The sequence below is a fragment of the Dyella sp. KRB-257 genome (assembly GCF_049445995.1).
Taxonomy (GTDB): domain Bacteria; phylum Pseudomonadota; class Gammaproteobacteria; order Xanthomonadales; family Rhodanobacteraceae; genus Dyella_A.
The window spans coordinates 171,137-225,434 of record NZ_JBMSDZ010000003.1 but is presented as its reverse complement, the minus strand read 5'-3'; the positions used below and the strand labels follow the sequence as shown (position 1 = coordinate 225,434).

General features: G+C 69.0%; 57 protein-coding genes, 1 pseudogene and 1 riboswitch (2 of these 59 cut by a window edge). Of the genes and pseudogenes, 26 read left to right on the top strand and 32 right to left on the bottom strand.

All coding sequences use genetic code 11. The features are described from left to right. Positions 1–368: the end of a dioxygenase gene (locus ACO2Q2_RS03845; RefSeq protein ID WP_423254448.1), read on the top strand. It extends 424 nt beyond the left edge of the window; only the last 368 of its 792 coding nucleotides appear in the window; its start codon lies beyond the left edge, outside the window; its stop codon occupies positions 366–368. Here the strand turns inward: ACO2Q2_RS03845 and ACO2Q2_RS03840 are convergent, their stop codons facing one another. Next, positions 369–956: a hypothetical protein gene (locus ACO2Q2_RS03840; RefSeq protein WP_423254447.1), complete on the bottom strand. Its 588-nt coding sequence runs from the start codon at positions 954–956 to the stop codon at positions 369–371. 144 nt (positions 957–1,100) lie between these two features. Next, positions 1,101–1,487 carry a YkgJ family cysteine cluster protein gene (locus tag ACO2Q2_RS03835; RefSeq protein WP_423254446.1) on the bottom strand — a complete coding sequence of 129 codons (387 nt, stop codon included), beginning with the start codon at positions 1,485–1,487 and terminating at the stop codon, positions 1,101–1,103. Between the two features lie 257 nt (positions 1,488–1,744). On the opposite strand from ACO2Q2_RS03835, the gene ACO2Q2_RS03830 reads away from it, so the two are divergent. Then, positions 1,745–2,140 (top strand): MAPEG family protein, encoded by a 396-nt coding sequence (locus ACO2Q2_RS03830; protein ID WP_423254445.1) that lies wholly within the window; start codon positions 1,745–1,747, stop codon positions 2,138–2,140. Positions 2,141–2,166: 26 nt separating this feature from the next. On the opposite strand, the gene ACO2Q2_RS03825 is transcribed toward ACO2Q2_RS03830, so the two are convergent. Then, positions 2,167–3,726 carry a hemolysin family protein gene (locus tag ACO2Q2_RS03825; protein ID WP_423254444.1) on the bottom strand — a complete coding sequence of 520 codons (1,560 nt, stop codon included), beginning with the start codon at positions 3,724–3,726 and terminating at the stop codon, positions 2,167–2,169. Between the two features lie 153 nt (positions 3,727–3,879). Here ACO2Q2_RS03825 and ACO2Q2_RS03820 point away from each other — a divergent pair, with 153 nt between their 5' ends. Continuing rightward, positions 3,880–4,767 carry a lysostaphin resistance A-like protein gene (locus ACO2Q2_RS03820; RefSeq protein WP_423254443.1) on the top strand — a complete coding sequence of 296 codons (888 nt, stop codon included), beginning with the start codon at positions 3,880–3,882 and terminating at the stop codon, positions 4,765–4,767. Positions 4,768–4,782: 15 nt separating this feature from the next. Here ACO2Q2_RS03820 and ACO2Q2_RS03815 read toward each other — a convergent pair whose 3' ends face one another. The 6 genes from ACO2Q2_RS03815 to ACO2Q2_RS03790 form a co-directional block, all read right to left on the bottom strand. Next, positions 4,783–5,352 carry a Maf family protein gene (locus ACO2Q2_RS03815; protein ID WP_423254442.1) on the bottom strand — a complete coding sequence of 190 codons (570 nt, stop codon included), beginning with the start codon at positions 5,350–5,352 and terminating at the stop codon, positions 4,783–4,785. Between the two features lie 177 nt (positions 5,353–5,529). Beyond that, complete coding sequence (gene rlmH / locus ACO2Q2_RS03810; RefSeq protein WP_423254441.1) at positions 5,530–6,000, bottom strand: 23S rRNA (pseudouridine(1915)-N(3))-methyltransferase RlmH; 471 nt, start codon at positions 5,998–6,000, stop codon at positions 5,530–5,532. Between the two features lie 210 nt (positions 6,001–6,210). After that, on the bottom strand, positions 6,211–6,600 hold the full coding sequence (gene rsfS / locus ACO2Q2_RS03805; protein WP_423254440.1) for a ribosome silencing factor: 390 nt from the start codon (positions 6,598–6,600) through the stop codon (positions 6,211–6,213). Positions 6,601–6,763: 163 nt separating this feature from the next. Next, a complete protein-coding gene (locus tag ACO2Q2_RS03800; protein ID WP_423254439.1) occupies positions 6,764–7,078 on the bottom strand; it encodes a pentapeptide MXKDX repeat protein in 315 nt (104 codons plus the stop codon). A gap of 84 nt (positions 7,079–7,162) precedes the next feature. After that, complete coding sequence (locus ACO2Q2_RS03795) at positions 7,163–7,816, bottom strand: NrsF family protein (protein WP_423254438.1); 654 nt, start codon at positions 7,814–7,816, stop codon at positions 7,163–7,165. 1 nt (position 7,817) lies between these two features. Further along, entirely contained in the window at positions 7,818–8,477 is a 660-nt protein-coding gene (locus ACO2Q2_RS03790; RefSeq protein ID WP_423254437.1) for an RNA polymerase sigma factor, read from the bottom strand. 142 nt (positions 8,478–8,619) lie between these two features. Here ACO2Q2_RS03790 and msrB point away from each other — a divergent pair, with 142 nt between their 5' ends. Next, a complete protein-coding gene (gene msrB, locus ACO2Q2_RS03785; protein ID WP_423254436.1) occupies positions 8,620–9,237 on the top strand; it encodes a peptide-methionine (R)-S-oxide reductase MsrB in 618 nt (205 codons plus the stop codon). 81 nt (positions 9,238–9,318) lie between these two features. Here the strand turns inward: msrB and nadD are convergent, their stop codons facing one another. The 8 genes from nadD to ACO2Q2_RS03745 form a co-directional block, all read right to left on the bottom strand. Then, positions 9,319–9,963 (bottom strand): nicotinate-nucleotide adenylyltransferase, encoded by a 645-nt coding sequence (nadD, locus tag ACO2Q2_RS03780; protein WP_423254435.1) that lies wholly within the window; start codon positions 9,961–9,963, stop codon positions 9,319–9,321. Continuing rightward, on the bottom strand, positions 9,960–10,973 hold the full coding sequence (gene holA, locus ACO2Q2_RS03775; protein WP_423254434.1) for a DNA polymerase III subunit delta: 1,014 nt from the start codon (positions 10,971–10,973) through the stop codon (positions 9,960–9,962). Before holA ends, nadD begins: the two co-directional genes overlap by 4 nt. Before the next feature lie 3 nt (positions 10,974–10,976). Beyond that, entirely contained in the window at positions 10,977–11,501 is a 525-nt protein-coding gene (lptE, locus tag ACO2Q2_RS03770; RefSeq protein ID WP_423254433.1) for an LPS assembly lipoprotein LptE, read from the bottom strand. 5 nt (positions 11,502–11,506) lie between these two features. Then, positions 11,507–14,290, bottom strand: a complete 2,784-nt coding sequence (gene leuS / locus ACO2Q2_RS03765; RefSeq protein WP_423254432.1) for a leucine--tRNA ligase — start codon at positions 14,288–14,290, stop codon at positions 11,507–11,509. Between the two features lie 142 nt (positions 14,291–14,432). Next, positions 14,433–15,056 carry a PqiC family protein gene (locus ACO2Q2_RS03760; protein WP_423254431.1) on the bottom strand — a complete coding sequence of 208 codons (624 nt, stop codon included), beginning with the start codon at positions 15,054–15,056 and terminating at the stop codon, positions 14,433–14,435. Continuing rightward, positions 15,053–16,729, bottom strand: a complete 1,677-nt coding sequence (locus ACO2Q2_RS03755; RefSeq protein ID WP_423254430.1) for an intermembrane transport protein PqiB — start codon at positions 16,727–16,729, stop codon at positions 15,053–15,055. Before ACO2Q2_RS03755 ends, ACO2Q2_RS03760 begins: the two co-directional genes overlap by 4 nt. Continuing rightward, positions 16,726–17,346 (bottom strand): paraquat-inducible protein A, encoded by a 621-nt coding sequence (locus ACO2Q2_RS03750; protein ID WP_423254429.1) that lies wholly within the window; start codon positions 17,344–17,346, stop codon positions 16,726–16,728. Before ACO2Q2_RS03750 ends, ACO2Q2_RS03755 begins: the two co-directional genes overlap by 4 nt. Continuing rightward, complete coding sequence (locus ACO2Q2_RS03745) at positions 17,343–17,969, bottom strand: paraquat-inducible protein A (protein ID WP_423254470.1); 627 nt, start codon at positions 17,967–17,969, stop codon at positions 17,343–17,345. Before ACO2Q2_RS03745 ends, ACO2Q2_RS03750 begins: the two co-directional genes overlap by 4 nt. A 158-nt stretch (positions 17,970–18,127) precedes the next feature. Between ACO2Q2_RS03745 and trxA the strand changes: the two genes are divergently transcribed. The 4 genes from trxA (at position 18,128) to ACO2Q2_RS03725 (ending at position 23,245) form a co-directional block, all read left to right on the top strand. After that, positions 18,128–18,994, top strand: a complete 867-nt coding sequence (trxA, locus tag ACO2Q2_RS03740) for a thioredoxin (RefSeq protein WP_423254428.1) — start codon at positions 18,128–18,130, stop codon at positions 18,992–18,994. A 312-nt stretch (positions 18,995–19,306) separates the two neighbouring features. Further along, on the top strand, positions 19,307–19,780 hold the full coding sequence (locus ACO2Q2_RS03735; RefSeq protein ID WP_423254427.1) for a DUF4442 domain-containing protein: 474 nt from the start codon (positions 19,307–19,309) through the stop codon (positions 19,778–19,780). Positions 19,781–19,895: 115 nt separating this feature from the next. Beyond that, a complete protein-coding gene (locus ACO2Q2_RS03730; RefSeq protein ID WP_423254426.1) occupies positions 19,896–21,593 on the top strand; it encodes a phospholipid carrier-dependent glycosyltransferase in 1,698 nt (565 codons plus the stop codon). A 5-nt stretch (positions 21,594–21,598) separates the two neighbouring features. Next, entirely contained in the window at positions 21,599–23,245 is a 1,647-nt protein-coding gene (locus tag ACO2Q2_RS03725; RefSeq protein WP_423254425.1) for an ArnT family glycosyltransferase, read from the top strand. Between the two features lie 133 nt (positions 23,246–23,378). Here ACO2Q2_RS03725 and ACO2Q2_RS03720 read toward each other — a convergent pair whose 3' ends face one another. Next, positions 23,379–24,146 (bottom strand): hypothetical protein, encoded by a 768-nt coding sequence (locus tag ACO2Q2_RS03720; RefSeq protein ID WP_423254424.1) that lies wholly within the window; start codon positions 24,144–24,146, stop codon positions 23,379–23,381. 135 nt (positions 24,147–24,281) lie between these two features. Here ACO2Q2_RS03720 and ACO2Q2_RS03715 point away from each other — a divergent pair, with 135 nt between their 5' ends. From ACO2Q2_RS03715 to ACO2Q2_RS03690, 6 genes are all read left to right on the top strand, one after another. Then, positions 24,282–24,932, top strand: a complete 651-nt coding sequence (locus ACO2Q2_RS03715) for a DUF502 domain-containing protein (RefSeq protein WP_423254423.1) — start codon at positions 24,282–24,284, stop codon at positions 24,930–24,932. A 133-nt stretch (positions 24,933–25,065) separates the two neighbouring features. Next, positions 25,066–25,290 carry a hypothetical protein gene (locus ACO2Q2_RS03710; protein WP_423254422.1) on the top strand — a complete coding sequence of 75 codons (225 nt, stop codon included), beginning with the start codon at positions 25,066–25,068 and terminating at the stop codon, positions 25,288–25,290. A 125-nt stretch (positions 25,291–25,415) separates the two neighbouring features. Beyond that, on the top strand, positions 25,416–27,536 hold the full coding sequence (locus tag ACO2Q2_RS03705; RefSeq protein WP_423254421.1) for a M13 family metallopeptidase: 2,121 nt from the start codon (positions 25,416–25,418) through the stop codon (positions 27,534–27,536). A gap of 193 nt (positions 27,537–27,729) precedes the next feature. After that, positions 27,730–30,606, top strand: a complete 2,877-nt coding sequence (locus ACO2Q2_RS03700; RefSeq protein WP_423254420.1) for a TonB-dependent receptor domain-containing protein — start codon at positions 27,730–27,732, stop codon at positions 30,604–30,606. Positions 30,607–30,817: 211 nt separating this feature from the next. Beyond that, entirely contained in the window at positions 30,818–30,964 is a 147-nt protein-coding gene (locus tag ACO2Q2_RS03695; protein WP_423254419.1) for a hypothetical protein, read from the top strand. A gap of 34 nt (positions 30,965–30,998) precedes the next feature. Further along, positions 30,999–31,709, top strand: coding sequence for an arginyltransferase (locus tag ACO2Q2_RS03690; RefSeq protein ID WP_423254418.1), 711 nt, complete (start codon positions 30,999–31,001; stop codon positions 31,707–31,709). Between the two features lie 87 nt (positions 31,710–31,796). Here ACO2Q2_RS03690 and ACO2Q2_RS03685 read toward each other — a convergent pair. Both ACO2Q2_RS03685 and purT read right to left on the bottom strand, forming a co-directional pair. Continuing rightward, positions 31,797–33,307, bottom strand: a pseudogene (locus ACO2Q2_RS03685) (FMN-binding glutamate synthase family protein). A gap of 50 nt (positions 33,308–33,357) precedes the next feature. Then, a complete protein-coding gene (gene purT, locus ACO2Q2_RS03680) occupies positions 33,358–34,548 on the bottom strand; it encodes a formate-dependent phosphoribosylglycinamide formyltransferase (protein WP_423254417.1) in 1,191 nt (396 codons plus the stop codon). A 156-nt stretch (positions 34,549–34,704) separates the two neighbouring features. Here purT and ACO2Q2_RS03675 point away from each other — a divergent pair, with 156 nt between their 5' ends. From ACO2Q2_RS03675 to ACO2Q2_RS03665, 3 genes are all read left to right on the top strand, one after another. After that, positions 34,705–35,574 carry an SPFH domain-containing protein gene (locus tag ACO2Q2_RS03675; protein WP_423254416.1) on the top strand — a complete coding sequence of 290 codons (870 nt, stop codon included), beginning with the start codon at positions 34,705–34,707 and terminating at the stop codon, positions 35,572–35,574. A gap of 87 nt (positions 35,575–35,661) precedes the next feature. Further along, complete coding sequence (locus tag ACO2Q2_RS03670; protein WP_423254415.1) at positions 35,662–35,847, top strand: Arc family DNA-binding protein; 186 nt, start codon at positions 35,662–35,664, stop codon at positions 35,845–35,847. 12 nt (positions 35,848–35,859) lie between these two features. Continuing rightward, a complete protein-coding gene (locus tag ACO2Q2_RS03665; protein WP_423254414.1) occupies positions 35,860–37,218 on the top strand; it encodes an alpha/beta fold hydrolase in 1,359 nt (452 codons plus the stop codon). A gap of 12 nt (positions 37,219–37,230) precedes the next feature. Here the strand turns inward: ACO2Q2_RS03665 and ACO2Q2_RS03660 are convergent, their stop codons facing one another. Together ACO2Q2_RS03660 and ACO2Q2_RS03655 are read right to left on the bottom strand one after the other, a co-directional pair. After that, positions 37,231–37,632 (bottom strand): hypothetical protein, encoded by a 402-nt coding sequence (locus ACO2Q2_RS03660; protein WP_423254413.1) that lies wholly within the window; start codon positions 37,630–37,632, stop codon positions 37,231–37,233. A gap of 65 nt (positions 37,633–37,697) precedes the next feature. Further along, complete coding sequence (locus tag ACO2Q2_RS03655) at positions 37,698–38,081, bottom strand: DUF423 domain-containing protein (RefSeq protein WP_423254469.1); 384 nt, start codon at positions 38,079–38,081, stop codon at positions 37,698–37,700. A gap of 99 nt (positions 38,082–38,180) precedes the next feature. On the opposite strand from ACO2Q2_RS03655, the gene ACO2Q2_RS03650 reads away from it, so the two are divergent. Then, positions 38,181–38,780, top strand: coding sequence for an SCO family protein (locus ACO2Q2_RS03650; RefSeq protein ID WP_423254412.1), 600 nt, complete (start codon positions 38,181–38,183; stop codon positions 38,778–38,780). Beyond that, on the top strand, positions 38,780–39,304 hold the full coding sequence (locus ACO2Q2_RS03645; protein WP_423254411.1) for a copper chaperone PCu(A)C: 525 nt from the start codon (positions 38,780–38,782) through the stop codon (positions 39,302–39,304). Before ACO2Q2_RS03650 ends, ACO2Q2_RS03645 begins: the two co-directional genes overlap by 1 nt. A 27-nt stretch (positions 39,305–39,331) precedes the next feature. On the opposite strand, the gene ACO2Q2_RS03640 is transcribed toward ACO2Q2_RS03645, so the two are convergent. The 7 genes from ACO2Q2_RS03640 to ACO2Q2_RS03610 form a co-directional block, all read right to left on the bottom strand. Continuing rightward, on the bottom strand, positions 39,332–40,207 hold the full coding sequence (locus tag ACO2Q2_RS03640) for a cytochrome c oxidase assembly protein (RefSeq protein ID WP_423254410.1): 876 nt from the start codon (positions 40,205–40,207) through the stop codon (positions 39,332–39,334). Positions 40,208–40,292: 85 nt separating this feature from the next. After that, positions 40,293–42,167, bottom strand: coding sequence for a Gldg family protein (locus ACO2Q2_RS03635; protein ID WP_423254409.1), 1,875 nt, complete (start codon positions 42,165–42,167; stop codon positions 40,293–40,295). A gap of 1 nt (position 42,168) precedes the next feature. Next, positions 42,169–42,903, bottom strand: a complete 735-nt coding sequence (locus ACO2Q2_RS03630) for an ABC transporter permease subunit (RefSeq protein WP_423254408.1) — start codon at positions 42,901–42,903, stop codon at positions 42,169–42,171. Beyond that, positions 42,900–43,832, bottom strand: a complete 933-nt coding sequence (locus tag ACO2Q2_RS03625) for an ABC transporter ATP-binding protein (RefSeq protein WP_423254407.1) — start codon at positions 43,830–43,832, stop codon at positions 42,900–42,902. Before ACO2Q2_RS03625 ends, ACO2Q2_RS03630 begins: the two co-directional genes overlap by 4 nt. A 193-nt stretch (positions 43,833–44,025) precedes the next feature. Further along, positions 44,026–45,399 (bottom strand): polyketide cyclase, encoded by a 1,374-nt coding sequence (locus ACO2Q2_RS03620; protein ID WP_423254406.1) that lies wholly within the window; start codon positions 45,397–45,399, stop codon positions 44,026–44,028. Between the two features lie 277 nt (positions 45,400–45,676). Continuing rightward, positions 45,677–46,318 (bottom strand): response regulator, encoded by a 642-nt coding sequence (locus ACO2Q2_RS03615; protein WP_404631651.1) that lies wholly within the window; start codon positions 46,316–46,318, stop codon positions 45,677–45,679. 127 nt (positions 46,319–46,445) lie between these two features. Then, positions 46,446–47,675: a sensor histidine kinase gene (locus tag ACO2Q2_RS03610; RefSeq protein ID WP_423254405.1), complete on the bottom strand. Its 1,230-nt coding sequence runs from the start codon at positions 47,673–47,675 to the stop codon at positions 46,446–46,448. 194 nt (positions 47,676–47,869) lie between these two features. Here ACO2Q2_RS03610 and ACO2Q2_RS03605 point away from each other — a divergent pair, with 194 nt between their 5' ends. Genes ACO2Q2_RS03605 through ACO2Q2_RS03585 form a run of 5 tightly spaced genes read left to right on the top strand, consistent with a single transcriptional unit; the run spans position 47,870 to position 50,928 of the window. Next, positions 47,870–48,460: a GNAT family N-acetyltransferase gene (locus tag ACO2Q2_RS03605; protein ID WP_423254404.1), complete on the top strand. Its 591-nt coding sequence runs from the start codon at positions 47,870–47,872 to the stop codon at positions 48,458–48,460. Then, positions 48,457–49,233: a septum site-determining protein MinC gene (minC, locus tag ACO2Q2_RS03600; protein WP_423254403.1), complete on the top strand. Its 777-nt coding sequence runs from the start codon at positions 48,457–48,459 to the stop codon at positions 49,231–49,233. The genes ACO2Q2_RS03605 and minC overlap by 4 nt, the downstream gene beginning before the upstream one ends. Positions 49,234–49,287: 54 nt before the next feature. Next, positions 49,288–50,103: a septum site-determining protein MinD gene (minD, locus tag ACO2Q2_RS03595; RefSeq protein ID WP_423254402.1), complete on the top strand. Its 816-nt coding sequence runs from the start codon at positions 49,288–49,290 to the stop codon at positions 50,101–50,103. 5 nt (positions 50,104–50,108) lie between these two features. Then, a complete protein-coding gene (gene minE, locus ACO2Q2_RS03590) occupies positions 50,109–50,381 on the top strand; it encodes a cell division topological specificity factor MinE (protein WP_423254401.1) in 273 nt (90 codons plus the stop codon). A gap of 55 nt (positions 50,382–50,436) precedes the next feature. Beyond that, positions 50,437–50,928, top strand: coding sequence for a hypothetical protein (locus tag ACO2Q2_RS03585; protein WP_423254400.1), 492 nt, complete (start codon positions 50,437–50,439; stop codon positions 50,926–50,928). Between the two features lie 123 nt (positions 50,929–51,051). On the opposite strand, the gene ACO2Q2_RS03580 is transcribed toward ACO2Q2_RS03585, so the two are convergent. Next, positions 51,052–51,345: a hypothetical protein gene (locus ACO2Q2_RS03580; RefSeq protein ID WP_423254399.1), complete on the bottom strand. Its 294-nt coding sequence runs from the start codon at positions 51,343–51,345 to the stop codon at positions 51,052–51,054. A 23-nt stretch (positions 51,346–51,368) separates the two neighbouring features. Here ACO2Q2_RS03580 and ACO2Q2_RS03575 point away from each other — a divergent pair, with 23 nt between their 5' ends. After that, positions 51,369–52,085 (top strand): hypothetical protein, encoded by a 717-nt coding sequence (locus ACO2Q2_RS03575; RefSeq protein ID WP_423254398.1) that lies wholly within the window; start codon positions 51,369–51,371, stop codon positions 52,083–52,085. Between the two features lie 21 nt (positions 52,086–52,106). On the opposite strand, the gene ACO2Q2_RS03570 is transcribed toward ACO2Q2_RS03575, so the two are convergent. Both ACO2Q2_RS03570 and ACO2Q2_RS03565 read right to left on the bottom strand, forming a co-directional pair. Further along, positions 52,107–52,442: a DUF3887 domain-containing protein gene (locus ACO2Q2_RS03570; protein ID WP_423254397.1), complete on the bottom strand. Its 336-nt coding sequence runs from the start codon at positions 52,440–52,442 to the stop codon at positions 52,107–52,109. A 16-nt stretch (positions 52,443–52,458) separates the two neighbouring features. Continuing rightward, a complete protein-coding gene (locus ACO2Q2_RS03565) occupies positions 52,459–53,718 on the bottom strand; it encodes a multidrug effflux MFS transporter (protein ID WP_423254396.1) in 1,260 nt (419 codons plus the stop codon). Between the two features lie 92 nt (positions 53,719–53,810). Continuing rightward, positions 53,811–53,872, top strand: a riboswitch (Fluoride riboswitch). 86 nt (positions 53,873–53,958) lie between these two features. Between ACO2Q2_RS03565 and crcB the strand changes: the two genes are divergently transcribed. Then, a protein-coding gene (gene crcB, locus ACO2Q2_RS03560; protein WP_423254395.1) for a fluoride efflux transporter CrcB crosses the window boundary here: on the top strand, positions 53,959–54,298 show its 5' portion. The gene runs 50 nt beyond the window's last position; only the first 340 of its 390 coding nucleotides appear in the window; it begins with the start codon at positions 53,959–53,961; its stop codon lies off the right edge, out of view.

The following is a 54,298-nucleotide window of genomic DNA, read 5'->3' as shown; positions in this document are numbered from 1 at the left end:
AGCTGGCAGTGGGCCGCGCGCTGGCCCCGCTGCGCGAGGACGGCGTGCTGGTGATCGGTTCGGGCTCGATCACCCACAACCTGCACGACCTGGCCGCCGGCTACGGTGCCGAGCACGAGGCACCGTACGTGCGGCCCTTCATTCGCTGGATCGAGCAGCGCCTGGCCGAGGGCGACACCGCCGCCCTGCTCGACTACCGCCGGCAGGCGCCGTTCGCCGAGCGCGCGCACCCTACCGACGAGCACCTGCTGCCGCTGTTCGTGGCGCTGGGCGCCGCGGGCGACGGCGCACGTGCGCAGCGGCTGGACGCCGGCATCGACTCAGGGATCCTGGCGATGGACATCTACCGCTTCGACGCGGCCGCCTGATCAGCCCGATGCCAGCCTGTCGCCGGCTGTGACCTGCGCCTTGCCGGCGTGGCAGGTGAAGCGGAACAGGTAGTCCAGGCTGAAGGGCTCGATGCGGCTGTCCACCACGTGGCTCTCGCCGTTGGCGTCGGCCGACCAGTGGTTGATCTGCAGCGGATTGAACTGCCAGCGCAGCGCGGCCGCCCGCGTGGCGTCGAGATAGGGCGCGAGATCCGCTTGTGCGGAGGCCGCGTTGCCGGGGCGCACTTCGGTGACCTTGCCGGCGCGGTCGACGATCAGCCTGGCGGTCACTTCCACCACGGGCGGGCAGATAGCCAGCTGCGCCGCGGGATAGACCGGCGTGACGCGTTCCAGTGCCGTGCCGCCGCTGGACACCTCGCCCATGGCGAGCTGGTAGTGCACCGTGTCCGGCTGCTCCACCGCGCGCCAGGAGGCGTCCCCCTCGTTGGGTGGCGGGGTGGCGGGCCGCACGGCGTGGCGGGCGCAACCGGCGGGCCCGGCCAGCAGCGTAAGCGCCAGCACCGCCCGCCATATCGCCACGCCGCCCAGCGCCACCCTTGCATGTCGTGCTTCGTGCCGGTTTGCCATCGCGCGCTCCTGGATTACATCCGTAATCCGCATGGAGATTACGAGCGTGATCCTTCCTCCGCAACCCGCACGGAGACCCGGACCCGCCGAACAACGTCACCCCGCTGGACGCGTGCCGCGCAGCGCGGACCGCGGGTTCGACGCTCAGGCGCTGCGCGGCAGCGGCGGCGCGCCCGCACCGCCGGGATCGATCCAGTCCTGCGGCGTGAGCAGGGGCAGACCGTGCGCCAGTCGCGCCTTGTCGCACTGTGCGCTGGCCTCGCCGAACTCCCATGACGGCGCCACCTCGCGACAGACCGAGGGTCGCTGCGCATAGATGCCGCAGCTCGCCTGCACGCCCACCTCGCCCTGCAGGGCCACGCAGCGCACCGGCTTGCACTCGGTACCGCGCATCACCAGCCGGTGCGGATCGAGCTTGGCGGTGAGTTCGGCGGGCACCTCGCCGCCGAGGAACGACTCGGCCTCCGACCAGTGGAAGGCCACGCGGAAATGGGCGCAGCACGCGCCGCAGCGCAGGCAGGGATGCAGCATGGACCGACCGGGAGTGGCGCACCCCGAGGCGCGCAGCGGGCGGATTCTAGATCGTGGGCTGGCACGGCCGAGCGTGCCATCGCCCGCCTGCGCGCGGCGGCGTTTAGCCGCGGTTGCCGGGCTTGCCGGCGACCACCGCCGGCATGCCTGCTTTCCCTCGCCCATCCGGCATATTGCTGGCGACCGTGGCGCCTCGCCCCGGCTCCTGCCACGATCGGCACCCGGCACCTGCGCCACCCGAACCCGAAGGACTGACGATGCTCCAGCAACTGCCTGCCCTGGTCACCCTGCTCAACGTGCTGCTGCTTGCGGCCACCGTGTTCGCGGTGGGGCGCGCCCGCGGCAAGTACGGCATCAAGGCGCCGGCCACCAGCGGCCACGAAGGCTTCGAGCGCGCCTATCGCGTGCAGATGAACACCATCGAGCAGACCGTGCTGTTCCTGCCCACGCTGTGGCTGGCGGCCATGCACGGCTTTGCCGGCTGGGCCGGCATCGCCGGGCTGGTGTGGATCGTCGGGCGCGTGTGGTACTTCGCCGCCTATCTGGCCGATCCGGCCCGGCGCGGCGGCGGCTTCGCCACCGGCATGCTGGCCTGGCTGGTAGTGCTGGTGCTGGCGGCGATCGGCGTGGTGCGCGCCCTGCTGGTGAGCTGAGCGCCGCGTCCGTAACGTGGTGTCGGCTAAGCCGGCGCCACGCGCAGGCGGTCGATGCGGGCGCCGTCCATCGCGATCACCTCGAAACGCCAGCCGCCGGCGACCACGCCATCGCCCACCTGCGGAAAGCGCCCGAGCTGCTGCAGCACCAGGCCGGCCAGGGTGGAGAAACTGTCGTCCACGTTCAGGCGCTGGCCGAGCAACTGCTCGGCGCGGCGCACGTCGACGCTGGCGTCGAACAGCCACGCGCCGTCCTCGTCCAGCGCGGCGGACGGGTCGCTGCCCGGCGCGTCGGGAAACTCGCCGGCGATCACCTCCAGCACGTCGCTGGGCGTGACCAGCCCGAGCAGGCTGCCGTATTCGTCCACCACCAGCGCCACCTGCAGCGGCGCGCGTCGGAACTCCTCGATCAGCCGCAGCACGCTGAGCGATTCGAGCACCATCAGCGGCTTGCGCACCACGCTGTCCGGCTCGATGCGGCCGTGGTCGAGCAGGCTGGCCATCAGGTCGCGGGTGGAGGCCACGCCGATCAACTGATCCAGATCGCCATGCGCCAGCGGCAGCCAGCCGTGACCGGCTTCGGCCAGTTCGCGGCGCACGGTGGGCAGGTCGTCGCGCGGGTCGATCCAGCGGATCTCCGGACGCGGGGTCATGATCGAGCGCACCGGCCGCTGGGCCAGATCCAGCACGCCTTGCACCATCGAAAGCTCGTCCTTGCCGAACACCGCCATGGACGGCGCTTCCTCGGCGGTACCGGCGGAGGACCTGGCCGGCTCGCCGTCCTCCTCCATCCCACCGGCACCGAGCAGGCGCAACACCGCCTGCGCCGTGCGGGCACGCAGGTGCCGCGCACTGCCCAGCAGGCTGCGCTGGCGGTTGCGGCGCATGATCTGGTTGAACACCTCGATCATGATCGAGAAGCCGATCGCCGCGTACAGATAGCCCTTGGGGATATGGAAGCCGAAGCCCTCGGCGATCAGGCTGAAGCCGATCATCAGCAGAAACGACAGGCACAGGATGATCACCGTCGGGCGCGCGTTGACGAAGGCGGTCAGCGGCTTGCTGGCGCTGATCATCAGCAGCATCGCCACCACCACCGCGATCATCATCACCGACAGCTGGTCGACCATGCCCACGGCGGTGATCACCGAATCGAGCGAGAACACCGCGTCCAGCACCACGATCTGCGCCACCACGAGCCAGAAGCGGGCCGGCGTGCGCGGACCGCCCTCGCCCTCGTCCGCGGCCTCCAGCCGCTCGTGCAGCTCCAGTGTGGCCTTGAACAGCAGGAATGCGCCGCCGAGCAGCAGGATGATGTCGCGCCATGACAGCGAGAAACCCTGCCATTGCGCGATGGGCGTGGTGAACCTGACCAGCCAGCTCATCGCGCTCAGCAGCACCAGCCGCATGATCAACGCAATGGCCAGGCCGCTGACGCGGGCACGGTCGCGGCGGCCAGGCGGCAGCTTGTCGGCGAGGATCGCGACAAACACCAGGTTGTCGATGCCCAGCACGATCTCCAGCACCACCAGGGTGAGAAGACCGGCCCAGGCGGTGGGGTCGGCAAGCCAGTCGAATGCGAACATGGGTGGCGCCTTCGCGCGCGTTTCCTCCGTGTTGGTGATGCCCCACTATACAAGCTGCCTTCGGGCCACCATGACCGATGGCAGGGATTGCGCCGGCGCGATGCCAGCCGCTAGCGTCGGTGTGTCCGTCCGCCGAAAGGAATCGTCTCCCCCGTGAATGCCGCCACCGACGTGTTCGCCGACCCGCCGCCGCTGCCGCCGGCCCCACCCGCCCCGGTGCGCGCGCCCGGCGTGGGCGAGGCGATCGGTCTGCTGGCGCTGTATTTCGCCCTGCAACTGGCGGCGGGCTTCGCGGTGGGTTCGCTGGTCGGGCTGGTGGTCGGCATGCGCATCGGCTTCACGCACGGCGATGCAAAGACGGGCGGCGACCACACGCTGCATGCGCTGCAGGTCGCCATGGGCAATCCGGACCTGCGCACCGGGGTCACCGCGGCCACCTTGCTGATCGCCGCCTCGGCCACGCTGTGGATCGTGCATCGCCGCTGGCCGCGCCAGTGGCGGCTGGCGCAGGCGTGGCAGGGTTTCGGTTTCGCACCGAGTTCCAGCATGGCGTTCTACGGTGCGGCGCTGGCGCTGGGCGTGGCGGTGCCGGTCATCGGCGGCGTGCTTACCCGCCTGCTCGCCGGCAGCCACCCGGTAACCCAGGACATCGCGCAGATGGGGCAAGGCGCCTCGCTGGCCGGACGCGTGGTGCTGGCGCTGTCGGCGGTCACGCTGGGACCGCTGGTGGAAGAAACCCTGTTCCGCGGCGTGCTGTTCTCGTCCCTGCTGGGTTTTCGAAGGCGTCAGGCGATGCTCCCCGCCGTCGGCAACGCGCGCATCGTGCTGGCCATCGGCCTGAGCGCCCTGCTGTTCGGCATGGTCCACCTGCCTGACCTCGGCTGGCGCTGGTACGCCGTGCCCAACCTGGCCCTGCTCGGCATCGGCTGCGCTTGGCTGCGCCTCAAGTCCGGCTCGCTGTGGCCGGCCGTGATGGCCCACGGCATCAACAACCTGCTCGCCGTGGCGGGCTGGTTCGTGATGACGCATCCGCCGGGCTGAACCCGGCGCCGGAACTCAGCGGCGGCGCTGTTCGAACCGCGCGAGCAGCCGGGCCGTCTCGAACACCGGCAGGCCCATGACGCCGGAATGGCTGCCTTCCAGATGCTCCACGAGCGCGCCGCCGCGGCCCTGGATGGCGTAGGCGCCGGCCTTGCCGAACGGTTCGCCGGTGGCGACGTAGGCGGCGATGACGGCGTCATCCAGTTTTGCGAAGCGCACGCGCGAGACGCACAGTGCGCTGTCCCGATGATCGGCCGTGACCGCCCACACGGCCGAGACCACCTCGTGCGTGCGACCGGACAGCCGGCGCAGCATGGCTGCCGCATCCGCCGCATCGGCGGGCTTGCCGAACACCTCGTCGTCCAGCACCACCTCGGTGTCGCTGCCGAGCACCACGGCGTGCGGATCGGCCACCGCGGCCAGACCGGCCAGCGCCTTGTCGCGCGCCACGCGGCTGACGTAATGCCGTGGGGATTCGCCGGCGCCACGCACTTCCGGCACCTCGACATCGATCACCTGGAAGGCGACGCCGATCTGCTCCAGCAGCTGGCGACGACGCGGGGACCGGGAAGCGAGGTAGAGCATGGCGCGATCCGCGGGCGGCGAGGTCACAGCGCCAGACTGTATTCGCAGAACTGCCGGTAGGCGTCGAACAGCGGTGCGAGGGCATCGAGGTCGTGGCCGTTGGCGGTACGGATGGAAACGGTCATGGGCGACTCGTCGACGGGAGAGGCGCACAGCATAGCGGCGCACCCGCACTGCTCAGGCGCGGTGGTAGGGATGCCCGGCGGCGATGGTGGTGGCGCGATACAGCTGCTCGGCCAGCACCAGCCGCACCAGCATGTGCGGCAGGGTAAGCGGCCCCAGCGACCAGCGCTGCTCGGCGCGGGCGAGCACGTCCGGCGCATGGCCGTCCGGTCCGCCGATGAGGAAGGCCAGGTCGCGGCCGGCCATGCGCCAGTGGTTCAGCTGCGCGGCCAGCTCCTCGCTGGACCAGCTCTTGCCGCGACCGTCGAGGGCGATCACGTGGCTATCGCGCGGAATCGCCGCGAGCATCGCGACACCTTCGTCGAGGATCGCACGGGCATCGTCACGTCCCTTGCCGCGCGCGCCGGGCTTGAGTTCCACCAGTTCCAGCGGCAGCTCGTGCGAAAGCCGCTTGCGGTACTCGGCAAAGCCCTCCGCCACCCAGGCGGGCATGCGTTCGCCGATGGCGATCAGGCGGGCGCGCATCGGTCCCCGGACTTAATCGAACCACGCGGCGCGCAGCGCCACGTTGGCCTCCTCTCCCCTCCGGGGAGAGGATTGAGGTGAGGGGCTGGGGCTTGCGGGAAAGTTCATCGCAGCGGTGCCGGCGAGGCGCTCCACGCTTCGTAGCCACTGGATCGCAAGATTGCCCCCTCACCCCGACCCTCTCCCCGCCGGGGCGAGGGAGAACAACGGTCAACCCGCGCTGACGGCACTGGCGTCCTGTTCGCGGTCGCCCACCGTCCACAGGCGTTCGAGGCCGTAGAACTCGCGGATGCGCGGCAGCATGACGTGGACGATCACGTCGCCCAGGTCCACCAGCACCCACTCCGCCTCCTGCTCGCCTTCCACGCCGAGCGGCATCACGCCCGCCTTCTTGGCGAACTTCACCACTTCGTCGGCAATGGACTTGACGTGCCGGGCCGAGGTGCCCGAAGCGATCACCAGCAGGTCGGCGATGGACGTGCGGCCGCGAACGTCGATCTCGCGAACGTCCTTGGCCTTGAGTTCCTCCAGCGCGCTGATCACGTGCTGGCGCAGCTTGGAGGTGGTCACCGACTTGTCGGTGCGGGAAGAGTTAGCCAAGAGGGGGAGCCTCGGTGCAAGTCACAGCGCAGAATCGCGCCGGCACAGTATACCGCCCCTCCCCGGCACCCCGGCGCGTTGCACGGGGCGGGACCCTGAACGGGCGCGCGGGCATGCCGGCCAGGTGACGGGCTCCGGACAGGGCGCCGGAGCCCGCACCCAATCACATGCCGCCGCTCTTCATGGCATCACCCTTCATCGAGTCGCCCTTCATGGCGTCGTCCCTCTTCATGGAGTCGCCCTTCATGGCGTCATGCTTCATCGAATCGTGCTTCATCGAATCGTGCTTCATCGAATCGTGCTTCATCGAATCGTGCTTCATCGAGTCGTGCTGCATCGAGTCATGCTTCATGCCGTCGCCCTGCATGGCCGAACCGCTGTCGTGGGCCATCGAATCCTGCGCGAGGGCGGCGGTGGCGAAGCTGCCGGCAAACAGGGCGCAGGCGAGGCCGAGCGCGAGCTTGCTGAGATTTTTCATGCGACGTTCTCCTGAAAGTGGACGTGCGGCCAACGCCGCACCACCCTCTTTCGCCGCCGCAATGCGGCCGGTTACGCCAGGGAATCAACGGCGCTGCAGCAGCCGTCCGCCACCCAGCGCGTTGGCGCCGATCACCAGGCCGACCGCCAGCGCGTGCATGGCCAGGTCGGTGGCGGCGGCGTCGAACTCGTGGCAGATCTCCAGCAAACTGGCCGACGCGGCGGCGCTGGCCAGCCCGATCACCACCGCGGTGAGCACCGGCCGCAGCGGACAGGCGCGGCGCAGCAGCCACACCATCAAGGCCGACAGCGGCAGCGAGAACGCGAGGATGAATTCGACGCAGCCATGGGTCTGCGCCAGCGTCGCCACGGCCGTATCCGGCGCCACCCACTCGCGCAGGCAGCCCATGCCGCTGGCGCCGATCCACAGCAAGGCGGGCGGCAGCACCAGCCAGGCGCAGCGCACGTCGCGTCCAGGCACCCCCAGCGAAAACGCCACCCAGCCGGCTACCACCGCGGTGAGCGCCGCGCCCAGGCCGGCCCAGGCGAGATCCGGCGTGCCCGCCCAGCGGGTGAGCATCGGGGTGAGCCCGTAATGCCACGCGAGCAGTGCGGCCAGCGCGGCCAGCAGCACGGTCCAGCCGATCGTGCGCTGCAACGGCGGACGCAGGCGTCGCACCGGCGCCAGTTCGCTGCCCAGCGCACGGATCAGCGAATCGTGGGAAGGCGCGTCGGCCACGTCAGGAATCTCCGTGCAGTCGCCCGCGCAGCGCCTTGATGGCGCGATGCAGGTTCACTTTCAGGGCGCCGGTGGAGCGCCCGGTGAGTTCGGCGGTTTCGGCCAGCGAGCGTTCGCGCAGGCCCAGGTGCTCGACCGCCTCGCGCTGGCCCGGCGGCAGCGTGGCGATCGCCTCGCGCAGGGCCGCGGCGCGCTGCTCGTGCTCGGTCGCCTCGCTGGCCTCGTGCTCGTCGGCGTGGTTTTGCAGCGCCAGCGGCTCGTGCCGCTCGCGGCGGTCGCGGCGACCGTGCTGACGCAGCGCGTCGATACTGCGACGGGCCGCGATGGCGGCCAGCCAGGCGTGGTAGGACCGCGACGGGTCGTAGGTATGGCGCACGCGGTGGAGGGTGATCAGGGTCTCCTGCACCACGTCGTCGAGCAGATCCACCGGCACGCCCTGTCGCCGCGCCACGCTGCGGATCACGCCCACCGACTCGCCCAGCACGCGCTCGTAGGCGACACGGTCGCCCGTCTGCGCGGCCGCCATCCATGCAGCGCGACGCAGGTCGGCCTGCTGGTTGTCGCTGAGCGATGAATCATCCACGCGCCGGATCGCGTCCCTGTGCGAAATCAGGGCGTCATCTACACCCATGACGAGGGCGTTGGTCAAGACGACGGACATCCGGCGCTCCGTGGCGGGCGTTCCTGCGGTTCGCTGCATCCCGGTCCGCGGTTACCCCGTAGAACCGCAGGTAACCACCGACGCGCCAGCAGCGAAGCGAACTTGCCCAACGGCGCCACCGAACCACCGTGAGGAAATGCGCATGTCCCGAACCCAGGAACTCTTGATGCCGCAGCGCCGTCGCCTGCTGCGCGCCACCCTCGCCGGTGGCGCCCTGGCGGCGCTGGGCGGCCTGATCCTCATGCCGCGGCTGTTCGCCCGCGACCGCGGCGCCGCCGCGGCCGCCGAGCCGGACGAGGCGGGGATGGTCACGCTGCAGTGCTACGCCGACGACGGCCGCGCGCTGGGGCCGTGCCAGGTGAAGCGCCTGGTGCTGAGCGAGGCCGAATGGCGCCGCCGCCTCTCTCCGGCGGCGTACTACGTGATGCGCGAGGACGGCACGGAGCGCGCTTTCAGCGGCGAGCACGAGAAGCCCGACCGCCCCGGCCTGTTCCGCTGCGCCGGCTGCGCCACCGCGCTGTTCGATGCCGCCACCGAGTTCGATTCCGGCACCGGCTGGCCGAGCTTCTGGCAGCCGATCGCCGCGGCCAACGTGATCGAGAAGCGCGACAGCACCTTTGGCATGGTACGCACGGAAATCCGCTGCGCCGGCTGCGACAGCCACCTCGGCCACGTGTTCGACGACGGCCCGCGCCCCACCGGCCTGCGCTACTGCATGAACTCGGTGGCGCTGCGCTTCGTGCCGCGCGGCGCAGCGTGATGAAGTTGGCCCGTCAGCCTCGGCTCGCTCGCGGAAACATCATCGGATCACTGCGCGGCTGTCGCTGTTGACCGACGCCAGTCACGGCCGTCGGGTCGAGCCATAGGCAGCGAGCAGCCCGGGCTCGTCGAACAGGCCGTCCGGAAGCAGGTAGCGCGGCAGGCGGCCGTCGGCGAGCAGATCGCGGATGCGCGAAGCGGAGACGGCCAGAGGCGTCACGTCGAGCAAGATCACGCAGCCGGCCGGGAGCGTGTGCAGGGCGCCGGCGATCTCCACCCGCCGCCCGTCCACCGCCGCATGCAGCGCCTCGGGCCACGCCGGCGGGTCGCCGGGACGGCTCAGCACGCCGACATGCGCCAGATCGAACAGCTCCGGCCAGCGGTGCCAACAGGTGAGTCCGGCGAAGGCATCGGCGCCCACCAGCAGCACCAGCGGTCGCGTGCCGTGCTCGGCGCGCAGTGCGGCAAGCGTATCGACGGTATAGGAAGGCCCTTCGCGCTCCAGCTCGCGCAGATCCAGGCCCAGCCGGTCCTGGCCGGCCAGCGCGGCGCGCAGCATCGCCACGCGCTGCTCGACCGAAGCGATCGGCGGCGGGCGGTGCGGCGGCACGCTGGCGGGCACCAGCCGCACCTCGGCGTCGAGCAGCTCGCTCGCCTCCCAGGCCACGCAGAGGTGGCCGATGTGCACCGGATCGAAGGTGCCGCCGAGGATTGCCAGCGGCCTCATGCCAGCGCGGCAGCCGCCCGCGGTTCGGCCATGGCGGCAATCAGCCGCTCGGCCTCCAGCCACGCGTCGCCGGACTCGCGACCCTTGGCGATGCGGTCGATGCGCGCCGCGCGAGCCAGGCACTTGAGCCAGTGCTCGCGCGGCGCGCGGCGCAGCGCCTGACGGAACAGCTGCTCGCGCGACTGCCACAGCCGCTCGGCCCTGGCCTGGGCGGCGAAGTCGCGCGCGTTGGCCAGGCGCAGCGCCAGCTGCAGCTGGTTGACCACCCAGCCCATCAGCGGGATCAGCTCCTCGCCTTCGGCGCGCAGTCCGGCCAGCACCCGCAGCGCACGTCCGCCGTCGCCGGCGAACGCGGCATCGGTGAGCTTGAACGCGTCGTAGCGCGCGCTGTCGGCGACCAGCGATTCCATCTCGGTGGCATCGATGCGGGCCTTGCCGTCGTGCAGCACGACGAGCTTGTCGATCTCCTGCGCGGCGGCGAGCAGGTTGCCCTCGACCCGCTGCGCCAGCAGCGCCGCCGCGTCGGGCGTGGCGCTGAGCCCGCGCGAGGCGAGCCGCGCGCCGATCCAGCTGGCCCACTCGTGCGGTCGCGGTGCGTTGAACAGCACCATCGCACCGGCGGCGTCGAGCTTCTTGCTCCAGGCGCCGTCGTGCTTGCTGCTCCACTCCATCGCGGTGATCAGCAAGGTGACGTCGGGCGGCGGGTTTTCGCAGAACGCGGTGATCGCCTTGGCGCCCTCGACGCCGGGACGGCCGGTGGGCAGGCGCAGGTCGATCAGACGGCGCGTGGCGAACAGCGACATGCCGGCCGCGGCGCGGGCCAGGTCGTCCCAGTCGAAGTGCTGGCCGGTTTCGAGCACCTCGCGCTCGCTGTAGCCCAGTCGGCGTGCCTGCGCGCGCAGCGCATCGGCGGCCTCCAGCACCAGCAGCTCTTCACCGGCCAGCAGGTAGACGCTGTGCAGGCGGTCGCCGGCCAGCGTCTTCTGCCACTGTGCGGGCGCCAGCGGCATGGCTTACGGCGTGCCGGCCGCCGCGGCGTCGGCGCGCCTGGCGGCCGCCTGCAGGCGGAACAGGATCGACTGCACCATGTCGTCGACCAGGCTGCGCTGGATCTCCTCCACCTGCGCATCGTTGCCGATGGTGTTGGTGGCGTCGTAGCTGTACTCGCGCGACATCTGGATGTCCTGCGGCGGCAGCAGCACCTTGCCGCTGGCGGCGGTGACGCCGAATCGCACCCGGTAATGCACCGAGTATTCGGTGACGCGCGCGCCGCCGCTGATGCTCAGCGTGTCGGTACTGAAGCTCGCCTGCGGCACGGCCAGCTCGGCCACACCGGGACCGCCGACGTCCTCGATGCTGATGCCGGCGTTGCGCAGGGCGCGCGCCAGGTTGCGCTGCAGGTCGCCGCCGTTGTTCACGGTGAGGTGGATGCGCTGCATCGAGGGCGGCAGCGCCACGCTCTGGCGCAGATGGAATCCGCAGGCAGACACCAGCAGGGCGAGGACCAGCAGGGACGACAGCTTCACGAAGCGGCTCATGGATTTCATCCTGCGACGATGTTGACGATCTTGCCCGGCACCACGATCACCTTGCGCACCGTGAGGCCCTCAAGATACGCGAGTACCTGCGGATGCGCGCGCGCCAGCGTCTCGGCCTCGTCCTTCGAGGCGCTCGCCGCCACCTCGATGGTGCCGCGCAGCCTGCCGTTGACCTGCACCGCCAGCGTGAGCGAGTCGCGCACCAGCGCGGACTCGTCCACGCGCGGCCACGGCAGGGTTTCGAGCACCGCCTCCGGGTGGCCCAGCACCTGCCACAGCGCGTGGCTCAGGTGCGGCGTCACCGGGTTGAGCAGCAGCACCATCGCCTCCAGCGCCTCGTGGCGCACGGCGCGGCCCTGTTCGCTCATGTCGCTGAACTTGCCCAGCGCGTTGAGCAGTTCCATCAGCGCGGCGATCGCGGTGTTGAAGGCGTGGCGGCGGCCGAAGTCGTCGGTGACCTTCTGGATCGTCTCGTGCAGCTGGCGGCGCAGCGCCTTCTGCCCGGCATCCAGCGCCACCGGATCGACCCCCGGATGATCCGGCTGCGCGGCATGCGTGGTCACTTCGCGCCAGAACCGGCGCAGGAAGCGCGCCATGCCCTCCACGCCGGCCTCGCTCCACTCCAGCGACTGCTCCGGCGGCGCGGCGAACATCGAGAACAGGCGCACCGTGTCGGCGCCGAACTTGTCCACCATGCTCTGCGGGTCCACGCCGTTGTTCTTCGACTTGGACATCTTCTCGGTGCCGCCGATGTGCACGCGCCGGCCGTCCGCCTTCAGCTTCGCACCGACCACGCGCGCCTTCTCGTCGCGCTCGATCTCGACGTCGGCCGGATTGATCCAGTCCTTCGAGCCGTCGGCGTTGTCGCGGTAGAACGTCTCGGCGATCACCATGCCCTGGCACAGCAGGTGGGTGGCCGGCTCGTCCGACTGCACCAGCCCCGCGTCGCGCATGAGCTTGTGATAGAAGCGGAAGTACAACAGGTGCAGGATCGCGTGCTCGATGCCGCCGATGTACTGGTCCACCGGCAGCCAGTAGTTGGCGCGTGCGTCGACCTGTTCGTTCGCGCCCGGGCTGGTGTAGCGCGCGTAGTACCAGCTCGACTCCATGAAGGTGTCGAAGGTGTCGGTCTCGCGCTCGGCCGCGCCGCCGCACTGCGGGCAGGTGCACTTGCGCCATTCCGGGTCGGCCTTGATCGGCGACTGCACGCCGCCGCCCCTGGAGTACACGTCCGCCACGTCCTCGGGCAGCACCACCGGCAGTTGGTCTTCGGGTACCGGCAGCGCGCCGCAGCGGGCGCAGTAGATCACCGGGATCGGGCAGCCCCAGTAGCGCTGGCGGCTGACGCCCCAGTCGCGCAGGCGCCAGTTGACGCGGCGCTGGCCCGTGCCTTCGCGCTCGAAGCGGGCCGCCAGCGCCTCGAACGCCTCGGCGTATTCCATGCCGTCGAGCTCGCCCGAATTCACCACGATGCCGCGTTCGGTGTAGGCGCCTTCTTCCTGGATGCGGCGCTCGAAGTCCTCCACCACGCGCACGGCGGAAGATGTGCCGTAGGCGTCCGTGCTGCGCCCGCGCAGCGCCGCACGCATCGGATCGGAGCCCACGCCCTGCGCCAGGTCGTGCTGGATTTCGGCCAGCGCATCGACCACCGAGCGATCCACGATCACCATCCTGATCGGCAGGCCATACTTCTTGGCGAATTCCCAGTCGCGCTGGTCGTGGCCGGGCACCGCCATCACCGCGCCGGTGCCGTAGCCCATCAGCACGAAGTTGGCGACCCACACCGGGATCGGCTCGCCGGTGAGCGGATGGATCACCTTCAGCCCGGTGTCGACGCCGCGCTTTTCCTGCGTTTCCAGTTCGGCCTCGGACACGCCGCCGTGCTTCATCTCTTGCAGCACGCGGGCCACGCGCTCATCGGCCGCGGCAGCGCGCAACGCCAGCGGATGCTCGGCGGCGACGGAGACGAAGGTCACGCCCATCAACGTGTCCGGGCGCGTGGTGAACACGCTCAGCGGCTCGCCGCCGCCCTCGACCTGGAACTGGATCTCCAGCCCCTCGCTGCGGCCGATCCAGTTGCGCTGCATGGTCTTCACCGCGTCGGGCCAGCCCGGCAGCGTGTCCAGCCCGTCGAGCAGTTCCTGCGCGTAGTCGGTGATCTTCAGGAACCACTGCGGGATCTCGCGCTTCTCCACCAGCGCACCGGAGCGCCAGCCGCGACCGTCGATCACCTGCTCGTTGGCCAGCACGGTCTGGTCGACCGGATCCCAGTTCACCACCGAATTCTTGCGGTAGGCCAGGCCCTTGGTCATCAGCCGGGTGAACATCAGCTGTTCCCAGCGGTAGTACTCCGGGCGGCAGGTGGCGAACTCGCGCGTCCAGTCGTAGGCGAAGCCCATGCGCTGCAGCTGGCCGCGCATGTTGTCGATGTTGCGGTAGGTCCATGCGGCCGGCGCGGTCCTGTTCTTGATCGCAGCGTTCTCCGCCGGCAAGCCGAACGCGTCCCAGCCCATCGGCTGCAGCACGTTCCTGCCCTGCATGCGCTGGAAGCGGCTGATCACGTCGCCGATGGTGTAGTTGCGCACGTGGCCCATGTGCAGCGCGCCGGACGGGTACGGCAGCATCGACAGGCAGTAGAACTTGGGACGGCTGGCGTCCTCGCTCACTTCGTAGGCGCGCTCGGCCGTCCAGTACTGCTGCGCGGCGGTTTCCACCGCCTGCGGACGATAACCGTGCTCGCCCGCTTCGGCCCCGGCGGAAGGGGAACCCTGATCGTCGATGTTCTGCATGTGTCCAGTGCCGTTGATGCGTGAGGCGGCAGCGTCTGCGGCCGGTGGACCCGCCGCTGCACGTAGCCGACCAGCCTAGCCCAAGCGCCGAGCCCCCGCCAAGCCGGCGCCGACAAGCCGGCGCCGGCGGGATCGCGGAGGTTCAGCTGCCGGGGCAGCGCTCGCTGCCGGCCGCCAGCGCGCGCACCGCCTCGGCCACCTCGCCCGCCAGCCGGCCCAATGCCTGCTGATGGGCCTGCACCAGGGCGTCGTAGCCGGCGCCGGCCACAGCCTGGTTGAAGCGGCTGGTGCAGGCCAGCGTGCGTCCGGGCACATCGCCGCCGAGCACGCGCACGCTCCACGCCGCCTCCAGCAGCGCGTACCCCCCGGGCTGCGAATCGAAGCGGCGCACGTCGACCTTGATCCGCGCCACGCCGGTGCCTTCGTGGGCCAGTCCGCTGACGTCGGGACGGCCCAGCGCCTGCGACAGGTCGGCCGACAGCGCGCCGCGAATCTCATCGCCCAGCGGGGCGATCCAGCGATGACCTTCAAGCAGCGCCACCCCCTGCCCGCCCTGGCGGATCACCAGCTGCGGCTGGTCGTCCTGTGCCGGCACCCCCACCGGCAGCAGTTCGAACGGCAGCCCCGGCAAGGTCGCGGCAGGCACGTCGGCGGCGGGCGCGATCAGCGTGTAGTAGTGCGTGGGCGCCGAGGCGCAGGCACCCAGCGCCAGCGCGGCGACGACCGGCGCGAGGCGACGGGACAGCAGATGGATCAGGCGCGTCATGGCTGGCTCCCGGCAGCGGGCTTGGGCGGGTTGGATGGCGCGGGTCTGGACGGCGCCGGATCGGCCTTGCGGCCGCGGATCAGCGCCTCCGGATGGGTGCCGAGGTAATCGCTGAACACGCGCAGCGAGCGCGCCATGCGCTGCAGTTCCTGCAGCGTACCCTGCAGGTTCTGTTGCAGCGGCGAGTCGGGCGACAGCGCGCTGCGGGTGGTGCCCAATGTCCGGCGGGCGTCCTGGAGCGTGCCCTTGAACTCCGGCAGCATCTCGCCGTGGACCTGCTTGAGCGTCTTGTCCAGGTTGGCCAGTGCGTCGTCCAGATGCACGCCGATGCTGTCGAACGGGATCTTGTGGATCTTGTCGACGATCTCGACCAGCTGCTCCTGCAGCTTGTCGAAGCTGCCCGGCGCGGTGGGGATTTCCAGCGGACTGGCGGAGGCATCGAAGTCCACCCTTGGCGCCTTCGGCAGGAAGTCCAGCGCGATGTACAACTGACCGGTGAGCAGGTTGCCGGTGCGGACCTGCGCGCGCAGGCCGTGGGCGACCAGCTTGCCGATCATCGGCGCCAGGTCGCCGCCCTCGCCGTGCGCCCGGGCCTGGGCGGCGAGCTTGTCGTAGGCGCGGCCGAGACGCTGCGGATAGATCACCGCCCCGACGGTCACCGGGAAGCGTTCGCGCTTGGCGTCATAGTCCATGTTGATCGACGCCACCCGGCCGATGTTGATGCCCAGGAATTCCACCGGCGCATCCACCGCCAGCCCGCGCAGCGACTGGTCGAAGCGCATGCGGATGTATTGCGGCGGGCCGTCCGGCGGCGCCATGGCGGTGGTCTTGTCGCCGAACAGGCGATAGCTGGAACCCTCCGGCGCGGCACTGGCGTCGTGCGGCCCGGGCGGATCCTGGAACGCCACGCCGCCGGCCAGTACCGCGGCCAGCGATTGCGTATCCACCTTCAGGCCGTTGGCCCCCAGCGACACGTCCAGCCCGCTGGCGTTCCAGAAGCGCGACGACCTGGTCACGAACCGGTCGTACGGGCCGTCGACGAAGATCTGGAAGGTGACGCCCTTGCCGTCCTTGTCCAGCGCATACGACGACACCCGCCCGACCTGGATGCGGCGGAAATATACCGGCGAGCCGATGTCCAGCGAGCCGAGATCGTCGGCGTGCAGCGTGAAGCGCCTGCCCGGCGCGCCGTGGGTCACCGCGGGCGGCTGCTCCAGACCCGTGAAGTGGTCGCGTTCCTCCTTCGAGGTGCCCACGTCGGCGCCGATGAAGGCACCGGAAAGCAGTGTGTCGACACCGGACACCCCGCCCAGGCCGATGCGCGGGCGCACCACCCAGAAGCGGGTATCGGCCATGGCGAAATCCTCGGCGCTCTTGTCCAGCGCCACCCGCACGCGGACCTTGCTGCGATCCGGACTCAGGCTGATGCGGGTGACCTTGCCGATCACCACGTTCTTGTATTTCACCGGCGTCTTGCCCGAATCGAGCCCCTCGGCCGAATTGAACGTGATGCTGATGTTCGGCCCGGCCTGCAGCCAGGCGTTGACCACCAGCGACAGGCCCACCAGCGTCGCCAGGATCGGCACCAGCCAGATCAGCGAGGCGCCAATGCGGCGCCGCTGCACCACGGGCTGCGGCAGGTCGTCGCCGGACGGAGCGGTTTCTTCAGTCATCGTCGTCCTTCGTTGTCCCAGATCAGGCGCGGATCGAAGCTCATCGAGGCCAGCATCGTCGCCACCACGGTCAGGCCGAAATAGATCACCCCCGGCAGCGGCTCCACCTGGCTGAGCACGCCGAAGCGCACCAGCGCGGTGAGCAGCGCCACCACGAACACGTCCAGCATCGACCAGTAACCGATGAATTCCACCAGCCGATAGAGCATCGCCCGCTGCCGCTGCGCCCAGTCGCTGCGGCGATGCACGCTGACCAGCAGCAGACCCAGCACGAAGAATTTAAGCATGGGCACCACGATGCTCGCCGTGAACACGATGACCGCCAGGTCCGGCGAGCCCTTCACCCACAGCTCCACCACGCCGCTGAGAATGGTGTTGTCGTCCACGTCGCCCAGGCTCACCGTGCGCATGATCGGCAACAGGTTGGCCGGCAGGTAGAAGATGAAGGCGGCGATCAGCAGTGCCCAGGTGCGGCTGAGGCTGGCGGATTTGCGCCGGTGCAGGTGCGCCCCGCAGCGCGGGCACGCCAGGTCGTCGCCGTGCGGGTCGCGGCACACCAGTCCGCAGACGTGGCAGCCGATCAGGCCCAGCTCGCCGGCCCGCGGCAGCGCGCTCACCGGCGCCGCTCCCGCGTCACGTCCCACAGCTGGCGCAGGTCGATGCCGCCGAACACGGTGATCAGCAGCATCAGCGCGCCGTAGGCGAAGATGCCTGGATCGGGCACCACGTCGAAATACACGCGCGCCTTGACGATCGCCACCATCGCGCCGAGCACGAATACCTCGCTCATCGTCCACGGCCGCAGGTAATGCAGCGCGATCATTGCGCTGCGGAAACCCGGCCCGCGCTCGCCGCGGCGGGCGAACCAGAACACCCAGCCGAACAGCGCCATCTTCAGCAGCGGGAAAAAGAACAGCGTCAGCGCGGCCAGCACCGCCACCACTTCGGCGTGCTGCCGCCACATCGTGACGATGGTGCCCCACAGCGTGGTGCTGCTCGGACGGCCGTTGAATTCCAGCGTGACGATCGGCCAGATGTTGGCCTGCACGAACACCACCATCGCCGTGGCGGTGAGCGCGAGCAGCTGGTCGGGACCGAGCCGGGGATGACGTTCGAGCACGAAATTGCAGCGCTCGCAGCAGGCCACCTCGCCGCGCGCCAGCGGGCGACGGCGGTACACCGTGTCGCAATGCTCGCAGATGAGCAGCCCGGCGGTGGTCGATGGCGTGGTGGTGCCCATGCGGGTCGTGCCGTGTTCCGAGCAGGTCATCCCGGCGATTCTCGCAAATCTCGCCGTGCGGCGCTGAACCGGATACGACCACCGCGGACGCCGCGCGACCCTTGATATGCTGGCCGCTGCCCTGATCTTCGGGCGCCATCGCCGCCTGGAGCATCGCCGTGACCGATTCCGCCCTTCCGCACGTCTTCGACGTCACCCAGGAAAACTTCGAAAGCGACGTGCTGCAGGCCTCGCTGGATACCCCGGTGCTGGTCGACTTCTGGGCCACCTGGTGCGAGCCGTGCAGGACGCTGGGTCCGCTGCTGGAGCAGCTCGCCGCCGAGTACAATGGCGCCTTCCGGCTGGGCAAGCTCGACGTGGACGCGCACCAGCAGCTGGCCGCGATGTTCGGCATCCGCTCGATACCCACCGTGATGCTGGTGAAGGATGGCCAGATCCTCGACGGCTTCGCCGGCGCGCTGCCGCTGGGCCAGCTGCGCGAGTTCCTGTCGCGCCATGTGCGGCCGCTGGAGGGCGCGCCGGCCGAGGAGGAAACCGCGGCCGGAACCGGCGAGTCGCCGGAAGATGCGGTGAACCGCCTGCAGCAGGCGATCGCCGCCGCCCCGGAGCAGGACGAACTGAAGCTCGATCTCGCGCTCGCACTGATGCGCGTGGGCAACGTCACCGGCGCGCGCGCCGAGCTGGACGCCCTTCCGGCCAGGTTCGCCACCGACGCGCGGGCGATGCGCCTGCGCAGCCAGCTCGAGCTGGCCGGTGCGCTCGACGGCGCCCCCGATCTCGCCACCCTGCGCCAGCGGGTGGCCGCCGATCCGTCCGACTGGGCCGCGCGCGACCTGCTCGGCGTGCGCCTGCTGCTGGAGGACGATGCCGCCGCAGGCCTGGACCAGTTCCTCGCCATCCTGGAAAAAGCGCGCGACTGGAACGACGGCGCCGCGAAGAAGCGCCTGCTCGCCGCCTTCGCCACGCTGGACGATGCCGAACTGGTCGGCCGCTACCGCCGCCGCATGGCCTCGCTGCTGTTCTGATCGGCCACGGGCGGGCGCGTCGCCCGGCGTTGGCTCGTGACCCGGCAAGGCGTGGCCGTGCTCATCGGCGACCCGAGCGATGGGAACCGGCGGTGTGCATACCCTGTCCGGTCTGCGGCCATCGGACCGTCGGGGCTGAAGCCCCTCCCACACGGTGCCGGTGAGCACGCAGGGAACTGTGGGAGGGGCTTCAGCCCCGACCGATCACGGCGTCAGCAGACCTCAGGCAGGCCGGGCTCTCCACGCATTCGCCAGCGCACCCATACGCCACTGTATGGCAAACTCTCGCGCTTCCGCCTCGACCCCGCACACATGCGCCCCAGCACCTTCCGCCGCCTGCTCAACCTGTGGCCGCCGTTCCTGTGCAACGGCATCCGCGTGCTGGAGCTCGGCGACGACTGGCGCGAGGCGCGCGTGGTGCTGCGCCTGCGCCGGTGGAACCGCAACTACGTCGGCACACAGTTCGGCGGCAACCTGTTCGCGATGACCGACCCGTTCTGGATGCTGCTGGTGATGCACCATCTGGGCCGCGACTACCTGGTGTGGGACAAGGCTGGCACCATCGATTTCGTGGCGCCCGGCCGCAAAGACGTCTACGCCCACTTCAAGCTCGAACCGGCAGTGGTCGATCAGTTGCGCACCGCGGCGGCGGGCGGTGACAAGGTGCTGCGCTGGTTCGAGACCGACATCACCACCTTCGACGGCGAGGTGATCGCCCGCGTGCGCAAGCAGCTCTACGTACGGCTGCGGCCCGCCAGGCGCCGGACCGGTGACGCACCGGATTGATCCTGCGTAATACCCGCGCCGCCCGGGCAGGCATGCTGAAAAAGTCCTGAAAGAGTCCTGCGTCACATTGGCGTGATATTCGGCAGGATGCCCCCACCCCGCGGCCTTTTTCGACATGCTGAGTGCCCACTCCGGCGCCCCTGCCCCACGATCCCTCCAGGCACGCGCCGAGCGCGCCAGCCTGCTCTCGCTGCTCGTCACCCTGCTGTGGGGCGTGGCCTGGATCGCCGGCCTGATGCGCAGCGCCCTGGGCGAGCCCGATGAAGGCCGCTACGCGGAGGTCGCCCGCGAGATGCTCGCCAGCGGCGACTGGATCACGCCCCGGTTGAACGGCTTCCTGTTCTTCGACAAACCGCCGCTGCACTACTGGGGCACTGCGCTGGCCTATGTGCTGCTGGGCACCGAGCCGTGGGTGGCACGGCTGTGGAGCGCACTGACCGGCGCGCTGGCGATCGGCGCCATCGCCTGGGCCGGCTGGCGCGTGTGGAACCGGGCGACCGGGCTTTACGCCGCCGCCATTCTCGGCAGCGGCATGCTGTTCGCCGTCGGTGCACACCTCGACACGCTGGACCTGGGCGTGGCGGCATTCCTCGCACTGGGCATGGCCTGCTTCATGGTGGCGCAGTTCGATCCCGCCTCGGCGCCTCACCGCACGGCGATCAATCTCGGCATGTGGGCGGCGCTGGCGCTGGCGGTGCTCTCCAAGGGCCTGGTCGGCGTGGTGCTGCCGGGCATGGTGCTGGCCGTCTACATGCTGTGGCAACGCGACTGGCGCGTGCTCGGGCGCATTTCGCTGCTGCCCGGCCTGGCGCTGCTGCTGGCGGTGTCGGCGCCGTGGTTTGTCGAGGTGACGCGACGGCATCCGGAGTTTTTCGACTACTTCTTCATCCGCGAACACTTCACCCGCTTCCTCACGGCCGCCGACAACCGCGGCAAGCCGCCTGGTTTTTTCATCCCGGTGGTGTTGCTGGGGCTGTTTCCCTGGACCGCCCTGGTGCCGTTCACCCGCAGCGGCTGGCAGGCGATGTGGAGCGGGGCGCCGGCGGAGCGGCTGCTGCTGGCCTGGGTCGGCGTGGTATTCGCGTTCTTCTCGCTGTCGCACTCGCAGCTGCCGCTCTACATCCTGCCGCTGTTTCCGGCCGCGGCCCTGCTGCTGGGTCGCGCCGCGGCCCGGCTTCCGCAGGTGGCGCTGGCGCGGCGCATGCGCGTGACGGGCTGGCTCGCCGGGGTCGGCGCGGTCGCGGCGCTGGTCGCGGCCCTCACCGGCGCGCACGATGCCGCGCACGCCGGCATGCCGATGGCGCTGGGCGGCCTGGCCGCGGGACTGGCGGTGATGGCGCTGGCCGCCGCGTATGCCGCCTGCCGGCTGTCCCGGCGCGACCACCATGATGCGGCCGTGCATGGGCTTGCGCTGGCCGGCATCGTCGGCTGGACGTTCGTCATGCTGGCATCGCAGGCCTGGGTCGGGCCGCGCTCCGCCGAGCCGGTGGCCCGGCTCATGGCGCCTGCACTCGCGGCGGACACGCCGGTCTACATGGTCGGCGGTTTCGTCCGCGGCCTGCCGTTCTACCTCGGACGCCCGGTGACCATCGTGGCGCAGCAGCGCGACGATCTGACGCCCTTCATCGACTCCCGCCCGGACGGCTACCTGCCCACCCTCGCGGCCTTCGAAGCGCGCTGGCGCGCCTCCGCGCACGGGGTGGCGCTGGTCAGCGAGCGCGACATGGCCGTGCTCGCGCAGCGTGGATTGCCGCACGTGGTGCTGGGCCAACTGCCGACGGGTGTCGTCATCGCCCGCCAGCCGGCCCGGTGAGCGGCGTGCGGTCGAACCCGGTCCCGGCATCCCCGGGCCATCGGCATGCACCGGCGGGCCGGCTCGCCGGCTGGCTGGCGCTGTGGTTCGGCGTGGCGCTGGTGGCGATCTTCCAGCACGGCCCGATACCGATGTATTCCACCCGCACCCTCGCGGTGGCGTGGGAGATGTGGCAGCGGCACAGCTTCCTGGTGCCCTACCTCAACGGCGCGCCCTACAGCGACAAGGCGCCGCTGCTGTTCTGGCTGATCCACGCCGGCTGGACGGTCACCGGGGTGGGCGACGGCTGGCCGCGCCTGCTCGAGGTGCTGCTGGGCGGCCTGGAACTGGTGCTGTGCCTGCGCCTCGCGCGACGCCTGTTCCCCGACCGGCCCGTGGTGGCCTACGCGGCGCCGCTGCTGTTGATGAGCTTCAGCTACGCGTTCCTGTTCGGGCTGCAGTCGATGTACGAGGTGCTGCTGGCCGACTGTGTGCTGGCGGCCCTGCTGGCGCTGCGCCCCGGCCCCGGCCCCGGCGACGCACGACCGAACCTCGCCGGCTTCGCCGCCGCGATGGCCCTGGGCCTGCTGGCCAAGGGGCCGGTGATGCTGTTGCACGTCGGCCTGCCCTGGCTGCTGGGTCCGTTGTGGCAGCCATGGGCTTCCCGCCACCGCAGGCGCTGGTACGCCACCGGCGCGCTGGCCCTGCTGGCGGCCCTGGCCGTGCTGATCGCATGGGCGCTGAGCGCCGGCGCGGCGGGTGGCGAGGCGTACCGGCAGCAATTGCTGTTCCACCAGACCGCGGGACGGGTGGTCGATGCGTTCGCGCACCGGCAGCCGTGGTGGTGGTACCTGCCGATGCTGCCGGCGCTGGTGTTCCCGTTCGTGCTGTGGCCGCGGCCGTGGCTGCGCATCGCCCGCCTGCCGCTGCGGCACGACGACGGCCTGCGCTTCCTGGCCGCCTGGCTGGCGCCGGTGCTGCTCGGCTTTTCGCTGGTCTCTGGCAAGCAGGCGTACTACCTGCTGCCCGAGTACGCCGGCTTCGCCCTGCTGCTGGCCGCGGCGCTGGCGCACGCGCCGACGACGACCTCGCGCTGGGCCGCCCCCTGGCCGCTGGCCCTGGTCACCCTGCTGCTGGGGATCGGACTGCTGGCCCTGCCGACGCTGGTGGCGCACGGCATGGTGCACTCGCCGATGCTGCAGTCCTTCGCCACCCGCAGCGGCGGCTTCGGCATGGCGTTCTTGCTGCTGGCTGCGCTGCTGGCCACCCGCGGCGCGGAGCTGGAGAAGATCGTGCTCTCGGCGCTGCTCGGCGTGCTGGCGATCGCCACCCTGTTCACCCTGACCTGGTGGCACGCCTTCGACCTGCGCGAGGCCTCCCGGGTGCTGGCGCAGGCGCAGGCCGAAGGGCGTCCGATCTTCAACAACGAGAGCTACAACGGCCAGTTCACCTTCGCCGGACGGCTGACCCGGCCGCTCGACGAAGGCGCCGGCCCTGGGGCGTTGCGCCAATGGGCAGCGACCCACCCGCAGGGTGTGGTGGTCACCTACCCGAAGACCGAAGCCGAGGCCCGCGCCTGCCCGGCGCTGCACGTGCAGCGCTTCCGCGGGGTGTGGCTGGCGATCCGGCCTGCGGCGGCGTATGTGCCGCAGGCAGTGACGCCCTGCCACTGAAATCCACCGCACGCCCGGCTCACCTGCGCCCGAAGGCAGTAACCGCCTGCCGCTCGGCCCTCTGCGATGAGGCTCCCGCGCGTGCATGCGGATTCGGGCACGGCCTCAGAGGCGGACGCACTGGGCAACCGTTTCAGCCGTTCTCCCGCTCGAAACGGATCATTGCATCGAGCTCGGATTCCGCGCGCTGCACCGCTTTGCCGGCGGCCAGGTTCGCCAGCCACCGCAGCAGCCCGAGGCGCCGCAGCACAACGTAGGCCAGGCCGACCACGGCCAGCGAAACCGCCGTGGACAGCACCAGCCAGACCACGAATCCCGGACGGACGTGGCCCCACACGGTCACGCCGGCACGATCACCCGCGTATTGCGCGAGCATCAGCAAGGCGGGAATCCAGATCACGCTGCCCAGCACCGCGAAGACCGGCGCCTCCACCTTGACGCGCCAGGCGCGGAGATCGGCGATGCGCCGCTGGATCTCCAGGACCGGCGCGGCATAGTCGATACCCCACACCATCACCAGCGTCCGCGCCGGAAAGATCACCCCCAGCGTGCCGAACACCTGCATGGCGATGCCGCTGATCATGGAACCCACGTCGTCCCCATGGCTGGACCAGAAACTGATCCCCCACAGCATCAGCACGATGCCCAGCGGAAGCTGCAGCACCAGGCCCCACGCCAGCGGCCGCAGTCGTCGCCGCACGTGGTCCATCCGGCTATCGCGGTACAGCTGCAGGTGAAAGACCTGCTGCTGCATCAGCCGCCGATCGAGCGCCTGCCAGGCCAGCTTCATCTCGTCCAGTTCCATGCTCATGCTGGCGTAGACGGCCGCCACCTTGAGAATGATCCCGCGATGCTCGTGCAGCAGCGCCTCGAACTGCGGTGAGTGACTGGCGGTGCGCATGCAAAATCCTGTTCCCCGATTGCCAGCATGATTCGCACGTCGCGGAAAAAAATCACACCACCCGTCGACGCGGTCGGCCCGCGGCCGGTCGGCGCTTATAATCGAACGCTTTCCCTCCCCGAGGATGCCGCTCCGATGCGACCCCTGCGCGTCAAACGCTACGTACTCACCGGCCTGCTCACCTTCCTGCCGCTGTGGGTGACCTGGCTGGTGTTCAAGTTCGTGTTCGGCGTGCTCGCCGGGTTCGGCGCGCCGATGGCCACGCTGGTGCGCCGCGCGCTCGGCCTGGCCGCGCCCGACGCCGCCGCCGCGCTCGACCACGGCTGGATCCTCGCCATCCTGGCGCTGCTGCTCACAATGCTCGGGCTGTATCTGGTCGGCTGGCTGGCCAACCGCATGATCGGCCGTCGCCTGATCGGCGCCTTCGACGGCCTGCTCACCCGCATTCCGCTGGTGCAGACCATCTACGGCGGCACCAAGAAGCTGATGGCGGCGCTGCAGCAGAAGCCCTCCAACACGCAGCGCGTGGTGCTGATCGACTTTCCCCGCCCCGGCATGAAGGTGGCCGGCTTCGTCACCCGGGTGATGACCGAGGAAGGCAGCGGCCGCGAGATGGCCGCGGTGTACATCCCCACCACGCCCAACCCGACCGGCGGCTACCTGGTGGTGGTGCCGGTGGACGAGCTCACGCCGACCGACTGGACGATGGACCAAGCCATGGCCTTCATTATCTCCGGCGGCGCGGTAGCCCCGGACACCCTGCCCGCCAGCCGCGTGCCGCTGTAGGAGCGCTCCCTGTGCGCGACCGGTTGGCGTTGGCGCATGGGCGGCATTGCATTCCGTGGCGCTGCCACCGCGCGGTCGCGCACAGGGTGCGCTCCTACAGTCCAGCCGATATCGCTTTCATCCAGGACACCTAATGCCCCGACCGATCCTCGCCGACAAGCTGCCGCCCGGCCGCCGCGACCGTGCCACCAACTGGACCACGCTCGCCGACGCGGCGCGCGCCGCGCACAAGCCGGTCGTGCTGCTGCAGGCCGGCATCCATGCGGGCAACCTCGACCGCGACTATCTCAAGGCCGACGCGCCGGAGATGCGTGCGTGGCTCCCCCGACGCCGCGACGCCGCCCGCCCCCACCCCTGACCTTTGACACTGTCTGACCCATGACGCTTGGCCTAGCGTCGAAAGTTACGACCACCGCCTGCCGGGCCGGTCAGAACCCGCGCTCGACACTTGCCTGCCGGCAAACCATCCACAGAGGGACATCCATGACCAAGCCGTACCTGAAACCCCTGACGCTCGGCGTCAGCCTCGCGCTCTCGCTGGCCGCCTGCGGCAAGCAGGAACAGGCCGCCGCTCCGGCTGCCGCGCCGGCCAAGGCCGGCACCGCCGCCACCGCGGCAGCCGCACCGGCGCCGAAGAGCGCGTTCGACGTGAGCGAGCTGGACTCCAACATCAACGCCTGCCAGGACTTCAACGGCTTCGTCAACGCCAAGTGGGTCGCCGCCAACCCGATCCCGAACGACCGCAGTCGCTGGGGCGCGTTCGACAAGCTTGCCGAGGACAGCCTCAACACCCAGCACACCATCGTCGAGAACGCCGCAAGGAACGCCGCCAGCGCGCCGGCGGGCTCGATCGAGCAGAAGATCGGCTACCTGTACCAGTCCGGCATGGACGAGGCCGCCCGCGAAAAGGCCGGCTTCGACCCGATCAAGCCCAAGCTCGACGCCATCGCCGGCCTGAAGAACGGCAACGACGTGGCCGACTACCTGATCAAGAGCTTTGCCGACGGCGACCAGCAGGTGTTCTCGTTCGGCTCGGGCGCCGACTTCCAGCACGCCGACATGCAGATCGGCTACACCTTCCAGAGCGGCCTGGGCCTGCCGACCAGGGATTACTACCTCGATCCGAAGCACGCCGACGAGCGCAAGGCCTACCTCGGCTACATCGCCAAGACGCTGGAGCTCACCGGCGTGTCCGCCGAGGACGCGAAGAAGCAGGCCGACCAGGTGCTGGCGTTCGAGACCGAGCTGGCCAAGGCCTCCTTCGCGCCGGTGGATCTGCGCACGCCCGAGCACCAGTACCATTTCGTCAGCGTCAAGGACGCCGACAAGGTCACCCCGCATTTCAGCTGGGACAAGTTCTTCAAGGCACAGGACGTCAGCATCGACAAGGGCTTCTCGCTGTCGCAGCCGAAGTTCTTCGCCGAGTTCGATCGGCTGCTGGCCAAGGCGCCGGTGAGCCAGTGGCAGGCCTACCTGCGCTTCCACGTGATCGACGACGCCTCGCCCTACCTGACCAAGGCGTTCGCCGACAACAAGTTCGACTTCTACGGCAAGACCCTCTCCGGCCAGCCGGAGCAGAAGCCGCTGTGGAAGCGCGTGCTCGGCACGGTGAACGGTGCGATGGGCATGGCGCTGGGCGAGCTCTACGTGAAGCAGGAGTTCACCCCGGAAGCCAAGGCGCGTGCGAAGGAACTGGTCGACAACGTGCGCAACGCGCTGAAGGCGCGCATCGAGAACCTCGACTGGATGAGCGCCGAAACCAAGGCCAAGGCGATCGCCAAGTGGAACACCTTCCTGCCCAAGATCGGCTACCCCGACAAGTGGCGCGACTGGTCCGGCCTGAACATCACGCCGGACAACTTCTACGCCAACGTGATGGCCGCCGGCAAGTTCAACTACCGCTACGACGTGGACAAGATCGGCAAGCCGACCGACCGCAAGGAGTGGGGCATGACCCCGCAGACGGTCAACGCGTACTACAACCCGACCGACAACACGATCAACTTCCCGGCCGCGATCCTGCAGCCGCCGTTCTTCGACGCCACTGCCGACGACGCGATCAACTACGGCGGCATCGGCGCGGTGATCGGCCACGAGGCCAGCCACGGCTTCGACGACCAGGGCAGCCAGTTCGACGGCGACGGCAACAACAAGAACTGGTGGACCAAGGAGGATCGCGCCAAGTTCGATGAGCGCACCGACAAGCTGGTGGCGCAGTTCAACGCGTACACGCCGATCAAGGCGCACCCGGACGCGCACGTCAATGGCAAGCTGACCCTGGGCGAGAACATCGCCGACCTGGGCGGCCTCAACGTGGCCTATGACGCGCTGCAGGTCGCACTGAAGAAGCACCCGGAGGAAGCCGGCAAGAAGATCGACGGCTACACCGAAGACCAGCGCTTCTTCCTCAACTGGGCGCGCGTCTGGCGCGGCAGCATCCGCGACAAGCAGGCGCTGCTGCAGCTCAACACCGATCCGCACGCACCGGCCTCGCTGCGCGCGATCGGCGCGCCGTCGAACATGCCGGCGTTCGCCGCGGCGTTCCAATGCAAGCCGGGCGACGCGATGGTCCGCACCGGCGAGCAGCAGGTGAAGATCTGGTAAGGCACACCGCCGATCCGGTTTGCTCGCTTCCAACAGACGCCGCGCTCCGCGCGGCGTCTGTTTTTGTTTTCCCGCAGCGCACTGCCCGGGCTATGGCAAACCCATAACAAAATCCTTACAGTCGTCCAGTCGGCGCGCGGGCGCCGCCGGAGTTCCACCGAGAACATCCATCCAACGCCAAATGGGTAGCCATATGAATCCGATATCACGCCGCGCGCTGTACATATCGACCCTCGCAATGGCCATCGTCACCGCACTCTCTGCTCCGGCCCGAGCACAGGACGCCACAGCCCAGGACAAGAGTCAGCAACCTGTTACGAAGCTGCAGGCCATCGAGGTCACCGGTTCGCGCATCAAGGGGGCCGACATGGCAACCCAGGTGCCGGTAATCACCATTACCTCCGCCGAGATCAGAAAGGCGGGCCTTACCAGTATTGGCGACATCCTTCAGCAGTTGAGTTCCTCGGGTTCGGCCCTGAACACCAAGTTCAATTCGGCGGGCAACTTCGGTTTCCCCCCCGATGGCAGCGGTGTCGGCTCGGGTTCGGCGACGCTGGATCTGCGCAACCTCGGCGCCAAGCGCGTCCTGGTTCTGGTGGACGGCCTGCGTTGGGTCAACGAGAGCTCCGCCTCCGGCGTATCCGCCGCGGTGGATCTCAATACGATTCCGACAGGCATCATCGACCGTATCGAAATCCTTCAGGATGGCGCCTCGTCACTCTACGGCTCCGATGCGATCGCCGGTGTGGTCAACATCATTACTAAGCGCACACAACAAGGCGGCGCCGCCAGCATCTATTACGGGGACTACAACAACCTCAAGGGTGGAGCCACCCGAAACGCCGACCTGTCGTTCGGCGGTCGCACCGACCGCGGCGAGTACTTCGTCGATTTCAACTACGTCAAGCAGGACTCGATCGGCTCAGGGGCATGGGCGCAATCGGGTGGCCAATGCGTCCCCGGCACCGGGCTTGCCAACTGCAGTTCGGCAACCCCTACCGGACGCTTCATTTTCAACGATCCCTCGGGACAGACCCAGGACATCACGCTCAACGGCCCGGTATCAGGCGCCGCGAACTACCCTGCGGACTTCCACAATTTCTCCACTGCAGACCGTTTCAACTTTGCTCCGTACAACCTCCTGCTCACGCCGAACGAGCGCAAGTCTGTATTCGCACAGACGCGCTATAACCTCACCGGCGACATCACCTGGTACGTAAAGGGGCTCTACAACCGCCGCACTTCGCTCAACCAGGCAGCACCCGAGCCGATCTTCCTCGGCCCCGGAGCAGGTACCGGCGGGTTGGCCGATACCGTGGGCGTGGACGTTACCAATCCCTACAATCCGCTCGGCTATACGCTGAGCGCAGACCCCGCGAACGGCAACCTGATCATGATCGGTCGTCGTCCGGTCGAAGGGGGACCGCGCCGCTACCAGCAGGACGTGGACACCTATTACTTCGCCACCGGCCTCCAGGGATCGTTCGGTATCGGAGACCACGACTACTACTGGGACGTCAACTTCGCCGACGGCAGCAACAAGGCCACACAGACCGTCACCGGGACCTACAACATCGCCCACATCCAGCGTGCGCTCGGACCGTTGGCAGGCTGCACCGGCACCTGCGTGCCACTGAACATTTTTGGTGGTCCCGGCACCATCACGCCGGCGATGCTGCAGTACATCCAGTACATCGAGCATGATTCCAGCGAGAACAAGATCCGGCTGTACACCGCCAATTTCTCCGGTGATCTGTTCGACCTGCCTGCCGGCGCGCTGACTTTCGCCACCGGCTACGAACACCGCAGCTACAACGGCTCCTACCAGCCCGATGCGGTGGTGGTTGCCGGCGAGTCCAATGGCGTCCCCTCGCTCCCGACCTCGGGCAGCTATTCGATCAACGAGTACTACCTCGAGGTAAACGCGCCGCTGCTCAAGGATCTGCCAGGCGTGAAATCGCTGGATCTCTCCGCCGCCACCCGGCACTCGAATTATTCAACCTTCGGCGGCACCACCAACAGCAAGCTCGGACTGCGCTGGCAGGTATTCGACGATCTCACTTTGCGCAGCACCGTCGCGCAGGGGTTCCGCGCACCGTCGATCGGCGAACTGTTCGGCTCGCCTGCGCGCTTCGACGCCACGCTGCAGGATCCTTGCTCCGGCGTCACCTCGGCCAACTGCGCCGCCCTGGGCGTACCGGCGGGCTACGCGCAGCCCAACCCGCAGATCTCCGTGCGTACGGGCGGAAACAGCGCGCTGAAGCCGGAGACTTCGCGCAGCACGACCGTGGGCGCCGTCTACAGCCCCGGCTGGGCGGCAGGCAACGCCTGGTCGCAAAAGATGGACTTCACCGTTGGCTATTATCGAATCAAGATCTCCAACTCGATCCAGGCGCTCGATGCGCAGACCAAGCTCAATCGCTGCGTAGCCAGTGGCGATCCCGGTTCGGTCTTCTGCGAAGGTATCCATCGCAACGCCACCGGCAATATCGACGGCTTCGACAACACGCTGCAGAACCTCGGCCGGGTCAACACGAGCGGCTACGATTTCGGGGTGAGTTGGCGCGGTCCGCAGTCTGGCATGGGCCAGTTCAACGCCAATCTGCAGGGCACCTACGTTTCCGCGTACCGCGCCATCAACGGCGTGGGCGCACAGGAGCCACGGTCCGTCGGTTTGGAACTCACCGACAGCGCCATCCCGCGCCTCAGTGCAAACCTCGGTCTGGGCTGGGCCCGGGGAGCCTGGACCGTGGACTACAAGCTGCGCTACATGAGCCGCCTGAAGGAGGACTGTGCCAGTGCCGCCGGGTTTGCGATCTGCTCGCATCCCAATGAGATCACGCCTACCCGTCCAAACGGCACGCATGACCTGGGAGCGACCGCCTACAGCGACCTGCGCGCCAGTTGGAAACTTCCGCTGAGCCTGGACGTCACCTTGACTGCCGGCATCAACAACCTGTTCGACCGCAAGCCGCCAGTGTGCGTATCGTGCTCGCTCAATGGCTACGATGCATCCACCTACGATCTGCCAAGCCGCTTCACCTATTTGCAGGCGGACTTCCGCTTCTAGTGTAGTGCTTGCGAAATAAATAAAGCCCTTCGTCGGGGCGGCCAAGGCCCATGACATCCTGCAAAAGGTCATCCGAGCCAATCGGAAACTAGTTCAAAGAATAGCGAAGCACTATTAGCAGTTTCCACCGGCGGCCGCTTGCTGCCCGCCCAGTGCGCCATGCATCGCGCGCAGTAAACCGGGCGCACCGCTTGGCAGCACGGCGCGGCCCATGAATCACCGCGCCATGCTGCACGACGTGGGCCGGACGGGAGAACCCGTTCTGGAAACCATACCCGATGCCGGGCCGTCGTCACGGCAGAACTGCGCCGATGGCGGTCCGCGGCCGTTCCGCCCGACGATCGGGCATGACGATTGATCCGCCACACCGATGCAGGCATAGAATCGGGGTCATGCGCTCCGAACGCGTCCGCCTGTTCCAGACCCTGCCCCACGCCTGCGGCTACTTTGCCGAGCGCACGGCGCAGAACCTGGTGATCGATCCGGCCGCCCCGCAGCTGGACCAGCTGTACGGGCCGGCACTGGAGCGCGGCTTCCGCCGCGCCGGCGGGCACCTGTATTTCCCCAACTGTCCGCAGTGCAAGGCGTGCACGCCCTGCCGCATCGACGTGGCGAACTTCCTGCCGAACCGCGCGCAGAAACGCTGCCTCAAGCGCAACGCCGACCTTACCCTGCTCGAATGCACTCCCGGCTACAACGCCGAACGGCACGCGCTGTACGAGCGCTACCTGCGCACGCGCCACGCCGGCGGCGGCATGGACGAGGCCGAGGCCAGCGACTTCCGTCGCTTCCTCACCGCACCGTGGAGCCCCACGCTGTTCCTGGAATTCCGCGAAGGCCAGCGTCTGCTAGGCGTGTCGGTGACCGACGTCTGCCCCACCGGCGTGTCGGCCGTCTACACCTTCTTCGATCCGGACGAGACCGCGCGCAGCCTGGGCACCTGGGCGATCCTGCAGCAGGTGGAACTGGCCCGCCGCCGCGGTATCCCTTGGGTCTACCTGGGCTTCTGGATCGACGGCCATCCTAAGATGGACTACAAGCGCCGCTTCCAGCCGCTGCAGGTGCGCGGACCGGACGGCTGGGTGGTCATGCCCACCGTGTAGGAGCGCACCCTGTGCGCGAATGCTTTTGCCCCTGATCCACACATCAAAGCAAGAGCATTCGCGCACAGGATGCGCTCCTACCAGGGCCTAACTACGTGTCGCCGGTTGCGGGTAGGGAAACAGCTTCTCCAGCGGTACCGAGACGCCGTCGTCGCCCACCACCCGGCAGTGCGTGCGATCCAGCTGGCGCGGGTCGTCCAGTCCGCAGCTGTGCGCGATGATGCCTACTTCGTGCATCACGTTCTTCGCGTAGTGGTACACCTTTTCGCTCTTGTCGGTGACCACCAGGCCGCGCTGCAGCCGCGGGTTCTGCGTGGTGATGCCGGTGGGGCAGGTGTTGCGGTTGCACTGCAGCGACTGGATGCAGCCCAGCGCCAGCATGAAGCCGCGCGCGGAGTTGACGAAGTCCGCCCCCATCGCCAGCGCCCAGGCCACGTCGTAGGCGGTGATGCACTTGCCCGAACAGATCACCTTGATGCGCTGGCGCAGGCCGCGCGCAATCAGCGTGTTCACCAGCTCCGGCAGCGCCTCGCGCAGCGGCAGGCCGACGCCTTCCATCAGCGTCTGCGGCGCGGCGCCGGTGCCGCCTTCGGCGCCGTCGACGATAATGAAGTCCGGCGCGCTCTCGACGCCGCGGCGGTCCACCTCGTCGCACAACTGGACGATCCAGCGCATGTCGCCGAACACCGCCTTGAAGCCGGTCGGCTTGCCGGTGAGTTCGCGGATATGCGTGATGGCGTCCATCAGCTGCGCCACGTTGGCGATGTCGAGATGGCGATTGGGGCTTTGCGAAGCCTGCCCCACCGGAATGCCGCGGATCGCGGCGATCTCCGGCGTCACCTTGGCCGCCGGCAGCAGCCCGCCCATGCCGGGCTTGGCACCCTGACCGAGCTTGATGCTGACCATCTTCACCTGCTTGTGGGCGCAGATCGCGGTGAGCTTGTCGTCGTCGAGCCGGCCATCGGGCGTGCGCACGCCGTATTTGGCGGTGCCGATCTCGAACACGATGTCGCAACCGCCTTCCAGGTGGTACGGCGCCAAGCCGCCCTCGCCGGTGTCCATCCAGATGCCGGCCCGCGCCGCGCCGATCGACAGCGCACGCACCGCCGGCGCGGACAACGCACCGAAGCTCATCGCCGAGATGTTGAAGAACGCGGCGTGGTCGTACGGCTCGCGCGCGTACGGCCCGATCCGCAGCGGCTTGGGCTCCACGTGGTGGTCGCCCAGCGCCGGGAACGCGGCGTTGACGAAGAACGGCACGCCCTCGGCGCGCAGGTCGCGGGTGGAGCCGAAGGCGTTGGTGTTCTCGCATTCTTCGCCGCGCGGTACACCCACACGCGCTCGGCGCGGTTGAACGGCAACTCCTCGCGGTCGCTGGAAAACAGGTACTGGCGGAAGAACTCGCCCAGCCGCAGGAAGCCGTAGCGGAAATGCCCGATCACCGGAAAATTGCGCAACACCGAGTTGGACGTCTGGTTGCGGTCGACGAACCAGGTCACCAGCAGCAGCGCCACCCCCATCGCGAGCAGCAGCAGGAACAGCGCGGCGAACGCCTGCACCGCCACGATCAGCCAATGTGCAAATCCGGATGTCTCCATGCCCTGCTCTCTCCCGTCGTGGATCGTGTGATGACCGCAGCGCGCCGCGCTCAGTCGCTCGGCAGTTCCACCCGCAGCGCGGCCGCCGCCCGGATCGCCTTGGCCTTGGCCGCCTCGATGCTCTCGTCGCGCGCCAGCGTCACCGCCATACGCCGGCGGCCGTTCACCGCAGGCTTGCCGAACAGGCGCAGCTGCGTGTCCGGCTCGACCAGGGCCTCGGCCACACCGAAATACTGCGGCGCCGCGCCTTCGCCCTCCACCAGCTTGGCACAGGACGCCGAAGGCCCCAGCTGGCGGATCAGCGGAATCGGCAGACCGAGGATCGCCCGCGCGTGCAGGGCGAACTCGGACAGGTCCTGCGAGATCAGCGTGACCAGGCCGGTGTCGTGCGGGCGGGGGCTCACCTCGGAGAAGATCACCGTGTCGCCCTTGACGAAAAACTCCACGCCGAACACGCCCCGACCGCCCAGCGCCGCGGTGACCGCCGCGGCTTGGCGCTGCGCCTCGGCCAGCGCCGCGCCGCTCATCGGCTGCGGCTGCCACGACTCGCGGTAGTCGCCGTCTTCCTGGCGATGGCCGATCGGCGCGCAGAACGCGGTGCCGCCGCGATGGCGCACGGTGAGCAGGGTGATCTCGTAGTCGAAATCGACGAAGCCCTCGACGATCACCCGCCCCTTGCCCGCACGCCCGCCGGCCTGGGCGTAATCCCACGCGGCCTGCAGCGTCGAGGCATCGCGCACCACGCTCTGGCCCTTGCCGGAAGAACTCATCACCGGCTTGATCACGAACGGGAAACCCAGCGCCTCGACGGCGGCGCGGTACTGCGCCTCATCGTCGCAGAAGCGGTACGGCGAGGTCGGCAGCTGCAGTTCCTCGGCGGCCAGGCGACGGATGCCCTCGCGGTCCATCGTCAGCCACGCGGCGCGCGCGGTGGGGATCACCGTCAGCCCGCCCTTTTCCAGCTCCATCAGCGTGGGCGTGTGGATCGCCTCGATCTCCGGCACCACCAGGTCGGGCTGCTCGGCCTCGATCATCGCGCGCAGCGCGGCGTCGTCGAGCATGTCGATCACGTGGCTGCGATGCGCCACCTGCATCGCCGGCGCGTTGGCGTAGCGGTCCACCGCGATCACCTCCACGGCGAAGCGCTGCAGCTCGATCGCCACCTCCTTGCCCAGCTCGCCCGAACCGAGCAGCAGCACGCGCAGGGCGCGGTTCGAAAGCGGCGTGCCGAAAGGCTTCATGCGGGTCTCCGGATCGGTTGACCCGACATTGTAGTGGCCGCTTCCACCGCCACCCCCGCGTAACAACCAACGCGTAACAACCAACGGCGACGGCCGGCACTTGCAATGTGATATCAATTTGATATCCAATGTTCACAACTTCAGGGAGGCAAGGTCATGAACGAGCGCAAGGGGTTTTCGATCGCGGGCATTCCGTTTGTCGTGGTGTGCCTGGTGCTGGCGGCGATCAGTGTCAGCCAGTTGGTCGGTTTGAAATCAGGGGTGGAGCCGGGCACGCACTTTCTTGTGGGGATCGGGCTGCTGGTGCTGACGGCCTTTCTCCTGAAGGGCTTCTTCCAGGTGGCGCCGAACGACGGCCAGGTGCTGCAGCTGTTCGGCAAGTACGCCGGTACCGCCCGCGAAACCGGTCTGCGCTGGACCAACCCGTTCTACAGCCGCCGCCGCGTCTCGCTGCGGGTGCGCAACTTCGAGAGCGGCAAGTTGAAGGTGAACGACAACGACGGCAACCCGATCGAGATCGCGGCCGTGGTGGTGTGGCAGGTGCTGGACACGGCCGAGGCGGTGTTCTGCGTGGACGACTACGAGAACTTCGTGCACATCCAGAGCGAATCGGCCTTGCGCCAGATGGCGCAGAACTACCCCTATGACGCGCACGATGAGAAGAAGCCCTCGCTGCGCAGCCACGGCGAAGTGATCAACAACCACCTGCGCGACGAGATCCAGGCACGGCTGGAGAAGGCCGGCGTGCAGGTGATCGAGGCACGCATCAGTCACCTCGCCTACGCGCAGGAGATCGCCCAGGCGATGCTGCAGCGCCAGCAGGCCGATGCCATCGTCGCGGCACGCGAGCGCATCGTGGAAGGCGCCGTGGGCATGGTCGCGATGGCGCTGGACAAGCTGCGCGAACAGGGCGTGGTTGAGCTCGACGAAGAACGCAAGGCGGCCATGGTCAGCAACCTGCTGGTGGTGCTGTGCGGCGATCGCGCCACCCAGCCGGTGGTCAACGCCGGCAGCCTGTACAACTGAGGAGCGCGACGATGACCGTCCTTCCCGTGATGATCGTGCTGTTCGTCGTGGCGCTCGCGGCGCGCCGACGCGCCGCCCGCTGAGCGCATGGCGGCCGGGAAAAAAGCCTATCCGCTGCGGATCAGCGCCACCGTGCTTGAGGCGGTGCAGCGCTGGTCCGAAGACGAGCTGCGCAGCGTCAACGCGCAGATCGAGTACCTGCTGCGCGATGCACTGCGAAAGGCCGGGCGGCTCAAGCCGGGCAAGCCCGAACCGATGGACGATGACGAGTAAGGAAACATGCCGATGAAGATCGAAACCCGCACCCTGCTCCTGCTGCTGGCGTCCGTGTTCGCCGCCAGCCTCGCCACGCGCACCGACGCCGCCGATGCGGCCTTTACGTGCCGCGAGCATTCGGCGGCGATCCTGGAGAGCCTGCGTGATGGGCGCTATGCCGATGCCACGCGCGACTTCGATGCCGCAATGACCGACGCTCTGCCCGCTGCCAAATTGCAGGACGTGTGGGGCACCGCGCTGCCGGCGCAGGTCGGCAGCCTGCAGGGCAGCGATGCGCCGCAGCTCAGCTACATCGCCTCGGGCGAGGTGGTGGAAACGCCGCTGCGCTTTGCCAGGGCCAAGCTGGTGATGCGCGTCGGCTGCGACAAGGACGGCAAGGTGACAGGACTGTTTTTCGCCCCTGCACCCGACAGTGCCGACGCCACGCCTGCCACGGACCGCCCGGCCAATGTGAGCGAAACCCCGCTGGCCGTTCCCTCCCCGCTCGGACCGCTGCCCGGCACGCTGACGCTGCCCAAGGGCGACGGCCCGTTTCCCGCGGTGGTGCTGGTCGCCGGTTCCGGCCCCAACGACCGCGACGAAACCATCGGCCCGAACAAGCCGTTCCGCGATCTCGCCTTCGGCCTGGCGCAGCAAGGCATCGCCTCGCTGCGCTACGACAAGCGCACGCTCACATACGGCAAGCAGCTGGCCGCCACGCCACTGACCGTCGACGACGAAGTCACCGACGATGCCCTCGCCGCGCTGGGCCTGCTGCGCAAGCAACCAAAGATCGCCGCGGGCCGGGTCTTCGTGGTTGGTCACAGCCTCGGTGCGCTGATGGCACCACGCATCGCGCAGCGCGATGGGCATCTGGCCGGCGTTGTCCTGCTTGCCGCTCCCGAGCGACTGGACCTCAACGTGGTCCTGCAGCAGCTGAACTACCTGAAGACGCTGCCGGGCAGCCCCCAGGCCCCCATGGCGGCGGCCATCCACGAGATGGAAGCGGCGCGCGACGCGCTCGCCAAGGCCGACCCCACTCACCCGCCAACGGGTGAGTTCTTCCATGCGCCCGCGAGCTGGTGGCTGAGCCTGGCCCACTACGACGCCATCGACGCCGCGCATGCCCTTCACGCCCCGCTGCTGGTGCTGCAGGGAATGGCCGATTCCCAGGTGCCGCCAGCGCAGGATTTCGCCGCCTGGAAGCGTGCCTTCGCCGGTAATCCGCACGTGACGTTACGCAGCTATCCCGGGCTGAGTCACCTGTTCATGCCGAGCGGCAATCCGCCGTCGCCGGCCGACTACGCCAGGCCGGCGCACGTGGAGCCGAAGGTGATCGGCGACATCGCCGCGTGGATCGCGCGCCAGCCCGCAGCCGCGGCGCGCTGATCGCGTGCCGCCTCAGCGCAATGCCAGCGTGCCCGCGCGCAACGAGGGCAGGCCGAGCAGGGTCGGTTGGCCCCTCGCGTCCTGCACCAGCAGACGGTCGCCAAGCGCGGCGATCGCATCGACCGAACCGAGCCCGTCGTCGCGACCGAGGCGCTGCAACGGTGCGCCCGTCGTGGCGTCGTAGACCACCAGCTCGTGGGTACCGCGGTCGGCGACCAGCAGCCAGTCGTGGCGGCCGTCCTGCCAGTGCACGAGGGAGTTCACGATCGGGCGTGGACTCGCGGCTCGATCCCGGTCACCGCCGGTCAGCATCGCCAGGCAGGCGCCGACAAGCAGCAGCACCGCCATCGCGCCGCGATGACGGCGCAGGTAGCGGGCGGGCGACGACTCGACGGTGTTCGACAGCGTGCTCATGCGCGCAGCCTGCCGCGCGCAGGTGACACCCGCATGACGCCGGGCGCCCGAATGGGTCGCGAGGTTCAGCCGCCGTCGACAGGCCGGCGCAGGGCCATGGCCAGCGCCACCCAGCCGACCACGAACCCCAGGCCACCCAACGGCGTGATCGCCCCGAACCAGCGCGGCGCACCCAGCGCCATCGCGTACAGGCTGCCGCTGAACAGCGCGATGCCGATCGCAAAGGCGAGCACCGCCACGCGCCCGGCGCGGCCGCGGCCGGCATGTACCGCCAGCGCCAGGGCCAGCGCGTGCCACAGCTGGTACTGCACCGCGGTCTGCCACCAGCCCAAGGCCGAGGCGTCCAGGTGGCCGCGCAATGCGTGGGCGCCGAATGCGCCCAGCAGTACGCCGCTGGCGCCGGCGAACGCGACGAGCCACGGGCCGGATCGGGTGGCAGGTTGTCGCATCATCGGACGATTTTCTCCGGTGTGAAGGTAGCTGCGGACCCCGTGTCGTATCCTTGCGCGATGGTCCTTTCCCATCTTCGCATAAGGGCGCGTCGCGCCATGCCCTGGCTCGCCGGGTCGCTGCTGTTTGCCGCAGCACTCCTGCTGGCCGGCTGCCAGCGCGGCACGCCGCTGCCGTTCCGGCTCACCCAGGTGACCGGCCACATGCCCGATCTCGAGTTCAACCTGGTCAACGACGACGGCAAGCCGGCCACCGGCGCGGACTACCGCGGCAAGGTGGTGCTGCTGTACTTCGGTTACACCCACTGCCCCGACGTGTGCCCGCTCACCCTCGCCCATCTGCACGTGGTGATGCAGCGGCTGGGGCCGTTGGCCGACGGCGCGCGCATCCTGTTCGTGTCGGTCGATCCGGCTCGCGACACGCCCGAGATCATGCATGCCTATGTCAATGCCTTCGACAAGCGCGCGGTCGGTCTCACCGGCAAGCCGGGCGACATCGAGGCGCTGAGCAAGCGCTACCGCTCCGCCTTCAGCCGAGAACCCGATCCGGGCGACGGCAACTACGAGGTGAGCCACAGCTCGGCGATCTACATCTTCGACGCGCAGGGCCGTGCGCGCCTGCTGTCCACCCCGGCCGACTCGCAGGACGACCTGGTCCACGACCTGCACCTGCTGCTCGCCCCCGGAGCCCGACCGTGATGCCCCGTTCCCTGTCCCTGCTGATCACCGGCCTGCTGTTCGCCGGTGCCGCCCACGCCGGCCAATCGGCCCAGGTCCATGCCGACAAGGCGTGGATCCGCGTGCTTCCGGCCGGCCTGCCCGCGGGCGGTTACGTGACGCTGCACAACACCGGCGATACCGCCGTGGCGCTCACCGGCGCCAGCAGCGCCCGCTACGGCCACGTGATGCTGCACCAGAGCACCACCGAGGGTGGCATGGGCCGCATGAGCATGGTCGAGCAGTTGGCCATTCCCGCCCACGGCAGCGTGGCGCTGGCTCCGGGTGGCTATCACCTGATGTTGATGCAGGCGACCAAGGCGGTGACCGCGGGCGAGACGGTGCCGGTCACGCTGGACTTCGCCGACGGCAGCCATTTGCCGGTGGATTTCCTCGTGCGCCCGGCCAATGCGGTCGATGCGGTCGATGCGGGTGACCAGGCGCCGGCTGGCATGGACCCCGCCACGCCGATGGATCACGGCAGCGCGATCGGGCACGGCCACTGAGCCGCGGCGCGATGGATCCGCGATGGATCAATGGGCGCCGTGCGCCGCGGTCCCCGCCGCGGCGGAGCGGCGTCGCCGATCGCTGCTCTCGCGGCGAATGCGTCCGCTGCGCGACAGCTGCAGCCACTGGCGCAAGGCCAGCAGGCCGCCGATCGACTCGATGATCGCCGCCGGCACCCACATGATCACGCCGCCCACGAGCTGGCCGGTGAGCACGTTGAAGGTGAAGGCGCGGCCGCAGATCTCGAAGATCGGGTAGAGGTCGGTCTTGGAGAACGTGACGATGGCGCCGGCCAGGATCTGCGGCGTCATGGTGATGCCCGGCGACAGTACACGCAGCCCCGGCGTCATGCGGCCCGGCGGGCGCGGGCGATGGTCGAGCACCAGCCACCAGTAGATGAAGCCGCTGACCACCATCGACCAGTTCATGAAACGGTAGATGCGCCAGTCGAGCATCGCCAGCGTCTGCATGTGCGGGATCAGCCAGACCAGGATGAACGCCACGAAGGCGAGCGTGGCGAACGCAGGATTGAGCAGCACCGCACCGGCGAGGCGCACCGGCCACGTGCGTTGCACGGCACGCAGACGCACGCGCAACGGCAACGCCAGCCCCGCGCGCAGCACCGCGCCCGGATACGAGGCGATGATCAGCAGCGGCGCCAGGTGATGCAGCAGCACCTGCTGGATGCGGTGCATGAAGAACTCGTGCTCGGCGTAGTAATCGAAATACGTGTGCAGCGATGCGTAGATCATCGCCATGCCGATCCAGAACGACAGCTGGCGGCCGCGGCTCACCCGCACGCGCGCGCGGCCGCGCACGTACAGCACGCAGGCCAGCACGAACGTGGCGAGGAACAGCCATGAGAACTCCCACGGCACCAGCCATTTCAGCAGCGTCGACATCACGGGCACGATCCCGGCCGGGCAGCGGCCAAGTCCGTCAGCTTAGCCGTCGCAGCGCCTGCGCTCGCGCGGCAGATTGCCACCCTCACACGCGCCTGCGACTGCGCCGGGTGCGCCGCCAGCCGTAGAGCAGACCGAGCAGGGTGACCAGCGCGGGCACCAGCACGATATTGATGAACTTCAGGCGCAGGCCCAGCGCATCGATCTCGGCGTTGAGCTGGTGCTGCACATCGCGCAGCTCCTTGCTGATCGCCAGCTTGCGCTGCAGGAACTGCTCGATCTCGCGCTTCTGCTCCGCGCTGGCCTGGCCGTCGCGGCCGCCGCGCGCCGGCTGCAGTTCCTCCAGCCGGGAGCGCGTCTCGGCCAGTTCGCGCTCGAGCTCCTGCTTCTTCAGCAGGAACTTCTGGTCGGCCGCGTTCTGCAGCGCCTGCACGCGGGTGAACGGGCGCTGCGAGGTGGAACGGCCGCGGATCGACAGCAGCGCCGAGGAGCCGCTGAGGTTGTCCACCAGGTTGGTGATGAAGTCGCCGTTGCTGGCAAACGCGTTGAGCATCGGCTGGCCGAGGAAGCTCTGCGTGTCCACCCACAGGCGATCGGTGAGCAGATCGGTATCGGCCACCAGGATCACCTCCGCGTTCGGCGCCGAGTGGGCAATGTGCGTGGGCGAGGCCCGCTCGGGGAACGCGCTGGACAGCGTGCCGCGCAGGCGCGCCGCGAGCACGTAGCGCACGTTGTCGGGGGCGTAGTCGCGCAGCAGCAGCGACGGGTCGCTGGCGGCCTCGATCACCCGCTGCACCGGCACCACGTGGGCATCCACGCTGGTCTGCAACAGCGGAATCAGCCGTGTGGCGGCATCCGGCGCGAGGTCGAAGTGACCGGCCGAGGACAGGTCGATCTGCTGCAGGCTGGCGGTGACCGCATCGCCGCGGTTGAGCTCCTGCCCGCCCAGGCCGAGCATCGCCGGATGGTTGAAGCTGGTATCGCCCAGCTCGATCTTCAGTGCGCGCGAGCGGTCGAGCACCACCTTGCGGTCGTCGTAGACCACGCCCCAGGCCTTGAACAGGCGTGGCAGGTCGGAGTTGTGGTCGTCGGTGACGCCGGTGGAGGCATCGACGAACGGCGTGCTGTCCAGCTCGGCATCGGGGTCGACGAACACCACCAGGTGGCCGCCGCCGAGCACGTACTGATCGAGCGCGTAGAGCGCGTCGTCGGACAGGTGCTTGGGATGCACCAGCAGCACCACCGGCAGGTTCTTGTCGATCTGCTTGAGACTGGCCGGATCGAGCGTGCTGATCGAGAACAGCTGCTGCAGCTGGCCCAGCACCGTCCATGCCGGTTCGCCGATGACCGGGTTGCCGGCCATCGGCAGCGAGCTGATCAGGCCGATGCGCGGCTTGCGCGTCTCATTGAGTTCGTACAGCAGCTTGGCGATGTCGTATTCGAGAAAGGTCTCGCGCGCCGGATCGAAGAACGGCACCGACAGCGTCTTGCCTTCGGCGCCGGCAGGCACGCCATCGGCCGGCAGCGTGGTGCCGACCAGGCCGAAGAACACGCGCTCGCCGTTGCTGCCGCCGCTGAGCGGCGTCAGGCCATTGCCCTCGGCGCTCGCCTCGTCGTCGGAATACGGCACCGGATCGACGATCTGCAGGCGCAGCTTGCCGGAGGAACGCGCCACCATTTCCTGCAGCATCTCGCGCACGCGTTGCTCGTAGCTGCGCAGCTGCGGCAGATCGCGCGCCGCGTGGTCGGAGAAATACAGCGTCAGGCGCAGCGGCCGCTGCAGGTGGCCCACGATCTGCACCGTCCCGGGCGTCAGCGTGTACAGCCGGTCCGCAGTGAGATCGATCCGCGGCACGTGTATCCAGCGGCTCAACGCCAGCGTGGCGCCGATGAACACGAGCACCAGCGCGGCCAGCGTGGCGGCCAGGCGCGAACGCCGCCCGAAGGTCCAGCGGGCCATGTCAGCGGCTCCGCCGCAGGTCGAGCAGCAGCACGCCGGCGGTCAGCCAGGCCAGCATGCTGAGCACGAAGTAGGCCAGGTCGCGCAGGTCGAGCACGCCGCGGGCAATCGCCTCGAAATGGCGCAGCATGCTCAGGTGCGCCACGCCGTTGACCAGCCGTCGCGGCAGCGCCTCCTGGAAGAAGTCGATCACCTGCGACTGCCCGGCCAGCAGCAGCAGCACGCAGACCAGCGCGGTGAGGATGAAGGCCACCACCTGGCTCTGGGTCAGCGCCGACAGGCACGCGCCGATGGCCAGGAACGCGCCGGCCATCAGCCAGCTGCCGAGGTAGCCGGCGAGGATCACGCCGTTGTCCGGATCGCCCAGGTAGTTGACGGTGATCCAGATCGGAAAGGTCAGCGCCAGCGCCAGCCCCACGAACAGCCATGCGGCGAGGAACTTGCCGAGCATCGCCTGCCACAGCCGCACCGGCAGCGTCAGCAGCAGTTCCAGCGTGCCGGACTTCGCCTCCTCGGCCCACAGCCGCATCGACACCGCCGGCACCAGGATCAGGTACAGCCACGGGTGCATCGCGAAGAACGGCTGCAGGTCGGCCTGCCGGCGCTCGTAGAAGTCGCCGCTGTAGAACGTGAGGATCCCCGCCAGCACCAGGAAGATCACCAGGAACACGTAGGCCACCGGCGTCACGAAGTAACTGCGCAGCTCGCGCCGCACGATGGCCTGGACCGGACTCATGCGGCAAGCTCCGGCGCCGTGGTGATATGCCGGAACACCTCGTCGAGCCGGCCGCGTTCGAGCTGGATCTCGGACACTTCCAGCCCCTGCGCGCGCAGCAGCTGCTCCACCGCTTCGAGGATGCGCTCGCCCCGCCTGGGGAACACCGTGATGCGCCCGTCCAGCGGATCGACCTCGATCGCGGCGACCTGCGGCAGCCGCCCGAGCATCTCCTGCGACACCGCACTGCCCGGGGCGCTGAAGGACACTGCGCCGTGATAGCGCGAGCGCTGCTCCAGCTCGGCCGGCGTGGCGTCGGCGAGCAGGCGCCCGCGGGCGATGATCACCACGCGGTTGCACAGCGCGTGCACTTCCTCCAGCAGATGGGTGGACACCAGGATGGTGCGCTCGCGCGCCATCGCGTCGATCAGCTGGCGCACCGCGTGCTTCTGGTTGGGGTCCAGGCCGTCGGTGGGTTCGTCCAGCATCAGCACCGGCGGATCGTGCAGGATCGCCTGGGCCAGCCCCACGCGCCGGCGCAGGCCCTTGGACAGGGTGTCGATGCATTGCTCCAGCACGTCTTCGAGCTGCAGCCGGACGATCGCCTCCTCGAAGCGCTGGCGTCCGGTGCTGCGGGTCAGTCCGCGCATGCGCACGATGAACACCAGAAACTCGCGCACGGTCAGCTCGCCGTAGCTCGGCGCACCCTCCGGCAGATAGCCCAGCGCACGCCGGGCCGCTTGCGGTGCAGTCTGCACATCGTGGCCGCATACCCGCGCCGTGCCGCTGGACGGGGCCAGGAATCCGGCAATCATCCGCATCGCGGTGGTCTTGCCGGCACCGTTGGGACCCAGCAGCCCGAGCACCTGGCCCGGCTCGGCACGGATGCTGAGCGCGTCCACCGCGGTGAACCTGCCGTAGCGTCGGGTGAGCTGGTCGGTTTCGATCATCGGAAAGCCGGTGGCGGGCGTGGGCCTGGCCGCACGGGCCAGCGGACGGAAAGCGCGACGGCGGCGGCGCGCCGTGCAATGTACCGCAAGGGGGCGCGAAAGTTCGGCACGCCTGCCGTGCCCGGCGGGCCACCGCCCAGAAAAAAAACCCCGCCCGCGAACGGACGGGGTCGGACGACTCGCGCCGTTCGGCTTACTTGCCGGCGCTGGCCGCCTCGGCCGGCGCGGCCGCGGAACCGGCGGTGGCGGGAGCCGCGCTGCTGGACGAGCTGGCCGGAGCCTGCTCTTCGTCGAGCGCCGGCGGCTGGATGCCCGCCTCCTGCTCCGGCGTCTGCTCCGGTGCATCGCTCAACGGCAGATAGACGTCATAAAGCGCGTACTGGGTGATGTTGTTGTCCGTATCGATTTTCTCCGGGCGGGCCAGGATGTCGTAGAAGCGGTTCACCACGGTGTCGTACTTGTAGCCGTGGGTCTGCGCGTACGCTTCCAGCTCGTCGCGGGTCTGCGGTACGCCGGCGTAGGTGCCGACCCATTCGCCCTTCAGCGCCGGGCCGCCGGCCATCATGGTGGCGCGCACATCCTGGTCGATGATCAGGCGGCCGTACTTGTCCGTGCTGCCCGGCGCATTGGCGGCCACGGCCGGAGCTTCGGTCGAGGCGGCGCTGGCCGGGGCGGCGGCGGAAGCGGCGGCAGTCGGCTCCGCCGGCGCCTTGGGTGCGGCCTCGGTCGTCAGATCGTGGCTCTGGCCGGCCACCGTGAGAGTGGTGGCATCGATCGGCAGGGCAATGTCGAAGGTGAAGGTCTGGTCGCCGTAGTTGTTCACCACGAGGATGCGCGGACCGGTCACGTTGACGTTGAGCTTCTTGGCGGTGTCCTGCAGCAGCTTCACGGCGGCGTCGGTTGCCTCGTTCAGCGCATCCAGGCCGCCCTCGCGATCGATCTTGGTGGACACCAGCAGCACCGGCGTGGGCTTGGTCTGCTCGATGTACGGCACGAGGTCGCTGTAGTCGACGTTCTTCACCGAGGCGAGCATGCTCTGCAGGCCGGTCAGGCTGTACTGGATGAAGGCATCCGGCGCACCGTGGATATACAGGTTGGAGTAACGGTTGAGCAGGTTGAAGCCGTACTTCACGTCGTACGCCCAGGTGACCTTGGTCAGCTTGTGCGTGCGGCCCGTGCGCTCCAGGTCCAGCGTGAAGTGCTTGTCGCTGCCGCGCCAGTCGCTGTCGAGGTTCCACACGATCTGGGCGTGGTTGACGGCGGAGTCGATCTTGTCGAACTCCGGCGTGGCGCTGGCGATGGTCAGCTTGCCGTTGCCGGCCTTCTTCGGTGCGCCGGTCCAGCTGATCTCGGCGCCCGGGCCGTAGGCCTTGCCCGAGAGGTCGTACTTGATGGTCGGATCGCTGCCGGTGAGCTCGGCGTAGTCGCTGAAGCGACGGAAATTGTTCAGCACGTCATAGACCTGACGGATGTCCTTGCCGATCACCAGCGACCTCTCCACATGGCCGCTGCCGGGCATCGCAATGCCCACCACCACGGCCAGCACGGCCACGATGACCAGGGCCATAAGTAATTCAAGAACACGCATCATTCCAAGGTTCTCCGGGCGTCTCTACGCAGCACTGGATGGCATCGCCGCTACCGCCGGGCAGTTCCCGCGGAAAGCTGTCGCAGCAGGGACGGACGCATGCCGAAGCGGGGGATGGTACTTGCTCGCGCCGAGGAACGCCATCTGCAGCAGCAACAAGCACGAATCGGCCGGAAACGAGGCTGCGCGAGGCCCGGCAGCCGATGCAGCGGCCGGCACATGCGTCACCGAATGGACGGCCGAACGTCCTTGCGGCTCAGACGATACCCAGTTCCAGCGCCTTGAGCACGGCGCGGGTGCGATCGCGCACGCCGAGCTTGGAAAGGATGTTCGAGACGTGGTTCTTCACCGTGCCCTCGGCCACCTTCAGCGAGTTGGCGATCTCCTTGTTGGAGTAGCCGCCGGAGAGCAGCCGCAGGATCTCGGTCTCGCGTTCGGTCAGCGGGTCGGGCTGCTCCAGGCTGGTGAACTGGTTCTGGATCCGGCCCACCCCGGCCAGCAGGCGCTGGGTCACCATCGGCGCCACCAGCGATCCGCCCGCCGCCACCGTGCGCACCGCTTCCACCAGTTGTTCCAGCGACACGTCCTTGAGCAGGTAGCCGCGGGCGCCCGCCTTCAGGCCCTGCAGCACCAGTTGATCGTCGTCGAAGGTGGTGAGGATGATCGTGGGCGGCAGCTCGTTGCGAGCCGACAGCGCCTGCAGCACCTCCAGGCCGCTCATGTTGGGCATGCGCAGGTCCAGCAGCACCACGTCGGGCTTGATCCGCGGAATCTCCAGCACGGCCTGCGCGCCGTCGGCGCACTCGGCGATCACGCGGATGTCCTCGGCCAGGTCCAGCAGCGAACGCACGCCCTGGCGCACCAGGTTCTGGTCGTCGACGAGACAGACAGAAATCATTGCGGATCCTCTGAGCGTGGATAACTGTGCAGGCACCTGGGCAAGCCCGGTGCCGTGGCAACACCGCAGTCCCCCTGCGAGGCGCCATTCTGGCATGACGGTGGACCGGCGAAACCGGCGTCCCGACTCACGGGAGGCTCAACGCAGGCGGCTCGAAACGGCTCGGTGCATGGGCCAGCGCGCTGGCCTCGCCCAGCGGCAGGCGCACGGTCAGGGCGAAGCCCTGCGTGGCGGCAGTGTCCACCGTCACGCTGCCGCCGAACTCGGCCAGCCGCTCGCGCATGCCGCTCATGCCGTTGCCGGGTGTGTAGTTGGCGGCGCCGCGGCCGTCATCGCGCGCCTGCAGGCCGAGCAGGCCGTCCTCCGCATAGGCGAAATGCAGCCACAGGTTGCGCGCGCCGGCGTGGCGCGCGGTATTGGTGATGATCTCCTGCGCGCAGCGCAGCAGCACCTGCGCGCGCCGCGGATCCTCCACGCAGAAGCGTGGCGGCGTCTGTACGTGCACGTTCAGGCCCGGCACGCCCTCGATCAGGCTGCGCAGAGCCTGGGTCAGGTCGATCGCGTCGTCCTGGCGCAGTTCGCTGACCGCCTCGCGCACGTCCGCCAGCAGATGCTTGGCGGTGGCCTGCGCCTTGCGCACGTGCTCGGCCGCCTTGTCGTTGGTCAGGTGGCTGGCCACTTCCAGGTTCAGGCTCAGCGCGGTGAGGTGGTGCCCGATCAGGTCGTGCAGCTCGCGCGCGATGCGCATGCGCTCGGCGATGCGGGTAGATTCGGCCAGCAGGGCGCGGGTGGCGCGCAGCTCGGAGTTAAGCCGCCGCTGTGCTTCGCGCTCCTCGGCCTGCTGGGTCGCCACGGTGGAGGTGATGAACACCAGCGCCGACAGCCCCAGGTACATGCACACCTGCAGGATGGCCGTGCCCACCGTCCAGCCCTGGTAGCTGGCGATCACCGGGATCAGCAGCAGGTTCTGCGCCAGCAGCCACACCAGCCCCGCCGCGACGGGCAGCTGCCACGGCAGCACCACGGCAATCACCAGCATCAGCATCGCCGACAGGCCGCTCTGGCTGAACCAGCCCACCGCCACGGCGGAAACCGTGATGAGCATCAGCAGGGCGAGCTTGGCCGGCGTGCGCAGCGAGCGGTTGGGCTCGATCTGGCTGTGCCGGGTCAGCAGCACGTAGGCCGCGCCGAACAGCAGGTAGGAGAGGATCCATCCCGACAGGGTCGGGTTGCTCCACCATGCGCTGACCTGGGCCAGGCTCCAGTTGCCCGGCCACAGCGGCAGGCTCACGCACAGGTACGTGAACAGACCGGTGTAGCGCAGGACGCGGACGTGGTTGAACTGGAACCAGGGCATGGGCGGCATCATAGGCCGCGCCACGGCCGCCGCAATGCGCGAGAAGTCACGGCCACCGACGACACCGGCCGCGCGCTTTACGCCGGTTTTACATCGTGCGCCGTGGGTGTGGGGGCGTCCGCATGGCATAATGCGGCGCCCTGCCCGCCCATCCGGCGGCACGGTACCCTCTTCGATACCAAGCGGAGCAACGAATGGCCCTTGCCATCCGCGACGTGCGCGAGCACGACCTGGATGCCGTACTGGCACTCAACAATGCCGCCGGCCGCTCCATCCTCGCCATCGACGCGGCGCAGCTGCGTTTTCTCTACGAGCACGCGGACTACTTCCGGGTGGCCCTGATCGACGGCGAGCTCGCCGGTTTCCTCATCGCCATGCGCGAGGGGCGCGACTACGCGAGCCCGAACTACCGTTGGTTCTCCACGCACTATCCGCAGTTCCTCTACATCGACCGCATCGTTATCGCCAACGCGTTCCGCCGCCACGGCCTGGGGCGCATCTTCTACTGCGACGTCACCAGCTACGCCGAGGTGCGCGTGCCGCTGCTGGCCTGCGAGGTGTTCCTGGAACCGCGCGACGACGTGGTGGTGCTGTTCCACGGCACCTATGGCTTCCAGGAAGTCGGCCAGCAGCGCATGGGCGATTCCGGTCCGCAGGTCAGCCTGCTGGCCAAGGACCTGCCGAGCTACGGCTACGTGCGCGACACCTACCTCGAACACGGCCGCCTGCCCACCGAACCCTGGCTGGCCGAGCGCCTGCCCCTGCCCACCGAACCCCGAGCATGAACGCCAAGATCGATACCTCCGACGCCTGCGACCTGCGCTTCGGCCAGGTCGGCATCGCCTGCGTGCGCGTGCGCCGTGCCGACGCCGCGGCGCTGTGCGACGAGCTGGAACGCCGCGTGCGCGCGGCGCCGCAATTGTTCTCACGCGCCGCCGTGGTGCTGGACCTCAGCCACCTGCTGGACCTGCCCGACGACGGCATCGTCGACGCCCTGCTCGAAGCGGTGCGCAGTGCCGGCATGCTGCCGGTGGGGCTGGCCTATGGCACCAGCGAGACCGAGGCGCTGGCCAAGCGCATGGGGCTGCCGCTGATCGCCCGGTTCCGCGCCGCCTACGAGCCGGAGGGCGGCAGCGTTGCCGCGCCGGCCTCTGCGGCGGTGGAGCCGGCGATCGCCGCGGCATCGATACGCGAGCCGATCCACGCCACCTCGCCGACGACCGCCCCCGCCCTCGGCGCGCAGCACCACGAGGGCGCCGTGCGCTCGGGGCAACAGGTCTATGCGCGCGGACGCGACCTCATCGTCGCCGGCGCCATCGCCAACGGCGCCGAGGTGATCGCCGACGGCCACATCCACGTCTACGGCAGCCTGCGCGGGCGCGCCATGGCCGGCGCGCAGGGCGACGAGAAAGCGCGCATCTACGTGTCCGACTTCCGCGCCGAACTGGTGGCCATCGCCGGCCACTACCGGGTGTTCGAACAGATCCCCAAGGACCTGGAAGGCCAGTCTGTGCAATGCTGGCTCGATGGTGAAAAATTGATGATCGCGCGGCTCTGAAACGTCCGGACCCGACGATCCACAGAACAATGACGAATCCCCGGAGATGAACCCTTGAGTGCACAGATCATCGTCGTCACGTCCGGCAAAGGCGGCGTCGGCAAGACCACCACCAGCGCCTCGCTGGCCACCGGCCTGGCCATCGCGGGCAAGAAAGTCGCGGTGATCGACTTCGACGTCGGCCTGCGCAACCTCGACCTGATCATGGGCTGCGAGCGCCGCGTGGTGTACGACTTCGTCAACGTGGTGCACGGCGAGGCGACGCTCAAGCAGTCGCTGATCAAGGACAAGCGCCACGACAACCTCTACGTGCTCGCCGCCAGCCAGACCCGCGACAAGGATGCGCTGACCCAGGAAGGCGTGGAGAAGGTGCTGCAGGGCCTGTCCGACGAGGGCTTCGAGTACGTGGTGTGCGACTCGCCCGCCGGCATCGAGAAGGGCGCGCACCTGGCGATGTACTTCGCCGACCAGGCCGTGGTGGTGGTCAACCCGGAAGTGTCCTCGGTGCGCGATTCGGACCGCATCCTCGGCCTGCTCGCCAGCAAGACCCGCCGTGCCGAGCGCGGCGACGGCGCGATCACCCAGCACCTGCTGCTCACCCGCTACAACCCGGGTCGCGTCGCCGCCGGCGAGATGCTCAGCGTGAAGGACGTCGAGGAAATCCTCGGCATCAGCGTGGTCGGCGTGATCCCCGAATCGGAGAACGTGCTGGCCGCCTCCAACGCCGGCGTGCCGGTGATCCTCGACGAGAACTCGATGGCCGGCCAGGCCTACAGCGACACCGTGGCGCGCATCCTTGGCGAGGAACGCCCGCTGCGCTTCACCGACGTGATCAAGAAGGGCTTCTTCCAGCGCGTGTTCGGGAGCTGATCGGCATGGGCATCCTCGATTTCCTCAAGCGCAAGCCCGAAGCCACGGCCACTGTCGCCAAGGAGCGGCTGCGCATCATCGTGGCGCAGGAGCGCTCCACCCGCGGCGCGCCCGACTACCTGCCGATGATGCGCAACGAGCTGCTGGAAGTGATCAAGAAATACGTGCAGGTGGACATCGAGGCGATCTCGATCAGCCTCGAGCACGACAGCGGCCACGAAGTGCTGGAGCTGTCGGTCGCCCTGCCCGACGGCAAGCCCGGCGCGGCCGCCGGCTGACCCATCCGCTGCGCGATCGCCACCCGCGTTGTCGGCGGGTGATGCGACGCCCGCCATGCATCCCATCGATCCCCTTCACGACGCCTCCTCCGGGCCGGTGCTGCGCCTGGCCGACCTCGGCGAGGCGCCGGCCGCGACGCTGCTCGCGCGCTTCGGCCTGCGGCTGCAGCGCGTGGCCGACGGCGCGCCGATCCCCGGCAGCTTCTGGGGCGACGAGGAGGCCGGCATCATCGGCACCACCGTCTACGTCCGCGGCGACACGCCGGTGCATTCGCTGCTGCACGAGGCCTGCCACCTCATCGTGCTGCCGCCCGAGCGCCGCGCGGCGGTGCACACCGACGCCACCGACTCCATCGAGGAGGAGGACGCCACCTGTTACCTGCAGATCGTGCTGGCCGACGCACTGCCCGGCGTCGGCCGCGACCGCCTGATGGCCGACATGGACGCCTGGGGTTACTCGTTCCGCCTCGGCTCGACCCGCGTGTGGTTCGAGCACGACGCGGAGAACGCGCGCGCCTTCCTCGCCGCCCGCGGCCTGCCGCACTGAACCACGCTCAGATCTTGAACCGGTAGGACAGCTTCACCAGCAGCATGCTGAAATCGAAGATGCCTTGGTTCTCGGTGAAGAACGGCCGCTTGTCGGTGAAGAAGGTTTCCTCGACGCCGAAGTTCACCACCAGGTCGTCGCTCTCACCTGGCCGAAGTCCGGGTTGAGGGTGGCGGCGAGCTGGGCCTGCCCGTTCGACCTCCAGAAGATGTCCGCGCCGGCCTTGCCCTGACGGCGGCCGTGCACCTGGTCGCGCACGCCGACCACATACGGCGTGACGGCGAACAACGACTGACTGTAGGCCGGCAGCGTCACCGGCGCGAAGTCGGACACGAAGCGGGGGCGGGTGAAGCTCGCCACCGGCCACGCATCGCCCTCGCCGGTGGCGCCGATCACCCGATCCAGGTACAGGCCCACGGCGCGCTGGCCACCGTTGCGACTTGCGCATCGGCGCGATGTACCAGGGGACCAGCATCTCCACGCTCCAGCCCTCGGCATCCTCGCTCACCGCGTGCCGCCAGTTGCCGTCCCAGTCGGTGCTGAAGTGGCTCTCGCCGGTGATCACCGCATCGTTGATGTCGTTGCTCAGGGTGACCATGAAGTTGTACGCAATGCGCCCGTCGCCGTCGAAGTCGACCATCAGGTTCACGCGGTCGAGCTGCGCCTGCTCGTCGCGGCGGATACGCTGGTGCGTGCGCGGCACGCCCGCCGGCTGGATGCAGCGGAAGGCGATCGCCAAGCCCTTGGGCGTGGACAGCACCGGCTTCGGTCGGCAGGCTGGCCGGGTCGCCGTTGAGCGGCTGCACCTTGCGGAAATCGGTGATGTGCCGGACGCCGCGCCACTCGGCTGGATCGATGCGCCCGTCGACCTTGATCCCGGTGCCGCCGTCGGCGGCCTCGGCCGTCCGCATACCGGCACAGCCGAACAGCAGCAGCGACACGACCGCCAGGCGGCGCCACGGGAAACCACGGAAACTGTCACGGAGTGGGAGCATGCAGGCGAGCCACGAAACGCGGCGCTTGATGGCTGGGGAGCGCGCAGCCTAAGTGCGCCAGCGCGCCATGCCGCATGGCAGAAGTCATGCCAACCCTCGCCGCGCGACGTGCATCGCCTGGCGGACAAGCAGACGGGCGCACCCGAGGGTGCGCCCGTCTGAGCATGCGCGACGCGGTGCCGATCAGCCGCCCGAGGGCGCCTTCGGCGTCATGCCCGGGCTGGTCGACGTGCTCGGCGGAGCGATCTGGCCGATCTGCAACGCGAGGACGGCGCCCTTGTCGTTGCAGGCAACCTGCGCACCGACCTTGCCGCGCTGGTAGGTCATCGGCAGCATCACCACGGTCATGTCATTGATCTGCTGGCTCTGGGTCTGACCGAAACCCGAGCGCTGGCCGAATTTCTGTCCCAGCGACGCCCACCCTTCCTTCAGTTTGTCGTCCGGCAGCTTCTCGTGCAGCTTCGGGTCGAACGACTTGGTGGCCGCCGTCATGTCGCCGCGGTCGAGCGCCCCGATCATGGTTCGGGCGCTCTGCTCAGCGCGGCTCGGCGATCTGCGCCTGCAGTTCCACGTCGCGCGGCGGCGGCGGCGGCGGCACCTCGCGCAGCCGGACCTGATACCAGCGCCAGGCAAGCCAGCCGATGCCGGTCAGCACGCTGCTGCCCACGGCCAGCGGCAGCAGGCTGGACGAAAGCAGCGGCGACAGCACGCCGGCCACGCCTGCATTCAGCAGCAGGCTGACGAAAGCCTGCACCGACGAGGCGCCACCGCGGCGCTGCGGAAAGCGGTCCAGCAGCAGCAGCGTCAGTGTCGGAAAGGCCAACTGCACGCCGATGCCGTGCAGCACCAGCGGCAGCATCGACCAGGGCAGCACCCCGTCGGGCGCCAGCAGACCGCCCAGCAGGTGCAGCAGGCAGGCCGATCCCATCGAGGCGTAACCGAGGTTCACCGTGAACGCCACGCTGTGCCGCACCGCCAGCCGCCCGGACAACCACGCGCCAAACACCAGCCCGGCCACCACCGGCAGGAACAGCCAGGGAAAACCCTGCGCCGTCAGGTGCAGCAACTCGCGCACGATGCGCGGCGCCGAGGCGATATACAGGAACAACCCGCAGAAGTTGATCGTGCTGGCGATCAGCAGCGGCAGGAACGGCCGATCCCGGCCGAACGAGAGATAGGTCGCGACCAGTTCGCGCGGCACGAACCGCGTGCGGCTGGCCGGCGGATGCGTCTCGCGCAGCAGGGCCATCAGCGCCAGCGCCATCAGCACGGTGAACGCCATCAGCAGCCAGAAGATGCCGTGCCAGCCGTCCAGCCACAGCAGCTGCGCGCCCACCATCGGCGCGATCACCGGCGCGATGCCGAAGATCATCATCACCCGCGACATCAGCTGCTGCGCCGCGGCGCCCTGCAGCGAATCGCGCACGATGGCACGCCCCACCACCAGCCCGGCACCGGCGCAGGCCCCCTGCAGCGCACGCGACGCCAGCAGCATCGAAAAGCTGGTCGACAGCGCCGCGCCGGCGGACGCCAGCGCATAGACGAGCATGCCGGCAATGATCACCGGCTTGCGCCCGATCGCATCGGAGATCGCCCCGTGGAACAGGCTCATCGCGCCATAGGTCAGCAGGTAGACGCTGATCAGCTGCTGCAGGGCCGTGTCGTCCACCGCAAAGTGGCCACCGATCAGCGGGAAGGCCGGGAACACCGCGTCGATCGAGAACGGACCGATCATCGACAACCCCGCCAGCAGCCACGGCAGGCTGCGCGGAACGGAGGGAGCGGCGGGAGTCATGGGCGCGGAGAGCCGGTCGTCGGGCAGGCGCGCCAGCATATCGCCTGCGCCCCGCGGTTGACCGGGTGCGCTGCGTATTTGCTACGATCCGCCGACCGATGGGAGATGGCATGCCTCCCCGAACCGCCGCAAGGCTGATGATGCCTGGCCGACCCCTTCGCGGGGCGACCGGGCATTGCCCAGGCACCGCCTGCCGATGCCCGCCGCACCCGCACCACGACTGCTGGAATCCGGATGCGCATGGATCTCACCTCTTTGTTTGCCGTCGGCTGCGGCGCCTTCCTCGGCGCGGTGCTTCGCTGGATGCTGGGCTACTGGCTCAACCCGCTGTTTCCCACGCTGCCGCTGGGCACGCTGGGGGCCAACCTGCTCGGCGGCCTGCTGATGGGCCTGGCGATGGGCGTGTTCAGCCAGTTCGACGCACTCTCGCCGGCGGCGCGGCTGTTCTTCACCACCGGCTTCCTCGGCGGGCTCACCACCTTCTCCACCTTCTCGGCCGAGACGGTCACGCTGATGCTGCGCCAGCAGTACGCGTGGACACTGGCCATCGTCGGCGCCCACGTGATCGGCACACTGGCCA

What these genes read in the sequence shown, in the direction of transcription:
- ACO2Q2_RS03840 (WP_423254447.1), bottom strand. Translation starts at nt 956, where the DNA reads ATGGCAAACCGGCACGAAGCACGACATGCAAGGGTGGCGCTGGGCGGC.
- ACO2Q2_RS03835 (WP_423254446.1), bottom strand. Translation starts at nt 1,487, where the DNA reads ATGCTGCATCCCTGCCTGCGCTGCGGCGCGTGCTGCGCCCATTTCCGC.
- ACO2Q2_RS03830 (WP_423254445.1), top strand. Translation starts at nt 1,745, where the DNA reads ATGCTCCAGCAACTGCCTGCCCTGGTCACCCTGCTCAACGTGCTGCTG.
- ACO2Q2_RS03825 (WP_423254444.1), bottom strand. Translation starts at nt 3,726, where the DNA reads ATGTTCGCATTCGACTGGCTTGCCGACCCCACCGCCTGGGCCGGTCTT.
- ACO2Q2_RS03815 (WP_423254442.1), bottom strand. Translation starts at nt 5,352, where the DNA reads ATGCTCTACCTCGCTTCCCGGTCCCCGCGTCGTCGCCAGCTGCTGGAG.
- rlmH (WP_423254441.1), bottom strand. Translation starts at nt 6,000, where the DNA reads ATGCGCGCCCGCCTGATCGCCATCGGCGAACGCATGCCCGCCTGGGTG.
- ACO2Q2_RS03800 (WP_423254439.1), bottom strand. Translation starts at nt 7,078, where the DNA reads ATGAAAAATCTCAGCAAGCTCGCGCTCGGCCTCGCCTGCGCCCTGTTT.
- ACO2Q2_RS03790 (WP_423254437.1), bottom strand. Translation starts at nt 8,477, where the DNA reads ATGTCCGTCGTCTTGACCAACGCCCTCGTCATGGGTGTAGATGACGCC.
- msrB (WP_423254436.1), top strand. Translation starts at nt 8,620, where the DNA reads ATGTCCCGAACCCAGGAACTCTTGATGCCGCAGCGCCGTCGCCTGCTG.
- nadD (WP_423254435.1), bottom strand. Translation starts at nt 9,963, where the DNA reads ATGAGGCCGCTGGCAATCCTCGGCGGCACCTTCGATCCGGTGCACATC.
- holA (WP_423254434.1), bottom strand. Translation starts at nt 10,973, where the DNA reads ATGCCGCTGGCGCCCGCACAGTGGCAGAAGACGCTGGCCGGCGACCGC.
- lptE (WP_423254433.1), bottom strand. Translation starts at nt 11,501, where the DNA reads ATGAGCCGCTTCGTGAAGCTGTCGTCCCTGCTGGTCCTCGCCCTGCTG.
- leuS (WP_423254432.1), bottom strand. Translation starts at nt 14,290, where the DNA reads ATGCAGAACATCGACGATCAGGGTTCCCCTTCCGCCGGGGCCGAAGCG.
- ACO2Q2_RS03760 (WP_423254431.1), bottom strand. Translation starts at nt 15,056, where the DNA reads ATGACGCGCCTGATCCATCTGCTGTCCCGTCGCCTCGCGCCGGTCGTC.
- ACO2Q2_RS03755 (WP_423254430.1), bottom strand. Translation starts at nt 16,729, where the DNA reads ATGACTGAAGAAACCGCTCCGTCCGGCGACGACCTGCCGCAGCCCGTG.
- ACO2Q2_RS03745 (WP_423254470.1), bottom strand. Translation starts at nt 17,969, where the DNA reads ATGGGCACCACCACGCCATCGACCACCGCCGGGCTGCTCATCTGCGAG.
- ACO2Q2_RS03735 (WP_423254427.1), top strand. Translation starts at nt 19,307, where the DNA reads ATGCGCCCCAGCACCTTCCGCCGCCTGCTCAACCTGTGGCCGCCGTTC.
- ACO2Q2_RS03730 (WP_423254426.1), top strand. Translation starts at nt 19,896, where the DNA reads ATGCTGAGTGCCCACTCCGGCGCCCCTGCCCCACGATCCCTCCAGGCA.
- ACO2Q2_RS03720 (WP_423254424.1), bottom strand. Translation starts at nt 24,146, where the DNA reads ATGCGCACCGCCAGTCACTCACCGCAGTTCGAGGCGCTGCTGCACGAG.
- ACO2Q2_RS03715 (WP_423254423.1), top strand. Translation starts at nt 24,282, where the DNA reads ATGCGACCCCTGCGCGTCAAACGCTACGTACTCACCGGCCTGCTCACC.
- ACO2Q2_RS03710 (WP_423254422.1), top strand. Translation starts at nt 25,066, where the DNA reads ATGCCCCGACCGATCCTCGCCGACAAGCTGCCGCCCGGCCGCCGCGAC.
- ACO2Q2_RS03705 (WP_423254421.1), top strand. Translation starts at nt 25,416, where the DNA reads ATGACCAAGCCGTACCTGAAACCCCTGACGCTCGGCGTCAGCCTCGCG.
- ACO2Q2_RS03700 (WP_423254420.1), top strand. Translation starts at nt 27,730, where the DNA reads ATGAATCCGATATCACGCCGCGCGCTGTACATATCGACCCTCGCAATG.
- ACO2Q2_RS03695 (WP_423254419.1), top strand. Translation starts at nt 30,818, where the DNA reads ATGAATCACCGCGCCATGCTGCACGACGTGGGCCGGACGGGAGAACCC.
- ACO2Q2_RS03690 (WP_423254418.1), top strand. Translation starts at nt 30,999, where the DNA reads ATGCGCTCCGAACGCGTCCGCCTGTTCCAGACCCTGCCCCACGCCTGC.
- purT (WP_423254417.1), bottom strand. Translation starts at nt 34,548, where the DNA reads ATGAAGCCTTTCGGCACGCCGCTTTCGAACCGCGCCCTGCGCGTGCTG.
- ACO2Q2_RS03675 (WP_423254416.1), top strand. Translation starts at nt 34,705, where the DNA reads ATGAACGAGCGCAAGGGGTTTTCGATCGCGGGCATTCCGTTTGTCGTG.
- ACO2Q2_RS03670 (WP_423254415.1), top strand. Translation starts at nt 35,662, where the DNA reads ATGGCGGCCGGGAAAAAAGCCTATCCGCTGCGGATCAGCGCCACCGTG.
- ACO2Q2_RS03665 (WP_423254414.1), top strand. Translation starts at nt 35,860, where the DNA reads ATGAAGATCGAAACCCGCACCCTGCTCCTGCTGCTGGCGTCCGTGTTC.
- ACO2Q2_RS03660 (WP_423254413.1), bottom strand. Translation starts at nt 37,632, where the DNA reads ATGAGCACGCTGTCGAACACCGTCGAGTCGTCGCCCGCCCGCTACCTG.
- ACO2Q2_RS03655 (WP_423254469.1), bottom strand. Translation starts at nt 38,081, where the DNA reads ATGCGACAACCTGCCACCCGATCCGGCCCGTGGCTCGTCGCGTTCGCC.
- ACO2Q2_RS03650 (WP_423254412.1), top strand. Translation starts at nt 38,181, where the DNA reads ATGCCCTGGCTCGCCGGGTCGCTGCTGTTTGCCGCAGCACTCCTGCTG.
- ACO2Q2_RS03645 (WP_423254411.1), top strand. Translation starts at nt 38,780, where the DNA reads ATGCCCCGTTCCCTGTCCCTGCTGATCACCGGCCTGCTGTTCGCCGGT.
- ACO2Q2_RS03640 (WP_423254410.1), bottom strand. Translation starts at nt 40,207, where the DNA reads ATGTCGACGCTGCTGAAATGGCTGGTGCCGTGGGAGTTCTCATGGCTG.
- ACO2Q2_RS03635 (WP_423254409.1), bottom strand. Translation starts at nt 42,167, where the DNA reads ATGGCCCGCTGGACCTTCGGGCGGCGTTCGCGCCTGGCCGCCACGCTG.
- ACO2Q2_RS03630 (WP_423254408.1), bottom strand. Translation starts at nt 42,903, where the DNA reads ATGAGTCCGGTCCAGGCCATCGTGCGGCGCGAGCTGCGCAGTTACTTC.
- ACO2Q2_RS03625 (WP_423254407.1), bottom strand. Translation starts at nt 43,832, where the DNA reads ATGATCGAAACCGACCAGCTCACCCGACGCTACGGCAGGTTCACCGCG.
- ACO2Q2_RS03620 (WP_423254406.1), bottom strand. Translation starts at nt 45,399, where the DNA reads ATGGCCCTGGTCATCGTGGCCGTGCTGGCCGTGGTGGTGGGCATTGCG.
- ACO2Q2_RS03615 (WP_404631651.1), bottom strand. Translation starts at nt 46,318, where the DNA reads ATGATTTCTGTCTGTCTCGTCGACGACCAGAACCTGGTGCGCCAGGGC.
- ACO2Q2_RS03610 (WP_423254405.1), bottom strand. Translation starts at nt 47,675, where the DNA reads ATGCCCTGGTTCCAGTTCAACCACGTCCGCGTCCTGCGCTACACCGGT.
- ACO2Q2_RS03605 (WP_423254404.1), top strand. Translation starts at nt 47,870, where the DNA reads ATGGCCCTTGCCATCCGCGACGTGCGCGAGCACGACCTGGATGCCGTA.
- minC (WP_423254403.1), top strand. Translation starts at nt 48,457, where the DNA reads ATGAACGCCAAGATCGATACCTCCGACGCCTGCGACCTGCGCTTCGGC.
- minE (WP_423254401.1), top strand. Translation starts at nt 50,109, where the DNA reads ATGGGCATCCTCGATTTCCTCAAGCGCAAGCCCGAAGCCACGGCCACT.
- ACO2Q2_RS03585 (WP_423254400.1), top strand. Translation starts at nt 50,437, where the DNA reads ATGCATCCCATCGATCCCCTTCACGACGCCTCCTCCGGGCCGGTGCTG.
- ACO2Q2_RS03570 (WP_423254397.1), bottom strand. Translation starts at nt 52,442, where the DNA reads ATGATCGGGGCGCTCGACCGCGGCGACATGACGGCGGCCACCAAGTCG.
- ACO2Q2_RS03565 (WP_423254396.1), bottom strand. Translation starts at nt 53,718, where the DNA reads ATGACTCCCGCCGCTCCCTCCGTTCCGCGCAGCCTGCCGTGGCTGCTG.